Origin of the sequence: Brevibacillus gelatini, assembly GCF_003710935.1 — a bacterium.
In the GTDB taxonomy this organism is placed as follows: Bacteria; Bacillota; Bacilli; order Brevibacillales; family Brevibacillaceae; genus Brevibacillus; species Brevibacillus gelatini.
The window spans coordinates 1-57,569 of record NZ_RHHS01000018.1 but is presented as its reverse complement, the minus strand read 5'-3'; the positions used below and the strand labels follow the sequence as shown (position 1 = coordinate 57,569).

Here is a 57,569-nt window from a genome sequence, read left to right as displayed (position 1 = left end):
TATGTTTGGTATAGCCCAAATGGGCATCCATTTCAGCTTCAAACAACTGCTGGATGGTGTCACGGAACAAATCTTTCAGCATGGTGTGCACGTCTTCGATGGTACGGCAATCCTTCGCTAACTCCTTGATCGTCATGTCTCTTTTGTCTTGCATAAATGATCATCTCCTTAATGGGAAGTTTAACCATTTACACAAAACTTTTTACGCTCTCCTCGAACCAACTACTAACGAAAACATTTACCTTCTTCACACTACCAAGGAGTCTCCTTTTCCAGATGAGAAATATGAAATTAATATACAAAAGAAAAAAGCAGTAAAAATAAAATAAAGTGTGTAGATTAATAGATTCTCCCAACAACTAATCAATGTCGTTTGAGGTTTCTTTTTCCCCCGCTTGTCAACAAATTTCTTAAATGCCTGCTCTTTGTAGAATTTATTATTTCCACAGCTATCGCCAACGCTCTCCCGGCTTAAAAAGTCTGCACAAGCACGCGGTCTGGCATCACGTAACAACTCTTCCAATCCGTCATGCCCGCCCTCGAAGCAGCAAAAAAATGACGGGGATGTCCAAAAAGCGCAGTTCCATTCGTGTTTCAAAATTAAAAGCTTGATTACATCAACGTTTCTGACAGACAAAAGGGGCGTCTCGAAGTCGAAATAGCGACTTTCGAGACAGCCCCGTCGAACCTTTCTCCCCTCATACCATCCTATTTATCCACCAACCCAGCAAGAACATATGACTCTTTCACTAAACCTTAAAATTCGAAATGATCTTCTGAAGTTCCTCAGACATCTTAGACAGCGCCAAGGCTGACGAAGAGATTTCTTCCATAGAGGCCAATTGCTCTTCTGTAGCTGCAGAAACATTTTGGGTTCCTGCGGCTGTTTCTCTCGCGACTTCCCGTATGGCTGTGACAGATTGCACGATTTCTTCCATAGACGCTGCGACTCGCTGCGCACCGGCTGATACCTCTTGAATCTGAACAGCGACGTCATCCACGGAACGCTGGATGTGCTCGAAGGACGTTCCTGCTTGGGCACCTACTACCATGCCTTCGCTCACTTCGTCTTTCACCTGATCCATGGACACGAGCGCTTTTTCCATCTGTTCACGGATCAGCGAAATCAAGTCGTTGATTTTATTGGCGGACCCGGCCGACTGCTCCGCCAGTTTTCTTACTTCCTCTGCAACGACGGCAAATCCTCTGCCATGTTCACCTGCCCGTGCCGCTTCAATGGCTGCGTTCAACGCCAACAAATTCGTTTGTGAAGCAATGTCGGTAATCACTTGAACAATTTGCCCGATTTCATCGGAACGATTGCCTAATTCTTTGATAACATCTGCCAGATCATTCACTTTGGTGTGAATCGATCCCATCTGATTGTTAGCGCTTTGGATCGACTGTCTTCCATCCTCTGCCATTTGGGATGCTTGCACTGCGGAATCGGATACCTTCTGCGCGTTGGCTGCAATGTTTTCAACTTCTTGTGCCATCACGTTAACAGTCTGGGCACTCTGGTCTACGCTGGAGGCTTGTTGCTCGGAGCCTGAGGCTACTTGCTGCATGATGGAAGCAACTTGCTCTGTGGCTCTGCTTGTTTGTTCAGCACTTGCTGTCAGCTCTTCTGCCGATGCGGCAACCTGTTCGGCATTGGTTCCCACATGATGGATCAGGTTGCGCAAATTGGTTTTCATCGCATTAAAGGAAAGGGCCAGTTCCCCGATCTCATCTTTGTTCTTTACATGAATATCTTCAACTGTCAGGTCTAGCGCAGCAATTTTTTCTGCGTTGGCCGAGAGTAATGCGATTGGTCTTGCAATCAACCTGGAAACAAAATAACCAATGAAAAGCGCCAGGATGACGGCAATCGCATTGATAATGACCCCTGTATTGACCACATCGTGTACCAGAATGGTGATGTCTTGCGAGTCTTGCGTCAATCGTTTTTGCTCTCGCTCATTAATTTCGTCCGCTACTGCTAGAATGTCCCTGGAAAGGGGAATCAACGTGGTGTTGGCAATCGCCAAGGCCTGCTCTTTGCTCATCGAGGAAATTCGATTTCTTACCTCGTCGTGTTGCTTGTTTAAGGACAGAATATTGTTCAATGCCCCCTGGGTTTCCGGGGTCAGGGAGATTGCCAGAGTGGCGGATGCCAATTCAGATAATTGCTTGCTGGCATCGTTCATTTTTTGCGTGGCTTCTGCACTTTGTGTAAGGAGGTAGTCTCTCAAACTGCTGTTCATCTGCGTAGCATGTACCTGAATACTCTTGACGTTGATGACGATTTGCGCCCTTCTGTCCAACAGATCCGTGTACGAGTTGTCTACGCTATCGAGAGAGTAAAAAGAAAATCCACTCACAATCACCAGAAGGAGAGCGACAGTTAAAAATCCCCCGATAATTTTCTTTCTAATTGTCCATTTCATGTAGTACCCCCCAATTAATAGAAAATAAGTTTTGAGAATCATTTTTGCTGGTATACATCATGGATGCATGGAAAAATAGTAGCACAAGCTTTTACTGGGTTAGACATGGAGGGGACTTGTCAGCCGTCACGAAGCCATTGGCAGGCCCTCGTAACAATTCATACCCAGAGATGCCCCCGGTGAAACCTATGTATGAATAAAATTACTTTTTATTGAATATTGATGAAAAAAGATTGCTGTAAAATACGGCACCTTTCGATTGCCAAACACACCGCTGGCAACAGGGCACACGCTGGAAGAACGATGAAGTCTGGTCACATCTAAAGAAAAACAACGAGATGTATCCACTGGTTTATCTGAATCCGGGATGATATTCCGCTTTTTGGAAAAATAAAAAACGCTGTTGCGTCGATACAACAGCGTTTTTCAAGCTGCAAGAATCATCATATTATTTTCATCCCGCTAATCATAATCACAATCGAAATTACCCAGCGCAAAAAGACGGTCGGCACTTTGCAGGAGAGCCTGCTGCCGATAAGCACACCGGGGATCGAGCCGAGCAGCAGCTGTACGACGATGGACAAATCAACTGTACCGAAGCTCATGTGAGCGAGTCCGGCGGCGGTGGTCAGGAAAAAGGCGTGCGCGATGTCGGTACCGACTACTTCTTTTCCCGAGATGGCAAAAAGGTGCATCAGGGCGATTGCGAACAGCGAGCCGCTGCCGATTGAGGTCAGACCGACGAGAAAGCCGAGAAAGGCGCCGATGCCAATCAGCACAAAGCGCTTTTGGGAGACGGTTTTTTGCTGCCAGGAATTGAGCTGGGGCTTGCGGCGGTTCAGCAAGCTTTTGACCAGCATGGCGAGCGGTATGAGGATCAAGGCGAAGCCAAGTATCTTTTTGAAAATCTGATCGGCGGAAGCGACGTAAAGCTGAATCCAGTTCATGACATGGACGGCTGCGATGGCGCTTGGAATGCTGCCCAGTGCAAAGTACAGCACGATAGGAAAGTGAACGGTTTTTTGCCGCCAATGCTGCCATGTGCCGAAAATTTTCGTGATGGCGTTGTACGCCAGATCAGTGCCTACGGCAACGGTTGGCTGGATGCCCAAAAAAATCAGGATCGGGGTAAGCAGGGCAGCGCCGCCTACTCCGGTGAGGCCGACAAGAAAGCCTACCAAAAGCCCAACAATCGTTAGATGATAGTCCATCCCGTGCATCCTTTCCTTGTTGCTTGAGATTGAACATCTAACACTAAGATAAGCGGCTGCCCATCGTTTGTGAGCCTAAATTTCCCGTTTTCATAGGGGAAAAATTATATTATCATGGAATTTATAATTACACAAAATTTAACTTTTTGTGAAAAGGGGAATACATAGCGAAATGTTTAATGAGCGAAAAGCGTTGCAGATGACTCTGCAGGCCACGTTGGAGCAGCGAATGGCTTTGCGCCGACAATACGTAGATCAGGACAAGCAGCTCGGAGCAGAAATCAAGCAGCTTCTGAACAGGATTCGGGAAATGGATGACCAGGTAGGCGCGGACGTAATTCAGCAGTCGGAAGAAGTAGCGGTGGCAACCGAGGAACTTCCGGAAGACATGGTCAAGCGGATCAAGGTAAGGAAGACCCACATTCGTCACAATTATCAGGAAGTGGCCAATTACATTGAGAACATCCTGCGAGAAAGCATGTCACCAATGACCCTGGCCGATCTCTGCCTGGTGTTGAAGGAAAGGCACGACATCGAGTTTGCCAGCCCTTACATCGGCGTACAAAAATCATTGAAGTTTCTGCCGCAGGTAAAAGTAGAAAAAGATGGACGGAAACTTGTTTTTTCACTGGCATAGAAAGTACGGCTTGCCCGTCCGGGGAGGACACATGATTCCACAACAAAAAGGCGACGTGCAAGCACGATCGCCCCTTTGTATTTGATTGAGCCGGACAGGCTGTTATTGCAGGAATGCGTTGAGCATCCAGATGTGTTTTTCCAGACCGCTGCGAATTTCCAGGAGCATGTCTGCGGTAGCTTCATCGCCTGCCTGCTCGGCAGCTTCGATCCCGAGCTTCAGTTCGTCGACGAGAATCGCGAAGTCACGGGCGACGGCTTCCACCATTTGTTCGGCTGTTTCGTTACCGGTTGCTTCCGTGATGCTTGCTGTGCGCAAACATGCGCTGAGCGTACCTACCGGCTTGCCGCCAATGGCCAGTACGCGCTCTGCCAAAGCATCCATATGCGCCGCGGCTTCGTTGTAAAGCTCCTCGAACTTTGCGTGCAGGGTGAAGAAGTGCGGGCCTTTTACATTCCAGTGGAAGTTGTGCAGCTTTGTATACAGAACCGTCCAGTTTGCCACTTGTTTATTCAATACTTGAAACACGTTGTTTTCCATCTTGATAACCGCTCCTTTTTTAAAGTGATTTCTTGTTTATAATTATTATAAACTAATAATAATTATTGTCAACTCTTTCACGAAAAATTGAAGGGACGGCAGGAGATGTTTATGCAGCCAAGCGTACACGCGGTCATTTTGGCTGGTGGAAAAAGCAGCCGGATGGGCGTCCCGAAAGACCAGCTACCATGGCGCGAAGGCACTTTTTTGACGGAGATGGGAAAAGAAATTTTGGCCATGGGGCTGCCTTGCCTGATCGTGTCCAACGAGCCTGAACGCATACCTGCTGAGCTTGCCGAACAAGACGGTGTGAGCGTGACGCCGGACCTGGTGCCGTCTGCGGGGCCTGTGAGCGGTCTCGTAACGGCCTTTCGTCTATGTGCCGAGGATGTGCTGCTCGTGCTCTCCTGCGACCTGCCGTTTATGGACCGGACGCAGATGGCAAGCCTGCTTGCCTACGCCGCCGGAAAAGACGGCTGGGACGCGGTCATTCCTACTGCACAGGGGCGGATTCATCCGCTGTGCGCCTTGTATCGCAAAAGTACGCAGCCCCGCTGGGAAAACGCGCTGGAACAAGGCGACCTGCGGCTGATGAATACGATTCGCCAGCTGTTCGTCCTGGAGGTGCCGGACGGCTGGCTCGACCCGTGGGCGCTGTTCAATGTGAACACACCGGAAGAGTACGATATGGCCATTCGCGAGGAAAAGCGAAGAAAAACAGGACAGCAGTAGGCATGTCCTGTTTTTTGCTGAAGCGCATCTAGGGCAAAATAATCCGCTCCGGATGCGTGTATACATTCATTTTGTTTTCGCGGATGAATCCGACAGCGGTGATTTGCAGCTCCTCTGCCAGCTGCAGGGCAAGGTCCGTTGGAGCCGATTTGGACAGGATAATGCCTGCGCCGATTTTGGCGGCTTTCAACAAAACCTCAGACGAGAGGCGTCCGCTGAATACGAGAATTTTGTCCGTGGTCGAAATGTGATCCCGCAGGCACTTCCCGTAAATTTTGTCCAGTGCATTGTGGCGTCCAATATCCGAGTATTGCAAGAGGACCTGGTCGGGGGTGCACAGAGCCGCGTTGTGAACGCCGCCTGTCTGCCGATGGATGACGGAGGAGGCTTGCAGCTCGTCCATGAGCTTGATGCATTGGGCAAAGGTGGCGGAGATGGTGCCGCTGGCTGGTTTTGCTGTGCGGGCATCGCTGAAAAAGTAGAAAGACTGCCTGCTTTTGCCGCAGCAGGACGTAATTCTGCGCTTGGAGTAAAAGCTTTGGGACAGGATTGTCTGCTTGTGCAGGTCTACATAGGCCAGTCCTTTTGCTTCATCAATCGTGATTTGCTTGATCTCTTCGTAGCCCTGGATCGCTCCCTCCGCCGCGAGAAATCCGATCACCATCTCATCCAGATCGGCCGGGGTGCAGACGACGGTCGCGAACTCTTCGTCATTGAGAAAAATCGTGAGCGGGTACTCTGTGACGATCTCATCGTCTTCCCAGTTGTGCTGGTCTGCTGCAACCTTCAAGACGCGCCGACGGGTTGTTTTGCTCAGTTCTGACATGTGAACCTCCTGTCTTATGTAGTGCTTTGAGAATAGACAAGCAGTTGTGAACAGATTTTGACAGAGAAAATGTTGTCGAGAGAGCGCTTACATGGTAGTATACTATGTAAGGGAAAAAGTGTCATAAAATTTTCGACTTTCAGTAATTTATTGTGCGTACAGAGCGAAAAGACACGGAACAGCGAACCTGTCACCGAATCTCTCGCTTTCGAAAAACGCCAATTAAATACGATGGGCACGTGCTTGTTGATGCTGATGTAGCGTTCCTGCTGATGATTAACTGCTGTGTTTCATTGATGCCTTTGCTTTGTTTCCGTATAGACAGACGGAAACAAGCAGGGGGTGTCGATGAAATCGGCAGTTTTTCTTTTGCTTTGGGAGTGGCGCACCAGTGATTGGGCGGCATTCCGAACAAAACCATTTTAAAGGAGATGAACATGATGGAGCAACAAGTGAAGAACCGTTGGCTGATTGCGCTGGCTGCGGTCGGGATTCATATCTCGATTGGATCGGTGTACGCGTGGAGCGTATTTACGAAGCCGATTACCCAGCAGTTCGGCTGGGATCTGCCGGATGTGCAGTTCACCTTCAGTATCGCCATTTTGTTTCTCGGGCTGTCTGCCGCCTTTCTCGGACATTACGTGGAGAAGCATGGGCCGCGAAAAGCCGGAACGCTGGCCTCGCTCTTTTTCGGCGTCGGGATCGTCGGTTCCGGGCTGGCCATTCAGCTTGCCAGTCTGCCTCTGCTGTACATATGCTACGGCGTGCTGGGCGGAATCGGGCTTGGTGTCGGGTATATTACTCCGGTGTCCACGCTTGTGAAATGGTTTCCGGATCGCCGCGGATTGGCGACCGGACTTGCGATCATGGGCTTTGGCTTCGCTTCGATGATTGCCAGCCCGATCATGAACGCGCTGATTGAGAGTGTCGGAATCGCGAATACCTTTTACATTTTAGGCATCATTTATTTCGGTGTCATGTTTGCATCTGCGCAATATTTGTCTCCGCCGCCAAAAGACTGGGTTCCCGCAGGATTTTCGACTGCCGAAGGAGCAGGCGACAAGCAAATCAAAAAAGACTTGTGCCAGCTTACTGCCAACGAAGCGATCAAGACGCGCCGTTTTTACTGGCTGTGGCTGATGCTGTTCATCAACGTGACATGCGGGATCGCTGTCATTTCTGTCGCCTCCCCGATGGCGCAGGAAATGGTCGGCATGTCTGTGCAGACCGCTGCCTTGATGGTGGGGCTAAACGGCCTGTTCAACGGCGGGGGACGGATCGGCTGGGCGTCGCTGTCTGACTACATCGGACGGGCGAATACGTATACGGCGTTTTTCGCGATCCAGATGGTGCTGTTTTTCCTGTTGCCAAACATAAATAGTCCGGTGCTGTTCATGATTGCGATGTTCATTATCATGACCTGCTACGGGGGCGGCTTCGCGTCGATTCCGGCCTACATTGGCGACCTGTTTGGCACAAGGCAGCTTGGGGCGATTCACGGCTACATCCTGACCGCATGGGCGGCGGCAGGGCTGGCCGGGCCGATCTTTGCCGCGTGGGTACGCGAGGCGACGCAAAGCTACACAGGAACGATGAGCGTGTTCGCCGCGATGTTTATTGTCGCCTTCATCATTTCCCTCTTAATCCGGGTGGATATTAGAAAATTGAAGGAAGAAGCGAAACAAAGAGAAAAGTCTGTTGAATTGGCTAGTTAATCAATGGTAAAGTTTTAGTAGAGAATGAGTGGAGTAAAGGTGAGTAACGCCGATGAATAAGTTCGAAGCAGAGTTCAGTAACCTGGTCAGAGCTTTCCGAAAGCGCCATATGGGAAAGGGACCGAGCAAGATCAGCACCACCTTTTGCAAAAACTGGGCGATCTGCGAAATGGAAGGCAATCTTTCGCCAGTGGAAAAGTTTATCGCCACTTCGGAAGATGGAAGACAGACACTGCGAGCTGCCAGAACCGAAATGGTCAAGGAGATGTACCGGAAACACCGGCCCGTCGAGATGGAGGCGTTTCTGGGGGCGAAACTCGTCGACTTGTTCGTCGACATTGACATCGAACGTGATTTTGGGATGTCCATCTTTGTGTTCGATCAGGACATCGAGAAAAAGTGGAAAAACGAACCGTAAGTCTAAGCGAAGCAGCGTTCCTGTTCACCGGTTAGACAAGCGGACCTCGCAAGCAAACACGACGTTGAGACTAGGTAGCGAACCTGCCGGAGACAACCACCGTGAACGCGCTCTCTTCCTTTGGGGATCAGGGACGGTTTCATGGTGGTTTTTTAGTCTAGCGGACGGATGACAAGAGAGGAGCGAAAAAGCAGATGGGCAAGACAAAACATAGCGGACCAGTAAAATTGGATACGTCGCTGAAGCCTTCCTTGTGGGCTTCCATGATGCCTATGGGACTCGGCAAAATCAAGCCGCATCACATCATCGACACGATGAAGGTCGTGTATGACAACCGGGACAATCTGGGCTATGCGTATCGGATTTTGACCCAGGGTGTTTGCGACGGCTGCGCACTCGGTGTATCCGGCTTGTACGACCAGACATTGACAGGCCCGCATTTGTGCACGACCCGCCTGAACGTGCTGCGTCTCAATACAATGCCGGCGATGGAAGACAAATGGCTCGAAGATGTAAGCGCTCTGAAAAAGATGTCCAGCGTACAGCTGCGCAAGCTGGGCAGAATCCCATACCCGCTGTCGCGCAAGCCGGGTGAGAACAAATTTACGCGAATCAGCTGGAATGACGCGCTGGACCGGATTGCGAACAAAATCAAGGGGATCAGTCCGAAGCAGCTCGCCTTTTTCCTGACGGCGCGGGGAATTACGAACGAGGTGTACTATACGGCGGCAAAAATGGCCCGCTTTTTGGGGACGAACAACATCGACAACGCCTCCCGCATTTGCCACTCGCCGAGCAAGACAGCCTTGAAGCGGTCGCTTGGCATCGGGGCGTCGAGCTGCAACTACAAGGACTGGATCGGCACGGATGTGCTCGTTTTCTTCGGCTCGGTTCCGGCCAACAACCAGCCTGTCTCCACGAAGTACATGTACGCGGCCAAAAAAGCGGGAACGAAGATCATCCTGATTAACCCGTACAAGGAACCGGCGATGGAAAAATACTGGATTCCGTCGGTGCCGGAGAGCGCCTTGTTCGGTACGAAGCTCGCGGACGATTTTTACCAGGTCAACATCGGCGGCGACATCGCCTTCATGAACGGTGTGATGAAGCATTGGTTTGAGATGGAAGAGGCCAATCCGGGCTCGGCGATCAATCACGAGTTTGTCAGGGAGCATGCAAACGGTTTTGACGAGCTGCGCGCGCATGTCATGGCTCTGCCGTGGGAGAAAATCGAGCAATCGTCCGGCTTGAGCAGGGAACGGCTGAAGGAATTTGCGCTTTTGCTCGCCAATGCCAGGTCGGGTGTCTTTGTCTGGAGCATGGGGCTGACCCAGCACCGCTTTGGCACGGACAATATTTCATCTGTAGCCAACCTGGCGATCCTGCGCGGCTTTTTGGGCCGGAAGAACTGCGGCGTGATGCCGATTCGCGGCCACTCCGGCGTGCAAGGCTCGGGGGAGATGGGAGCGGACCCGTTCAGCTTGCCCGGCGGCGATTTTGACGAAAAGAACTGGACGAGAATCGAAAAGCTGTGGAAGTTCCCGATCCCGAAATGGCAGGGCGATATTGTCGGCATCTCGCTCGAAAACGCCCTGCTGCCAGAGGGACACGAACGCAAGACGCGGCTGTTTTACACGAGCGGCGGCAACTTCCTGGAGACAATGCCTGACCCTGACTTCATGGAAAAATGTTTGGAGAATGTCGAGATGCGCGTCCATCAGGACATCATTTTCAACACGTCTACTCTCGTCGATGCCAAGGAAGAGGTAATCGTCCTGCCGGCGATGACGCGCTACGAGCAGCCGGGCGGCGGCACGTCGACCAGTACGGAGCGGATGGTGTACTTTAGCGCCGAGATCGAGGGGCCGCGGATTGCAGAGGCGCGGGCCGAGTGGCAGATTTACGTGGACCTGGCTGCACGCGTGAATCCGGAGAAAAAGCATCTCATGCATTTTTCCAGTGCCGAGGAAATTCGCGCAGAAATCGCCAAGGCGAATCCGAACTACGACGGCATCCAGCATTTGAAAAAGCGCGGAGATGTGTTTCAATGGGGAGGGGCCTGGCTGTGTGAGGACGGTGTCTGTCCTACGCCGGACGGCCGGGCGAATCTACTGCCGATCGAGATTCCGGAGCTTGACAAGCCGGTAGGTCATTTTTACGTGACAACCCGCCGGGGCAAACAGTTCAACTCGATGATCTACAGCAACAAGGACCCGTTCAACAACGCGGATCGCTACGATATTTTAATCAATCCGCAGGACGCGCGGGAGCTGCGCATTGCGGAAGGCGAGAGCATTGTCGTGTATAATAGCTATGGCACTTTCCAGGGACGCGCCAAGTTTGCGGATACGAAAAGAGGGAACATTCAGGTGTACTGGCCGGAAGGAAACGTGCTGATTCCAAAAGGCGTGTACGAAGCCTTCGCGGGTATCCCGGAATACAATACGGCCGTCAAGATCGAGAAGGCGGATTCCTTCACTGCCAATAAAGATTTGAAATACAAGGAAAAACCGATTGAAGATCTGGAAGTAAGCGTCGGCTGAGCAAAAGCGGCGTGACGGGCGGTCAGGATTAGGAGGAACAGACAATGCGTTTTGCGCGACAAACAGTCTCGGTAAAGGAAGCATTGGGCAAGTGGCAGTCAGTATTGCCTTCGCTGGAAACAGAACAGGTGCAGATCGGGGAGGCGTACGGGCGAATTTTGGCTTGCGATTTGTACGCAACGCATGATCTGCCGCACTTTGACCGCTCGCCGCTGGACGGCTTCGCCGTAAGAGCGGCAGATACGGTCGGAGCCTCTGTTGCAAGTCCGCTCGCCTTACGGGTAATCGAGACAGTAGCAGCGGGGCAGGTGCCGACTCGGACAGTGACGGAAGGCTGCGCTGCGCGGATTATGACCGGAGCGATGCTGCCGGAAGGTGCCGATGCCGTGATTATGTTTGAGCAAACGCAAAACCCTGGCGAGCACGCCGAAACCGTCTGGATCAAGCGGGCGCTGCGTCCGGGGGAAAATGTCTCCCGCCGCGGCGAGGAGATGGCCAAAGGAACGGTGATTGCCAAGGCTGGCGAGCGGATCAACGCGGGGACGATTGCCAGTCTGGCCGCGTTCGGCTATGCACAGGTCGACGTTTTTCGCAGGCCGCGGGTGGGCCTTTTGGCGACGGGCAGCGAGCTGTTAGGCATTGACGAGCCGCTCGTTCCGGGAAAAATTCGCAACAGCAATACGGTGATGCTGACCGCGCTCATTGCCGAGGCGGGGGGCATCCCTGTTTGCTTTTCCGGCCTGCCAGATGAACTAGCCGTGGCGAAGCAGAAAATCAGCGAATACATGCAGCAGGTCGATCTGCTCATCTCCAGCGGCGGCGTGTCCGTGGGCGATTTCGATGTGATCGCGCTCCTGACGAACGAGCCGGATGTGGAGCTTTTGTTCAACCGGGTAGCGATGCGACCGGGCAGTCCGACGACCAGCATGCTCGTGGGAGGAAAGCCGTATTTGGCGCTTTCGGGAAATCCGGGAGCCTGTTTCCTTGGCTTTGAGCTTTTTGCCCGCACGGCGATCCGGCGCCTTTCCGGTGCGGCAGAGGCATTCCCGCGCATGATCCGGGCGAGACTGGCTGTCTCCTATGAAAAGCCGTGCCCGTACCCGCGCTATTTGCGCGGCAGGCTCCTGGAACAAGACGGCGTACTTTTGGCGATGCCCGATTTCAATGAAAAGGCGGGCAATCTCGGAACGCTCAAGGACAGTGAGTGTTTCATCGTCATTCCGCCGGGCGGAAGCGGCAAGCAGGCAGGAGAGCTGGTCGAGATTTTGACGCATGCGGCCCCGAGCTGGAGGAAGGAAGGGTAGCGAATGGAGCCATGGAAGCTTTGCAAAAAGCCTTGTGTACTGCAAATCGTCGGTTACGCCAACAGCGGCAAGACGACGCTGTTGACGAAGCTCATCCCTCTGCTGGAGGGCGCAGGCGTGCGGGTGGGCGTCATCAAGCACGATGGCGGCCACGATTTCGAATGGGACCAACCTGGAAAAGATACGTGGCGCTATCGCGAGGCAGGGGCTTCGCTCGTGGCGATCACCTCCCGGACGAAGACGGCGATTGTCGAGCAGCGTCCGCAGGAGCTCTCTGTGCTCGTACATCGTCTGGCAGCCGCCGGAGCGGAACTCGTTCTCGTGGAAGGCTTCAAGCGGGAGGGTTATCCCAAGCTCGTGCTGCTGCGGCGACCGGAAGACGCTGCCTTGCTCCAGTCCGTGTCCAACCTGGTCGGAGTGGTGAGCTGGGGCGAGCAGAAGCAAGCGGAGCTGCCCTGCTTTCACATAGACGACATAGACGGCATCGCCCTGTTCGTGAAAAAACGGATAGAGGAAGCGCCGCAAACATTTTCATAGAAACCGCAAAAAGATCATCCCGGCCAAGACGAGGGATGGTCTTTTTTGTTGTCACAAATCGTTTCTTTTTCCTGTGATTACAATCACAGGGGGTCAAAGCTTTGCTCCGGTACACTAGTGACATAAATCACACGTTGAATTTTCAAGGAGGGCCACTATATGTTGAACCAAAAAACCATTGATATTATCAAATCCACCGTGCCTGTACTGGAAGTGCACGGGACAGCGATAACAAAACGTTTTTATCAACGGATGTTCGCCAACCATCCAGAGTTGTTGAACGTTTTCAACCATGCTAACCAAAAACAAGGCAGGCAGCAAACGGCGCTGGCCAATGCGGTGTATGCGGCTGCGCTGCACATTGACCATCTGGAAAATATTTTGCCGGTTGTAAAACAGATCGGGCACAAGCACCGCAGCCTGGGGATCAAGCCGGAGCATTATCCGATTGTCGGGGAAAACTTGCTCGGTGCGATCAAGGAAGTGCTGGGGGATGCCGCGACAGACGAAATCATCCAGGCTTGGGCAGAAGCATATGGCGTGATCGCAGACGCGTTTATCAGCGTGGAAGCCGAAATGTACGACAAGGCAGAGGGGCAGCCAGGCGGTTGGGCAGACTTCCGGGAGTTTGTCGTGCAGCGTAAAGTGAAAGAAAGCGACGTCATCACATCCTTTTACCTGGTGCCAAAGGATGGAAAAGAGATTGCAAGCTATGAGCCGGGGCAGTATATCAGCGTCAAGATGGATATTCCGGGGGAAGAATATACACACATTCGCCAATACAGCCTCTCTGACGCGCCGGGCAATCCGTACTACCGCATTTCCGTCAAACGGGAGGATGCGATTGACGACAAGCCTGCCGGAAAAGTCTCCGTCTACTTGTGGGAGCATGTCAACGAAGGAGATACGTTGCTTCTGTCCGCGCCAGCAGGCGACTTCACGCTGGACCAGCAGGATGACAGACCTGTCGTGCTCATCAGTGGCGGCGTAGGCCTGACACCGATGATGAGCATGCTGAAAACGCTGGTGAAAACAGCGCCAAATCGTCCGGTTACTTTCATTCACGCGGCACGAAACGGCAATGTGCATGCGATGAGAGACAGTGTGGAGGAACTCGCTGCCCTGCATCCGCAAGTAAAAGCGTTCTGGTGCTATGAAAAGCCAACCGAGCAGGATCGGGCAGCGCAAGCCTTTCACAAAGAGGGCTACATCGATTTGCCTTGGCTGCAAAGCCTCATTGCCGACAAAAACGCCAGCTTCTATTTCTGTGGCCCTGTTCCTTTCATGAAAACGATCAACCGTGCGCTGAAAGAATGGGGAGTGCCTGCACAGGACATTCACTTTGAGTTTTTCGGCCCTGCCGGAACATTGGAGTAGGCCAGGGAAAAAAGCCCGGAGCGCTTACTTGCGGGCGGCGGACTGGGCGCGCAGCAAGCGGTTGACCGTTTCCCGGCGCAGCCCGATGAACTGGCCGATTTCATCCTGGGTCAGCACTTCGGACAGGGAAGCAACGGGAACGAACGACTGGAACCAGAGCTGCAGCTTGCGCAGTCTTTCTGCCGGAGAGACTTCGGACAGCTGGTCGATGCGCTGCTGCATCATGCGCAGCTTGCCTTGCAGTTGCAGGGCGATCTCCCGGCATTTCTCGTGGTTTTCTTCCAGCTCCCGGTACCAGTCGGCAGCCGACAGCACCTCGACTTCACAGGTGACGAGCGCAACGGCTGTTCCGTAGTAAGGATTCGGGCTGAGCAGCGAGTGATGCGGGATCGTCTCGCCTGGCACGATGACATTGACCAGCGTGAGCGTCCCGTCAGCGTGTACCCGGTTGATTTTGAGCATGCCGCTTTTCAGATGGTAGAGCGGCCCTGTCTCGCCTTGTCGGAACAGCGTTTCGCCTTTGTGCAAAATCATGGGGTTCACTCCTTTCCAACGACCCATTCGGCAGTAGCAGTATACCACAATATGCTTTGCCAGCACCTGCTTTCCACGACGGGAGGCAGGTGCTGTTTTGCGTAACGGCAAGATGCGGCTTTCTTGTGGAAAGCAACCGTTTTCGACATGTTTTTCCCTTGCGTTGATGTTGGAACTTTTTGCTATAATGAGACAATCACGTTATGGAAAAAGGGGTTCTCTGATGCAAAATACGATCCTCATCTGGCTTGGCTCCCTGCTCGGAGTGCTCGTTACAGGTTTTGTTGGCTACGTGGTGTACCGCTTCTGGTACCATATGGGACGCCTTCCGAAGCCGCCTTTTCAAGAGCTGGAGGCGAAGCCTGCACCCGGGAACTGGTCCGATGATGAGGTGACGTTTACATGGATAGGTCACTCTACGATTCTATTGAATGTTTACGGAACCAAAATCTTGACGGACCCTGTATTAGGCGAAAAATTGGGACTTCGCATCGCAGGAATCGTGCATGTTGGCCCGAGACGTTTCACGCCTCCCGCTCTTGATGCTGACGAGATCGGCAGCGTGGATCTGATTTTATTGTCTCATGCCCACATGGATCACGTCGACCTGCCGACACTGCGTCGGCTGGCTCATCCGTCCACGCACGTCATCACTGCCAGCAATACCGGAAAGCTGCTTCGCCGCATGCCGTTTGCCTCCTGCAAGGAGCTTGCTCCGGGGCAAGCCATCACCACAGAAGACGGCGTGACGGTCACGGCGATTTCGGTCAGACACTGGGGCAACCGTTTTCCATGGAACCATGACTACGGCTACAACGGCTACGTCATCGAGAAAAACGGCGTGCGCATTTTGTACCCTGGCGACACCGCCTACATGTCGATGGAGCACTTGCCGCAGAAGTTTGGACAATTTGACCTGGTGTTCATGCCGATCGGAGCCTACAAGCCCGATTCCTACCAGGCTGCGCATTGTACGCCCGAGCAGGCGTGGCAGATGTTCAAGGAGAGCGGGGGCAAATGGCTGGTGCCGATTCACTGGAACACGTTCGTCCTCTCGCGCGAGCCGGTGGATGAACCGCTGCAGCGCTTGCTTGCAGCCGCGGGCGAGGAAAAAAACCGGATCATTGTCGAGCGGCAGGGAGAGACGTTTGCCTTTCATAAATAGCAACGCGGACGAACTGCATAAACTAGAAGGAATCACTCGCATCCTATAGAATTTATTTTATCAGTAGTTTGTGAGGAGGCATACATATGACGAAAGCATTGCCGCAGCGTTGGGATTTGGATGTACTCTTCCCCGGTGGAAGCGAATCGGCTGCCTTTTTGACCTTTCTGGAGCAGCTGGAAAAGGATATTGCGCAACTGAAAGCCCGCGTGGAAGATGCCGCACTCGCCTTGCAGGAAAAGGGCACATTTTTGGAGGTTGTCTCTCAGGTGCAAAGCATCGCGGTGCGGATGAAACAGGCGGGCGCGTTCATTTCGTGCCTGACCGCGCAAAATGTGAAGGACGAACAAGCCAAGCTGCTCGGCGGCCGGGTGAAGACGATCTCTGCTGCATTCGGCGCCGTGCTGACACGCTGGGATGAACAGCTGCTGCGCATCGACGAAGCGGCATGGAACAGCTTGCTTGAGGACGGGGAGCTGCAGCCGCTCGCGTTTGTGCTGAACGAACGCCGCCGCCGCGCCCAGGAAAAGCTGCCGCCGGAGCAGGAAGTGCTGGCGAGCGACCTGGCTGTAGACGGGTACCACGCCTGGCAAGATTTGTACAACGCCGTGGTAGGCCGCATGACAATCGAAGTGGAGCTGGACGGGGAGACGAAGCAGTTGTCCGTCGGGCAAGCTTCCAACCTGCTGAGCCATCCGGATCGCGCCGTTCGAAGCCAGGTTTTTGCCAAATGGAAAGAAGCGTGGGGCAAGGAAACGGAGCTGTGCGCACAGGCGCTCAACCACCTGGGCGGCTTCCGTCTCGCCCTGTACCGCCACCGCGGCTGGGATTCCGTGCTGCGCGAGCCGCTCGACATCGGGCGGATGCAGGAAAAAACGCTGGAAGCGATGTGGCAGGCCATCGACAATCGCAAAGACCGGATCGTCGCCTACCTGGAGCGCAAGGCGAAGCTGCTCGGCATCGACAAGCTGAGCTGGTCTGACGTGTCCGCTCCGATTGGAAGCGTGCACAAAAAAGTGTCGTACGATGAGGCAGCAGCGATGATCGTCGAGCATTTCAACCGCTTCAATCCGCGCATGGCGCAGTTTGCCCAAAAGGCGTTTGCGGAAGGCTGGATCGAGGCAGAGGATCGCCCTGGCAAGCGTCCGGGCGGCTTCTGCACAAGCTTCCCTGTGAGCAAGCAGTCCCGCATCTTCATGACGTATGCGGGCAGCGCAAGCAACGTCTCCACGCTCGCGCACGAGCTGGGGCACGCGTACCACCAGCAGGTGATGTGGGATCTGCCGCCGCTCGCCCAAAACTACGCGATGAACGTAGCGGAAACCGCCTCGACGTTTGCCGAGATGATTCTCGCCGACGCTGCGGTGAAGAACGCGGCCAATGACGAAGAGCGTCTCGTGCTGCTCGAAGACAAGCTGCAATCCGTCGTTGCGTTTTTCATGAACATTCACGCGCGCTTTTTGTTCGAGAAAAACTTCTACGAGCAGCGCAAAAAAGGTCTGGTGAGCGCAGCCGAGCTCGACCGCATCATGGAAGAGGCGCAAAAGACGGCGTTCAAAGACGCCCTCGCCGAGTACGAGCCGCACTTCTGGGCATCCAAGCTGCATTTTTACATTACGAGCTACCCGTTCTACAACTTCCCGTACACTTTCGGCTACTTGTTCAGCCTGAGCGTGTACGCGCGTGCACTGGAAGAAGGCGAGAGCTTCGCGGCAAAATACGACGCGCTCTTGCAGGACACCGGCCGCCTGATGGTCGAGGATTTGGCGAATAAGCATCTGGGCGAAGACATGACGACCGTCGAGTTTTGGCAAAAAGCAGTCGACCTGGCTGTGGCAGACATCGACGAGTTCCTGCGCCTGACGTAAAAAGGCATGACAGATCAAGCATGAAAAAAGCAGCCTGTCGCTTCGGTGACGGGCTGCTTTTTTCATGCTCTCAAAAGCCCCGTTCGTAATTCGGCATCCGGCAACATGCTCTTTTCAAAAGGGAATGGAAGTGGTACACTGGAAAAAACAAATGTATTCGATGGTGATCGAATGAAAAATACATATTCAATTAGAATCGAATGGACTGTCGTCTATGAATGCATCATCAGCCTGTATGCATACATTCACGAGAAGGAACGAAAGCATTTCCAGCTCGGCAACGCCTGGAAGGAAGAAACGAAGCAGATGCTTCCGGAATCTTTTGCCGATGAACTGGCCGACGAGCGCTGGGAGGTGCTGCACAGGCTGGTGCTTCTGGTCGCGCAAAGCCCGCAGAAACATTCTGTAGAAGCCTTTCTCGGGTGGCTGGAAAGGATTTCGCCGGGAGAAATCTACGAGCGCCTGGCTCCATGGGTGGATACGATTCCGCTCAATCTCGGCGAGCTTCGCGACCATAGCGTGTCGCTTTTGGCGCGGTGGCACGAGCATTACTTTTCCAGGATTGCGCCAGCCATACTGGATAGCCTGGAGCGGAGCGCCGCCGACATGACAGAGCTTGCGCAGAGCATGTCGCCCGTCGAGCTGGTCGACCATGCGTCAAACGGGCTGTGGATTGAGCCGGTGCCGGATTTGCGGGAGGTGGTGCTCATTCCGCAGTACCATTGTGCTCCTGCGGCGGTGCTGGACTTTTACCGTGGACTGGCCACTTGCTTGTATCCGGTGGGAGATGCCGGACAGTCGCGGCCGCAGCCGCTGGCGGAGCTGTTGCCGCTCACCCAGTGTCTGGCGGATGAAAAGCGGCTTCACATTCTGCGCTGTCTCGCGGAAAAAAGCTGCACGCTGGGAGAATTGCAGCAGCAAGTGTCGCTTGCCAAGAGCACCGTCCATCACCACGTGACGGCGCTTCGCCGGGCGGGACTGATCCGCGCGCACTATGCAGGAAGCACAAACGTCTCTTCCTACAGTTTGCGCGAATCGTTTATCGAGCGTCTGCCTGTTTTGTTGCGCTCGTTTTTGCACAATCGTGAGTAAGGAACCAGACTCATCCGCTCGGGGTGGGTCAAAAGAAGGCAGGGAGAACAAAAGATGGGCAAGTGGAAAAAGGCTTTTGCGGCGTATCATCCGATTGTGCATTTGCTTATGGCGGAAACGGTATTTGTCAACCTGATGCAAATGATGAGCATTCCATTTTTGGCGATTTATCTCAGCGAAACGACGACGCTCACGCCTGCCTACATCGGGCTGATTATTGGGGCCGGGCCATTGGCCGGGACATTTGGCGGTTTTCTGGGCGGGATTTTATCAGATTTGTTCGGGCGGCAGAAGCTTATGGTGCTCTCCATGCTGTTGATGGCGGCAGCGTTTGCGGGGTTTGTCTTTTTGGTGCATCCGCTTTTGCTCCTGCTTGTCAGCCTGTTGCTTGGGTTGGCTGCGTCGTTTTACGGCACTGTGTCGAAGGCGATGATGGCAGATTTGACACCGGAAGAAAAACGGTTTCGCGTGTTTTCCAATCGCTATTTGGCGATTAACCTGGGGGTAGCCATAGGCCCGATGCTGGGGGCGATTTTGGGGATTTCCGGCAGCGGACTTGCATTTATGCTGGCGGCATGTTCTACGGTGTTGTTTGCGCTCGTGCTTTGGATCGCCTGCAAAAAGTATCAGGTGTCCGCTTATGCAGCTGCCGATCAGAGCGCAGAAAAAGCGAGCTTGCCGCAAATCTGGAACGTGCTGAAACAGGATGTTGCTCTGCTCGCGTTTGTCGTGGGGGGAATTTTGCTGGTAACGGTACACGGGCAAATGTCTGTTACGCTGTCCCAGTATTTGCGTGAAAATATGGCAGAAGGCGTGGCGCTGTTCGGGGTGATGATGAGCGCCAACGGCTTTACCGTGCTGCTGTTGCAGGTGCCGTTGACAAGGCTGGTCGAGCGCTACTCCCTGTTTTCGCGGATTGCCGGGGGAGCTGCGCTGATGGCAGTCGGCGAGCTGGGCTTCGCTTTTTCTGCCACCTGGGGCTGGTTCGTGGCGGCGATGATCGTGTTTACGTTGGGTGAAATCCTGATTGTGCCAGCCGAGTACGCGCAGATCGACCAGATCAGCCCGGCGCATATGCGAGGCACCTACTACGGCGCACAAAGCGTCAGCACGCTGGGCAGCTTTCTCGGGCCGTGGGCAGGAGGGATAGTGCTTCAGGCTTACGGCGGGCCGCCGATGTTCATGCTGATGGCCGCGATTGCCATGTTTAGCGTCGTGTTTTACTGGCTGGGCCGCAGGCTGCACGAACAGCGGTGTGCGCAGGACGGTGTGGGGAGGAAGGCCGTCAGTTAGGGGCAAGGCTTAGGATTGCCATTTTTCATTTCATGCGATAACATAATAGATAACTCTTTTCAAAAGGGGAAATGTTGATGTTGGTGCGTGTTCTTAACTAGGCGAATTGGATAAGGTTCTCCTCTGTTTTTGCAGCAAAAAAGCCACGAATTTGCTGGTTTTCTTTGTGCTGCCAAAAAAAGGGAGAACGCCATTGGTTAAGAACATCGGTCATCCACCTACCCAATCTCATCGACTGCCGGAACCGTGCTCTTTGGCGCGGTTTTTTTGTACAGGAAAGGCCAAGGCAGAGGGGAACCATTGTGTTCTTCTCTGCTTTTTTTTGCGTGGGAGAGGGGAGGAATCATCCCTTATGAGAAGAGGTTTACTCATGTGTAACTATATCGACGAAACTTATCAAAACGTACAACTGCAAGAAGGACCAAGCGTAATCGAACAGTTTCTGATCCATTGTTATTTCCAGCCGGGAATGCCGACCAAAGAAGTGGCGAGAAAACTCATGCTGCCCGTTCCGGTTGCGACGGCGATCAAAAAAGAGCTGATCCGGGCCGGGGCGCTGCAAGCGACAAACGGCCTGACTTGCACCGAAGACGGCCGGGCTTACACGGAAAACGTACTGGGCTTCGGCGGGCTGGACCGGAAGCTGTTCGACAGACTGATGCAAGATAAAGCCGCCTGGAAAATCGAGCTGTCCGGGCTGTACCAGGAGCTGCAACAAATTATGTCGCGGCGCCCGCAAGTCAACGTGCAGCTTGACCAGGCAAAGTGTACGGCAGAGACGAGTCTGCGCCGGGCGATTCTTTGCCTGCGCAGCCATGCGCTCATCGGCAAAAACATACTGTGTGTGGGCGACGACGATTTGGTCAGCGTCTCGCTTGCCTTGCTGCTCAAACGGCTGTTTCCGGGGAAGAAAGCAGTCTCCGGGCGAATCGAGGTCGTCGACATTGACGAGCGCTTTTTGCAAGTCATTACGGACGTCGCCAAGCAGTACGCCTTGCCGATCCGCTGCCATCGTGCCGATTTGCGCAAGCCGCTGCCAAAGGAGCTGCATCAGCAATACGATTGCTTTTTCACTGACCCGCCGTATACGCTGCAAGGGATGTCGCTGTTTTTGTCGCGAGGGATCAGCGGCTTGAAAAAGCGCAAGGGACTGCCGATTTTCCTGTCCTTTGCGCACAAGTCTCCTGATTTTACGCTGCGCATGCAACAGCAGTTCGTGCAAGCGGGTGTGACCGTCCGCGAGGTTATCAGCCATTTTAACGAGTACGAAGGGGCGCAAATGCTGGGCGGAAAAGGGCAAATGATTGTGCTTGCCACCACCGAACAGACGACGCCAATCGTGGAGCACGCCTTCACAAAACCGCTTTACACCGGAGAAGAGGTTCGTTCGCAGCGTTTGTATCGTTGCAAAAAATGCGCCCAAGTCAGCAAGGTCGGGGCTACGGAAAAGATCGCGACGATTGAAGGATTGAAAAGAAAAGGCTGCCCGCGCTGCCGTCATACCCGCTTCGAGTTGCTCGCTCGCCGTACTGCCATCCGCGACTGATTGTCCGGCGGATGGCATATGGTTAAAAGAGAGGGGGGACACGACGATGGCCTACGAAAAAGCGTTCACGGTCCTGCGAATGGCTACCGGTTTGCTGTTTTTGCTGCACGGACTGGCAAAGCTGCAAAAAGGGATGGGGGCGGTCACACAAATGTTTGGCGATCTCGGCCTGCCGTGGTGGCTCGCCTATCTGGTGCTTGCGATTGAGCTGATCGGCGGACTTGCCTTTTTGCTCGGCATCGGGGCGAAATACGCAGCCTGGGGGCTTGCGGGGGTCATGGCAGGAGCGATTGTGACAGTGAAGTGGAAGCAAGGGTTTATCGGTGGATACGAGCTGGACCTGATTTTGCTCGCGGTTACGATCTGTGTCGGTCTCAAGCAGACAAAAGCAAGACCCGGCTAAGCGAAACAGTCGCTGCCGGGTCTTTTGCATTTACTGCTCCGTCTCCAGATGCTCGTAGCGATCGGCGGGTACAGCGGCGAGAAAAGGTGTTTTTTCCTGGAGGTAGTACAGGTGCAGCTCGTGCATGGCCCGTGTACAGGCTGTGTAAAACAGCTTGCGCTCGCTTTCCTCGCGGTAGCTTGCAAATGACGCGTCGTAAATGATAACCGCGTCGAACTCGACTCCTTTTGCCAGGTATGCCGGGATGACGAGACAGCCAGTATCGTAGGAGAGGGTCGAGGTCGTAATCAACTGGAGCGGCATGCGGCTGGCCAGACGTTCATGGGCTTTGGCGGCTTCCGCGGCTGTTTTCGTAATGACGGCAATCGTCTTGTGTTCGTTTGCCAAAAGTTTTTGGATGCGCTCCACAATCCGGTCGGCAAGCTCGTCGTGGCTGTGAACCTTCGTCACAGTAGGCAGCCGTCCAGCACGGTTGAAAGGTTCGATTTGCTCGCCGCCGTCCACCAACTGCCGTGTGAACTGCACGATGGGCAAGGTCGAGCGGTAGCTTTTGGTCAGGACAAATGTCTCCGTCTCCTGCGGGTCAAACAGCGCTGCGACAGTGGCAAAGCTTTCGTTGTGGGACGCATGCGCGTAGATCGCCTGGTTCCAGTCGCCGAGCACGGTCATTTTGGCGCGCGGAAACAGGTTCTTGATGAGGGCAAACTGGAAGGCCGAGTAATCCTGGGCTTCATCGAGGAAAACGTGGCGGACGAGATTGTTCGTCTGCTTGCCTTCCAAACGTTCCTGCAAGTACAGGTAGGGCGGAATGTCCTCCTGGGCAAGCTGTGCCTGTTCGACTTGCGCCAGCGTCATGGAGCAGATCGCAGGCCACGCTTGCGGAATCAGGTGCTGCTTACCTGGCAGCAACTGGCTGAGCAGTTGGGGCTGGGCGTACAGCTTGAGATAAGTGGCCTTCACATCAATAAATTGCAGCGCGGCAATAAAGTCGCGAATCGGCTGAAAATGCTGCTTGACGATCCGTTTTGCCAACAGCTCCTGCTCGCGGCCAAAGTCGTCGAACGTATCCTCGCGAAACTGCTTTTTGCGGCGCAATTGCTGGTACGCGGCCGCAAATGCGTCTTTATCCAGCAGCTCCATTTCGTCCTCAACCCACGGCTGTGTCCGTTCACGCTGTTCCAGTTGCTTTACTTCCGCAAGCAACGTGCGCGCCACCAGACTCATCCGGTTCGGGATCGGCAGGGAGGTGTCCAGCGCATAAAACAGCTCGTGGATGTGTGCAGCGGAAATGAGCGTCCGGTTGCGGAACATAATCGGGCGAAACACAATTCCTGCCTGCATCAGCCGGTTCGCGTACTGATCCATGGCCCGCAAAAACAGCGCGGACGATTTGAAGCGGATGGCAGCCAGACGTGCTTCGTATTCAGGCTGGTCTTTTGCTGTCAGCACGTACTCCATCTGCTCCAGCGGGTTTTCCAGGCGAAAGACGTCGCCAAGCCGATGCTCGGCGTACTCCTGAAAAGTCGTCTGCTGCATGTTTTCCTCGCCAAGCTCCGGCAAAACCGTCGAGATGTAGCTGTTGAACAGCGAGTTGGGGGAGAACAGGACGATCTGCTCCGCAGTCAGCGTCTTGCGGTAGCGATAGAGCAAATAGGCGACGCGCTGCAGCGCCGCAGACGTTTTGCCGCTGCCGGCCGCACCGGAGACGATCAGCAGGCGGCTTTTTTCGTTGCGGATGATCCGGTTCTGGTCACGCTGGATCGTTGCGACGATGCTGCGCATTTGCGAGTCGGCTTGCTTGCCCAGCACTTCCTGCAGCAGCTCGTCGCCAATTGTCACCCCCGTATCGAACATGTGCAGCAGCTTTCCGTCGCGGATGATGTATTGCCGCTTGCACGTAATCTCGCCAAAGACGACTCCGCTCGGCGTATCGTACTGGGCAGGGCCCGGCGAATAGTCGTAGTACAGGCTGGAAATCGGGGCGCGCCAGTCGTAGATGAGAAATTGCTCGTCGCTTTTGTCCAGCAGCGAGGCGATACCTAAATAAATGCGTTCGGAGTGAGGCTCCGTTTCTTCACGAAAATCAATCCGGCCAAAATAGGGAGAGCGCAACAAACGCTGCATGGTGCGCAACTGACGCTGGGCATGACGGTGGCTGCGCTCCCGCTCCGACAATACTTCAGCCTGCTGCTTGATGCTGACGTAAGTTTCAATCGCCTCGGTGGCATCCTCGAAGTTGACGGTCACATCGTCCCAAAAATGCTTGCGGATTCCGACAATATCTTCACTTACGACTTTTACCTGTTCTGTAAGCTCCGCAATCCGCCTGCTGATTTCTGCGACGACTACCTCAACCCGTTGTTGTTCGTTTTGCCTGTCTTGTTCAGTAGCGCTCATGGTACCGCTCCTTTTTCATTCCCCATTTTTTGATCTGAAGGTTTGACAAATGAAATCCAATGTGGTACTATTATATTGGAGATATAATGTACGGATTAATAAAGTCGACCTAAAGACCAATTTCCATTGTAGCAGACGGGAATTGGATTTTCAACTTGCGTGCGTGAAAATAATGGAGTCGATTGCGAAGACGGTGCAGAATGCATACGCCTTCGCTTTTTTGTTTTGGTTTGGGCAAAAAGGACCGTTGCTTGCTTGTCAGAGCGTATGTAACGGGAAAAAGCAGCGGGCTTTTTCCTTAATACGGTCATCCTTCATACAGGGGCTGTTCCCACCAGCTTACGCCAAAAGAAAAGGAAGTTTTTTCACCTGCATTCGGGACGCGCAGCACCATAGCCATGCCCGGAGCGATTACCCACTGTCCATGCGGCTCAGCTCCTGCCGAGGTCAGAGGGAGAATGATCCGCGTGGACGCAAAAACGCCATCCCGCTCGTCGTGAGCGTCCTCTGCTCCAAACATGATTTGCCCCTGGGCAGCAGGACAGGCTGCGAGCTGGATGTAGCCGGATGTCACCTGGCTCGACGTCTTCGCCCCGCTGATGCTGGCGGCTTTGCCAAACCAGGTGTGGGCTTCCATCGGCACGGGAGAGAAATTGGTGAGGAACCACTGGTTTACGTATAAAAGGACGCCGGAGCGCAGCGGGTTAACCAGCGAAGCAAAGCTGAGCTTGCCGTCCGAAACGTCCATTTTTTCCGTCTGCCCCATGTACGATTTGCACGGATCGGCCAGCGGGTGGGCGTAAGGGCTGTTCCGGTTCAAATGCGCCGGGGGAGGCGGCGTGGGGAAAGGAAAGTATCCCATCTGCATGTACATGTCAGGCAGGCTGTAATAGTAGGAGGGACGCGCATAAGGGGATTTCGTCATGATTTCCTCTCCTTCGCGGTTCAGTTAGTGCCAGCCCTACAGCATATGGCATACGTCCAGCGAGGGTGTCGCCGGGATGGCAAGACAGGACAATCCCGAAAAAGAAAAACGCCCAAACCAGCAAGAGTCGGGCGTCAGCGCGAAGCCAAGGATCTTTTACGAGACAACTTTCCAGGCATGGATGGCAAGCAGTGCCCAGCCGATGAGGAACAGTACGCCGCCTATTGGTGTAATGGCCCCGAGAACCTTGATCCCGGTCATTGCCAGTGTATAGAGGCTGCCGGAGAAAATGAGCGTTCCGGCGGCAAAGCACCATCCGGCCCAGGTAAGGCCCGAAGAGTCCGGGTACCATTTGAGCAACAGGGCGACAAGCACGAGTGCCAAAGCATGAGTGGTCTGGTAAGTCACTCCGGTATGGAAAATGCCGATTGAATATTCGTCCAGCTTTCCTTTCAGGGCGTGGGCGCCAAATGCGCCAAGCGCGACAGAAAGAAAGCCGCTCACACTGCCCAAAAGCAAAAACAGCTTCATGCGTGATTCACTCCTTCTGCGATCTCAACTGTGCATATATGTCCACTGCCATTGTACCGCACAACGCTGCGCCGTGCCCAATTGCAATTTGATGAACAGGATGCCGGACGGATCGTACAGACTGTGACAAGTTTTTCATCCTTGAAGCTCCGTTCCATTTCCTTTACCTTCTATTGCCTCCATTATGTACTTTATATGCTTAGCAACTCTATTGTATTGACGCTCGTATTTGGGTTGGAATCGAATCATTGTTTCGTAATACTTTTGGGCGGACTGAATCATTTCAGATAGAAATTCATCTCTTGGCAAATCAGCTACTACGCTTTCTTTTTTATCATATGAGTTTCGTATGGAAAAACGCACGAGATCGCCCCCGATTGTTTCTAATACGAATTCAATAGGATCAATACCATATTCTTCTACAGCTTTCCCTTCCCGAATGTATTTGCTCATCATATGAATATAGGAATACCATAATTCAATCCCTATAAAATCATGGGAGACAATGACGGAATCATTATATTGTATAGTTATACAGTATTGATTATAGAATTCTTCTATGTTGTGCTGAAAATCGGTCATTCCAGCTTCATCTTCTATATTTATAAAACAATCGGTTGGATAGGTAGATACAATCTGGTGTAAGTACATGTTTGGATGTTTTTTTAGCAGTTCCTTACGAGTTCTAACTAAATGTGTATTGATTTTCAACATTGTTTCGGCCCCCAAGATGAAGAGAGATGCTAATATGTTAGCACCTCTCTCTCTATAATTTTCTAATCTTCGTATTGAGCTTCGTTCCATCCATAAGGATAAAGAGTTATAACTTTACCATCGTCAATAACAAGTCGATATTCTTCATCTTGCCAAGTACCTCTCACAACAACCCGCTCATCATTTCTCAAAGCTCTCTCAATTCTAGTTTTATTTTGGTGTGAAATAACAGCGATCATATTCTCGATATCTTCAATAGTGATACTTGGGTCAAACATTGTATTTGTTCCTGATCCAAATCCAATCCCATAGTAATATTCTGGGTGATGCTTTCCAAGGATATGCTCTAATCCAAAATTTCGATTGCCGAATCTTAAATGGAATACTTCATTTCCAACTTTGTATTGCATCAGAGAAGTATTGGATGATGCATATCTTAACCCATAGTGTTCTTCAATTGCTCCCTCTACAATTTCCTCAGAAACCCACTCGTACGTTTTATAGCCTCTCCAAATGATAACACCGGCTCTGATAAGAATGGGGATGATTGGAGCGACAGAAGGTTTAATAGATTCTGTAGATTCCTCTTTTTCCATCTTCTCGATATTTGATATATTTTCCTGCTCATTGCTTTGGGTTTGCTGAATAAATGCTTTCTCAGGTTTAATTACGTTGTCCTTAGCAAATGCTGACGGGATCAAAGTAGAAGAAAGCAATACAGCAGATAATAATGTTAATATACTTTTCTTGAACTTCATAGTAACCTCCCAAATTCACAAATTAAATTGCTCAAAAAATGACTGGAAAACAAAGAACCTGCTATGGTGTGTTTGGCAATAGTAAATTCGCAAATTTTGTGAAGAGTATGCCTCTGCCAAGATGTCATTCACTATTTTTTGATTTGTATACAAATTTCAAGTAAAAAGGTGCGCCTATCCTGAAATTTTAAATAGACTCAGTGTATTTGTCAAATATTTATATTTATGTAAAATATTTATATTCTTACTTTTTTAAGAATCTAAAATCCACTGCGATAGTTTGGAATATAATGCTGCAAAGATGCGGTCAGACATTTTGAACTGATGATAGACGATACTACTATAATCCAAACATTCGACATCAAACGTTCTTGGGGAGCATGAAAGTCATCGCTCTTGCCAAATGCCAAACACCATCGTAAGGAATGGAACCATTCTGGGTACTTCACTCCCAGAAAGCGCGCTTTTCAAAAAACAGACCAACTTCAGCGAAAGACTGTTTTTTCCCAAGAACCCTGGCGTCTTTTCCCCATCAGCCCCATATATATAAAGTAGGCTTTTTGCGAATGGAGGGAGAAATGCAATGACAGGCGACGAACGCAAAGAACTGGAGCGAGCCATTGATGAGATCACGGAGATAGCCAAGGGGTTCAACCTTGATTTTTTTCCGATGCGATACGAGATATGCCCGGCGGATATTATTTACACGTTCGGCGCTTACGGAATGCCGACCAGATTTTCGCACTGGAGCTTTGGGAAGAGCTTTTACAGAATGAAGCTGCAATACGACCTGAACCTGAGCAAAATTTACGAGCTGGTCATCAACTCGAACCCGTGCTACGCGTTTTTGCTCGACGGCAACTCGCTGATCCAAAACAAGCTGATCGTAGCCCACGTGCTGGCTCACTGCGATTTTTTCAAAAACAACGTGCGCTTCTCGAATACAAATCGCGATATGGTCGAGAGCATGGCGGCCAGCAGCGAACGGATTCGCCAGTACGAGATCGAGTACGGCAAGGAAGCGGTCGAAAGCTTTCTGGATGCGTGTCTTGCGATTCAGGAGCACATCGATCCGAGCCTGCTTCGTCCCAAACTAAGATGGAAGCGGGAGACCGAGGAGCCAGCCAAAAAAAGCAAGGTCGAGCGCACATCGCCATACGATGATCTGTGGCGCCTGGACCGCGAGGAAAAAGTCGAGCCTGATCCCGCCAAGCAGGTGCGCAAATTCCCGCCCGAACCGGAAAAAGATTTGCTGCTGTTCATCATGGAGCACAGCGATGTACTGGAAGACTGGCAGCGGGACGTGCTGACGATTATTCGCGACGAGATGCTGTATTTCTGGCCGCAGTTGGAGACGAAGATCATGAACGAAGGCTGGGCGACCTACTGGCACATGCGCATTCTGCGGGAAATGGAGCTGACGGAATCGGAGACGATTGAATTTGCCAAGCTGCATTCCTCGGTCATCCAGCCGTCGCCGACGAGCATTAATCCATATCATCTGGGGTTGAAAATTTTCGAAGACATTGAACGACGCTGGGACAATCCGACGAAGGAAGAGCAGGAGCGTTACGGCCGCAAGCCGGGAGAGGGCCGCGCCAAAATTTTTGAAGTCCGCGAACTGGAGTCAGACATCAGCTTTATCCGCAACTTCCTGACGAAAGACTTGGTGAGCGATCTGGACTTGTACATGTTCGGCAAGCAGGGCAACGACTGGGTCGTGACCGATACACAGTGGGAGCAGGTGCGGGACGGTCTTGCCGGCGCGCGGGTCAACGGCGGCTTTCCGTATGTGCTTGTGCATGACGGAGATTATTTGCGCGCAGGCGAACTGCTGCTCAAGCATCACTATGAAGGACTGGAGCTGGATGTAAAGTACGTGGAGAAGACACTGCCCTACATTTACACGCTGTGGGGGAAAAATGTCCACCTGGAGACGACAGTGGAAGATCGGCAAGTGATGTTCACGTACGATGGCAAAAAGGTGCACCGCCGCTTTTTGTGAAGAAGAAAAAGCCGTACGTCCGGTTGAGACAGCAGCCGGCTGTGCGGCTTTTCTGCTGCGCCGGGCAGGATTTGGCTGCTGGTTGTGGAAATTTTCCGAAGAAAGTGCGGTTTACCTACTTCCCGGGAGGTTTTCACATGACAAAGCACGTAGCAGTAATCGGATCAGGAGTTATGGGGCACGGAATCGCCCAGGTTTATGCGTTGGCTGGCTTCTCTGTTTCTCTGTATGACTTGCAGGAAGAATTGCTGCAAAAAGCCAGGGCGAGCATCGAGAAAAGTCTGTCCTTGCTGGAACACGAGGGGGTCATTACCGAACAGGACAAGTCTGCCGCGCTGGAGCGGATCGTGCTGACTACCGATTTGCCACAGGCGGTAGCCGATGCAGATGTGATTACCGAAGCGGTGCCGGAAGTGATCGAGCTGAAGTGGCAGCTGTTTGCAGAGCTGGAACAGTACGCGAAGCCGGAGGCGATCATCGCTTCCAACACTTCCACGTTTTCGATTGCGCGGCTGATTGAAAAAGCGCAGTCGCCGCACCGTTTTATCATCACCCACTTTTTCAATCCGGCGCAGTTGGTTCCGCTGGTCGAGATTGTGCGCCACGAAAAGACAGCGGAGGAAGTCGTCGCGGCTACGGTCGGGCTGATGAAGCGGATTGGCAAGGCGCCTGTGCTGCTGAAAAAGGACATGCCGGGCTTTATCGCCAACAGGCTGCAGGCGGCCTTGATGAGAGAGGCGTTTCATTTGCTCGCGGAAGGCGTGGCCGATGCAGAGGAAATCGACACGGTCATGAAAGAAGGCATCGGGTTTCGCTGGGCGTTTGTCGGTCCGATCGAGACGGCCGACTTCGGTGGACTGGATACGTGGAAGCGGGTCATGGACAATTTGGCGCCAGAGTTGGACCAGTCGACAACGGCTCCGGCGATCATCGCCGAGCGCGTGGAAAAAGGCGAGTTGGGAACCAAAACAGGGACGGGCATCTACTCATACGAGCATATCTCCGTCGCAGAAAAGCTGCATGCCCGAGACGAGCAGTTCATTCGCCTGGCCAAGCTGAAAAAAAGCGGCGGGAACTAGAGCAGGGCACATCAAGGTCGGGGTTGATCCCGGCCTTTTTGGCGTTTGCACGAGCGGTTTACAGATTGCTCCTAAAAAATCTTGATCGAGTTACCGATATTAGTCATTAAGGCTTATAGCGAAAGACCTGCTTTAGCCAAATTTAACGAAGAAAGAGGATGAGCAACGATTGAAAAAATGGTCGCTAGAATGGCTCAAAAGCTTTAAAACAAAGCTGATCGTGACGTTTCTTTTGATTTTGATTGTCCCCTCCCTCATCGTTGGAGGTTTCTCATTCCAGCAAGCCAGGCAGGAAATTGACAAGCAAATCATGAAGAGTGCAAGCGAGAATGTCACGCTCGTCAACACCATTATCAGCAACACTTTCGAGCCGAAAATAAAGGATGCCGACTATTTGGCAAAAATCATCAGCAAGAGCATGTACACAGGCACTGACAGCCCGGAAGTGATGAAGTACCTCGATCTTTACATGGGATTGAATCCGGAATCGGCCAGCGTCATGCTGGGAACGACAGACGGCCAATACTACTGTTTGCCCAAGCAGGAAGTGAGCGCAGACTTTGATCCAAGGACGCGAGACTGGTACAAAATGGCAATGGCCAACAAAGGGAAAGCCATTATTACCGAGCCGTACATTTCGGCGATCACGGGAGAAGTTCTCGTGGCGATTGCAAAAGTGACGGATGACGGCTCGGGAGTCGTCGGGATCACGATGGGCATCGATCAGATCAATGAGGTCGCCGGCAGCGTAAAAATCGGCACCAACGGCTATGTGATTGTGCTCGACGGGTCGAAAAAGTTCGTGGTGCATCCGGAAGAGAAGGTTGGGGAAAAAGCGGAGGATAGCTTTTATGAAAACTTGTACCAGCAACAGACTGGTCAATTCTCCTACTTGCTGAAAAACCAGCCCAAAGTGATTCACTACCTGACGAACGAGATTACGGGCTGGAAAGTAGCTGGCACGATGTATAGCAAGGAGGTGGACGATGCCGCCAGTCCGATCTTTTCCCAAACGATCTGGACCATTGCTGTCTGTCTGCTGGTGGGCGGGGGGCTCGTCTTTGCGATTTTGCGGTCGATTATTGTGAGAATCGAACGGATCAAGGAGCATGCGTTGCGGGTCAGCCAGGGGGTTTTGACGGAGGCAATCGAAGTGCGGGCAAGCGATGAGATCGGCGAGCTTGGCCGTGCGTTTAACATGATGCAGGAGCAACTGCGTGCGCTCATTTCCGATGTGGAGGCGAGAGCCGAGCTGGTGGCGGCTTCCTCCGAGCAGTTGACGGCGAGCGCCCAGCAGACGAGCATTGCAACAGAGATGGTGACGACCGCCGTTCAGGAAGTGGCGGGGAGCGCGGAGAAGCAAAATGGTTTGATTGAGGGTAATGTGCATTCCCTTCAAGAGGTAGTGGAGGGAGTCGGCCAGATTACGCAAAGCGTTCAGGCGCTCTCCGATATTGCCGCGAAAACGACAGAGCAGGCGAACGAAGGCGGCATCTCGGTGGAGCAGGTTATGGGGCAAATCAACTCGATAAATCACTCGGTAGAAAAGTCCGACCAGATGATTCGATCCCTGTATGATCGCTCCAAGGAAATCAGCTCCATCTCGGACGTCATCAGCGGGATTGCCCAACAGACCAATTTGCTGGCGCTCAATGCCGCGATCGAGGCCGCACGCGCAGGCGAGCACGGAAAAGGCTTCGCTGTCGTCGCGACCGAAGTGCGCCTGCTGGCCGAGCAATCCCAGGAGTCGGCGAAGCAAATCTCCGAGTTGATCGCAGAAATCCAGAAAGAAACGCGACAGTCTGTAGACAATATGGAAAAGGTCAAACAGGATGTGGAAAAAGGCATGACGCTCTCCGAGGAGACGATCCAGAAGTTCGCCGACATCATCATGAGTACGGATCAAACGAATCCGCTCATCCAGGAAGTGTCGAGCATCGCCGGGCAGATCGCGGCTGCTGTCCAGGAAGTGACGGCAGGGGCAAACGAACTGGCTGTAATCGCCAGAGGCAATGCCGAAACCGCGGAGGAAGTAGCTGCTTCGTCCGAGGAGCAACTCGCCTCCATGCAGGAAATCTCTTCGTCGGCACAGGCGCTGTCCTCATTGTCCGAGGAACTGAGAGGGCTAATCAACAAGTTCACGTACAAATAGACAGGGAGCTGTGCCTCCTGCAAAACGAAACACCCCTTGCCCGTTTGAAGCGAGCAGGGGGTGTTTTTGACTCGAACAGCTACAGATCGCGAGCAATATGCGGCTTGCTGTAATGACTTGTGCCTCCGCCGCCAACCAGGATTCTGCCGCCTTTGCCGAAGATGAGCAATTTTCTTGAGCCATCTGACAAAAGCACGGTGATTTTCGCCCGGTTCGCGGTTGCGATATAGATGACATATCCGCTTCTCGATACGACAGTACGCCAGTTTCGGTCAAATTCCGAACGCAGAACCCGGTTGGAGTACACTTGATTTTCTGCGCGTGTCACTGTTTTTTTCATCTGCGATCAACACCTCCTGTCCCTTCACTGTATGCAGCAGCATGGCAATGGTGTGGACAAGTGTGCGTAGATAAGCCCCTATTTTGGTTGCGGCGGACTGGCCGACGTACTATGATAGCAGCATGGAAAGCAACAAGCAGAAATGAGGTATGCGCCAATGAATGAGCGTGTTACCAGCACGTCCAGTCCAGGCGTCCATCCCGAGTGTGCGAGGGCGATCCGCCAGCTTTTACAGATGCGAACACCAAAGCGTGCAGACTATCTGGCGCTCCGCACATACGGGAATGATCGCTATTCGTCCATGGGCTGGGAGGAACTGCAATCGTATATAAATGAAAAGACGGTAGTGATCGTCGAGCAGTTTGAAAACGAGCAAAACATCATGTCCGCACTGCGCTGGGTGGCGAGAGGACTGCCTGTCTGGCACGCAATCCGCAAAGTGAAGGCGGATTACTCCGTGTACGGGTACAAGGGGCAACGGTAGGCGAAGTCTGTCAAGTGGCAGACCTTTTTTTGTTTTTGGTAACATTTACGGCATAAAAGCGCGGACAAATCCGAAAAAAATACTGCACGGGAAAATGAAAAGGTCTATTATTGTCACTATCATCATCTTTGGGGGGAGCCATTATGACAGAATTCTTACTTAGCTTACTACAGATTATTATCGTCAATCTGGTCTTGAGTGGGGACAACGCCGTCGTGATCGCGCTGGCTTGCCGCAACTTGCGACCTGAGCTGCAAAAGAAAGCTGTTTTCTGGGGTGGCTTCGGAGCGATCGGGTTGCGGGTCATCCTGACCTTTATTGCCATTTGGCTGCTCCAGATTCCGTTTGTTCAGGTAATCGGGGGATTTTTGCTCATCTGGATTGCCGTCAAGCTGTTGAAGGGCGAGGAAGAGGAAAGCCACATTGGCGGCGGCACGAACATGCTGGAGGCGTTGAAAACGATTATTTTTGCCGACCTCATCATGAGTCTGGACAACGTCATTGCGGTGGCAGGGGCTGCGAACGGAAACATGCTGCTCGTCATCATCGGACTTTCCGTCAGCATCCCGTTGATTATTTGGGGCAGCCAGTTGCTGATGCACTTGATGAACCGTTTTCCGGTCATCGTGCTGTTGGGGGCGGCTTTGCTTGGGTACACAGCAGGCGAGATGATCGTCGGCGACAAAGTAGTCGGAGCGTTTCTGGAAGGGGTGTTGCCAGCGCTGCACATCATTTTGCCGGTCGCTTTGGCACTGGTGGTCATTGCTGTTGGCACGTACCTAAAGCGCAAGCATGAAAAAGCAGAGGAGGACCGCGTCGCACAAGACCACGCGGAAATACTGTAGCCATGGAATATCGGGACTGGTCCATTCTTCAGACGTTGTATCGGGAACAAAACATCACCAGGACGGCCAAAAGCCTCTACTTGTCCCAGCCTGCCCTGACCAAACGGCTGCGGCAGATTGAAAAAGAGTTCGGCGTGCAAATCGTCCAGCGCGGCAGGCGTGGCGTCCACTTTACGCCAGAAGGGGAGTATTTGGCGAGTTGTGCAGATGAAATGCTTTTGCGTCTGCGAAAAATCAAGGAGCACGTCGCCAATATGGGCGAGCAGGTGAGCGGCACGCTGCGGCTGGGCGTCTCCAACTATTTTGCCCACTACAAGCTGCCGGGTTTGTTGCGGCTGTTCAAGCAAGAGTATCCGCTGGTAGAGTTCAAGGTCTTCACGGGCTGGAGCAAAGACGTCTACCAGTCCGTGTACAACCAGGATGTGCACGTCGGTTTTGTGCGCGGCAATTACAACTGGCCGGATGGCAAGCTATTGTTGTTTGAAGAGAGCGTGTGCATCGTCTCCAAAGAGCCCGTCGATATAGCCGATCTGCCGAACCTGCCGCGCATCGACTACAAGACAGACCCGCTTTTGCAGGCGCTGGTGGACAGTTGGTGGGCTGAAAACTACTCTTCGCCGCCCCGGATCGGCATGGAAGTGGACAAGGCGGATACGTGCGGCGAAATGGTTGCAAACGGGCTCGGCTACGCCATCCTCCCTCGCCTGGTTGCAGAAGGCAAAGAAGACTTGCACCTGATCGAAATCAAGGATGCCGCGAACAAGCCTGTCAAGCGCAGCACCTGGATGTTTTACCACGAGGCTTCCCTCGAACTGCAAAATGTGAGGGCCTTCGTGAACTTCATGCAGCGCATGGACTATCCGCATTCGTATTAAACACAGCCAGAGCGAGCGGGCGATCCGCCGCAGACCGCTGCTTCGGGGCGTCTCGAAGGCAGCGTTTTTCTTTTTCTGCCATTCGCGCAAGGAATCGTCCGCGATAACGAATCGCTATTTTTCAGATGGCTTTTTCTGGCGTACACTGGAGGTACAGCAAGGAGCAACAAAAGCAACGTCAGACAAGAAAAGAGGGGTCCGCATGCTTATGCTTCGCATATTGCTCACGCTGCTGCTCGGTTCCGCAGGCGGCTGGCTGTTTGCCAACGTGCTGCACAGCCCGCTGCCGTGGTTGCTCGGTTCCCTGCTTGCGACTGTCGCGGCGACCATGCTCGGGGTGCAAAAGCTGTGGATACCGGGCTGGTTCCGCCAGGCAGGACTGATTGTGATCGGCATATCGCTTGGCCTGCGCATGACGCCGGATATTTGGCAGACCATGACAGATCATATCGGTTTGATGCTGATCGCCACGCTGCTGACTGTGCTCATCAGCCTGCTCAACGCGTGGATTTTTTACAAAATGGGCAAGGTCGATCGGGTTACGGCGATTTTCAGCAATATACCCGGCGGCCTGTCGGAAATGGTGACGATCGGTCAGTCTGTCGGCGGCAATCAACAGGTGATCTCGATATTTCACTCGCTGCGTGCGGTGACAATCGTTTTGTGCACGCCTTTTTTCATCTCCTGGCTGTTTGACGGGCACGCTTCGTCTGCGGCGGCGTTGTCGACTGGCAGTAACGTGCTGGAGTGGCTTCCGACCATTTTGCTTGTCACAGCCAGTCTGATCGGTGCGCTGGTGGCTGCCCGCTGCTCGATTCCCGCGCCGTATTTGCTTGGACCGTTGCTGATTGCCGCAATCGTTTCCCTAAATACACCGTGGACGGGCGAGAATCCGGCACTTGCCGGAGAGCTGGTCAAAGCCGCGCAAGTGTGGATCGGGGTCAGCATCGGGCTTGGTTTTCGCAAAGAAGACATCCGCAAGCAAAAGCGTTTTTTCCTGCTCGGCTCCATGCATGCGCTGCTTTTGTTTTGCATGGTGGCGGCGATGGCTGGAGGTTTGGCTTTTTTCGCCAACATGGAAGTGGCGACGAGCATTTTGGCGACGGCACCTGGCGGGATTGCCGAAATGAGCTTGACCGCGATGTCGATCGGGGCAGATCCGCTGCTTGTGACAGCCTTTCAGTTGTTCCGCGTCCTGTTTGTGCTCACACTGTTTTCCTTCGGCGGGCGTAGCTGGGGAAAACGGCATCGGGCCGAGGCGGCAGCGACTTTGGACAGAACCGCCTGACGCAAGCACACCGGAGGGCAGTTATAAAATCCGGCAGCACCAACCGAATACGAAAGCCTGCAGCCTGTTTGCGAGAGCGAAGCTGCAGGCTTTTTTTATCGGGACAGGCAAAAATCGTCTACGGATCAACAAAAAACGCCGCTTCACAAGTAAGACACAAAGGAAGAATATAACAACCCCTTGTCCAATAGGTTTGCGAAAAAACTTTTGACAAATTTTTAATAAAAAATTGAACAAAACATGAACAAAAAGTGAATTTTATGTTACAATAAGTTCAACGAAGAAAATGGTGCAAGGGAAAATTCTAAATGACAGGGGTTTTGAACCATGAATACAGATAAAAAAGCTGCTGATGTACTGAAATGGATTGCCTGGACTGCCATTGTGATCGGCGGATTGCTGATGGCGTTTACTGCAAGCGATTTCAGGGCGGATAACTTCCCGTTGATGGTGTCTATCGGATTTTTGATTGCAGGCATGAACATCTTCATCATGAGCACGGTGTTCCGCTTGCTGCATCTGCGCAAACAAGAAGCGTAACCGGATAAAGTCAACTTTATACATGAAACCTCTCATTTTTTCTAAATCATGATGAGAGGTTTTTGTTTTTCCGCAGCAGGTGCACACCAGCAGCCTTCTTTTGGAGCCGTTCCAAAGGGAGGCTTTTTTATTGAAAGTGAAAAGAGAAAAGCGCCATCGCAACATTTGGATATTATACCCAAATATGGGTTTGTATGTGTATACAAGGGGAATCCTAACAAGAATTTGAGCAACTAGTGTCCGCTTCGTGAACACTTTGTCACAGAAAAGCTACGAAATATTGAACGTCCGCAAAATGAAGTACAAAAGTTCTTGGTCTCTGCTAGTATGAATATGCGGTTAGCAGTGTGTTCACTGTCATTAAAAAAATCTCTGCTGAGTCCTGCTCGAAGATGGATTCCATCCTCTGCCGCAATAGACTCAGAGGGAAGGCGAACGCGAAATAGCGGACGCATCATCAGCTAGATGCTTGTTGTTTTGTGAAAGAGGAGGGATTAGGAGAATGAGTGGAGGAAAAATGCTAAGGCAAATCCACTTTTGGATCTTGGCAGTGGTAACTACCGTCCTGCTTTCAGGCTGTGGTAGTGAGTATCTTGTCTTGAATCCTAAGGGGCCTGTAGCAGAGACGCAGTACAATCTCATTATTATTTCTACGATATTGTGCGCCGTCATCATCGTTCCGGTTCTTGCGCTTACCGCTTTTATCGTATTTCGATATCGGGATAAACCGGGTAACAAGGCAGCATACAAGCCGGAGTGGGCACACAACACGGCCCTCGAAGCAATCTGGTGGGGAATTCCGGTGGTTATCATCGCGATCCTGGGGTACTTTACCGTTCGCGATACGTATGTGTTGAAAGAGTCTCCGAACAAAGAAGTGGCTCCCATGACAATACAGGTTACTGCATTGGATTGGAAATGGATGTTTACTTACCCTGAGCAAAACATTGCGACAGTCAACCATCTGGAAATTCCGGTTGGCGTACCTGTTCACTTCCAGATTTCTGCGGAAGCGCCGATGAACTCCTTCTGGGTTCCTTCTCTGGGCGGTCAGGTCTATGCGATGGCAGGAATGGCGACCGAGCTGTACTTGCAGGCAGACGAGCCAGGCGAATACGCCGGGTTCAGCTCCAACTTCTCCGGTGAAAAGTTCGCTCACATGCAGTTCAAGGTGGTAGCGAAGCCGAAAGAAGAGTTCGATCAGTGGGTCAAACAAGTAAAAGGCACCAGCCCGGCCATGACCAAAGAAGATTACAACGAGCTGAAAAAACAAGGATTGTCCGAGACAAAGCTGTACTCTGCCTTCCCGGAAGGCTTGTTTGAAGAGATTGTGGAACGATACAGCCATGGTCACGATATGGAGCATGTCATGCAAAAGCAGCCAGCTCCGACAGGTGACAAGGCAAACGAAACCTCGCAAGAGACTCAGCAGTCAACTGATATGAGCAACATGCATGGAATGGATCATTCCAGTATGAAACATTAGGAGAAAGGGAGGAGGAAAACCACGTGTGGGAGGACATTAAAGAATTTGCATCCACGTTCTTCGTAACTGGTGACCCGTTGATTTACGGTGCGGACGTATCGATTGTGCTCACAATACTCGCGATCGTGTTTGTCCTGACCAAATACAAAAAATGGGGTTGGCTCTGGCGTGAATGGCTGACTACCGTTGACCATAAACGGATCGGGATCATGTACCTGATTTCATCGCTTCTCATGCTGTTCCGCGGTGGGGTGGACGCCCTGCTGATGCGTCTGCAGTTGGCATTCCCGAATCTGGAATTCCTGCATGCCGACCACTATAACGCGATCTTTACCACTCACGGTACGATCATGATTTTGTTCATGGCGATGCCGATGATGTTCGGTTTGTTCAACATGGTCGTTCCGCTTCAAATCGGGGCGCGCGACGTTGCCTTTCCGTTTTTGAACGCACTCAGCTTTTGGCTGTTCTTCCTTGGTGCGATGCTGTTCAACCTGTCTTTTGTAATCGGGGGTTCCCCGGACGCAGGTTGGCTGTCTTATCCACCATTGTCGCAAAATGATTTCAGCCCGGGACCAGGGCAAAACTTCTGGATCTGGGGGATTCAGATCTCCGGTATCGGTAGTTTGGCAACCGGTATCAACTTTATCGTAACGATTCTCAAAATGCGTGCACCTGGTATGACACTTTCCAAGATGCCGCTGTTTAGCTGGTCTGTTCTGTCGTCCAGCATCATGATTATTTTTGCTTTCCCAATCCTGACTGTTACGATTGCGCTCTTGTTCCTTGACCGCTTTGCAGGTGCACACTTCTTCACAATGGACGGCGGCGGTAATCCGATGATGTACCTGAACCTCATCTGGATGTGGGGGCACCCAGAGGTATACATCGTAGTTGTACCAGCGTTCGGTATCTTCTCTGAAGTAGTGGCGACCTTCTCGCGCAAACGCATTTTCGGATACAAATCCATGGTGTGGGCGATGATGGTTATCGCGATTGCATCGTTCTTCACATGGGCTCACCACTTCTTCACAATGGGTACAAGCGCCAGCGTTATCGCCTTCTTTGCGATATCGACGATGGTCATTGCGATCCCGACCGGTGTGAAGGTGTTTAACTGGCTGTTTACGATGTTCCGTGGTCGGATATCCTTTAAACAGCCGATGCTGTGGACGATTGCCTTCATTCCGTGCTTCCTCGTAGGGGGAGCGACAGGGGTTATGCTGGCGGTAGCTCCGGCAGACTATCAGTACCATAACAGCTACTTCCTGATCGCCCACTTCCACCAGGTACTGATCGGTGGGGTTGTGTTCGGGTACCTCGCAGGTATTTACTACTGGTGGCCAAAACTGTTCGGCTTCAAGCTGGATGAGAAGCTGGGACGTTGGGGCTTCTGGTTCTGGAACATCGGTTTCTATATTTGCTTTATGCCGCAATACGCGCTTGGTTTCATGGGGATGACTCGCCGTTACTACACATACGGCTGGGATCGCGGTTGGGAAGACCTCAACCTCGTATCGACTGTCGGTGCGTTCATGATGGGGATCGGCTTCATTTTCCAAGTATGGCAAATCACTTACAGCATCAAGCACGGAGAACGGGATACGACAGGGGACCCATGGGATGCACGTACCCTGGAGTGGTCGATTCCATCTCCAGCGCCGTTCTACAACTTTGCTACCGTTCCGCAAGTGAAGGAAGCGGATGACTGGTGGGCAACAAAACAAGCAAAAGCTAATGGCACGTATAAACCAGAGCCGGTGCATTTGGAACCGATTCATATGCCGAAGAACTCGGGTATTCCGATCGTCATGTCGACCTTCTGGTTCTTGATCGGATTTGGATTGACCTTTGGATGGGTATGGATGGCCGTAATTGGATTCATCGGAGTTGCCGTGTGCATGTGGGTACGCTCCTTCCAATATGATACGGATTATTACGTACCGGTGGATGAAGTGCGTCGCACGGAGGCTTCACTGGGGAGGGTGTTGTAAGGATGGCTAATCATCACGACCATAGTCATGGCCACGACCATCATGAAGAACATGAGCAGCTAAAGGTTCTTGGCTTCTGGATTTTCGTTGTGACGGACTGCATTTTGTTCGGTACGCTGTTTGCCACTTATGCGGTAATGATGAACAGCTTTGCTGGCGGACCGACTGGAAAAGAATTGTTTGAAATGCCCGGGATCATCGCTTCGACCTTCATCCTGCTGACCAGCAGCTTTACCAGCGGACTTGCTGTGCTGGCGATGAACAAAGGGAAAGTAAATGAGCTGATCGCGTGGCTCGCTGTAACGGCTGCACTTGGTCTTGCCTTCGTCGTGCTGGAGGTAAACGAGTTTACGCATTTGGTGCATGAAGGAGCAACCATGGCCACCAGTGGCTACTGGTCATCCTTCTTCACCCTGGTTGGTACGCACGGATTGCACGTATCCATCGGTCTGTTCTGGATGGTCGGGCTGATGATGCAGTTGAAGCGCCGCGGCATTACCGCGGTGACTCGCCGCAAAATCACCAATCTGAGCTTGTACTGGCACTTCCTTGACGTTGTGTGGATCTTCCTCTTCACAGTCGTCTATCTGATGGGGGTGATGTAAGATGACACAACATCAAAACCATGGCGATCACAATCACGGGTCGCTGAAGTCGTACGTAATCGGCTTCATCCTCTCGATTGTGCTGACCATTATCCCGCTGGTGCTGGTTATGAACCAGATGATGGAGAAAACGGCTCTCGTCATTACGATTATGGTGATGGCCATCTTGCAATTCGTTGTTCAGTTGTTCTTCTTCATGCACATTCGTGAAGGGGAAAAACCGCGCTACAACGTACAGACATTGATCCTTGGCCTCGTGATCGTGTTTACGATCGTCGCAGGTTCCATCTGGATCATGATGTTCAACAAATACTAGGCACTGCCTATGGAAGAAAGCAAAAAGGCGTGAGTCAAGCAATTGGTTGCTTGTCTCGCGCTTTTTTATATGTTTACTTGCAGTCAGACCCTTTTCTTTTTTAAAACAAAGTATATAATAAAGTTGTGTAACGTATTTTGGAAAGGGGAGATTTCTTTGTTTGATATTGTGATTGTTGGAGCAGGTCCAGCGGGTGGAAGTGCAGCACTGTTTGCCGCGAAGGCAGGGAAAAAGACTTTGCTGATTGACAATGACAAGAGCATGACCAAACGCGCGTGGATGGAAAACCACTATGGCATCATGGAAATCTCAGGCCCTGACCTGATCGAGACAGGGAAAAAGCAGGCTGCCAAATTCGGGGCAGAGCTGGTGGAAGACCAGGTAATCAACGTGAAAAAAACCGAGCAGGGACTGGTCGTTGAGACAGCGGAAAAAGGCTCGTTTGAAGCGAAGCACGTCATCCTGGCGACAGGCGCGGTAGTGGCGCTTGCGGAAGAGATTGGCGTCAAAACGAAGGACGGAACGGAGCCGCGCATCAAGACAGTGGTAGATGTTGACGCACAAGGAAAAACGAACATAGAAGGCATTTGGGCGGCAGGCACGTGTGCTGGCGTGAGCGTACATACGATCATTACTGCTGGTGACGGGGCCAAAGTCGCGATCAACGTCATCAGTGAGTTGAATGGCGAGCGTTATGTCGATCACGATGTGTTGAAAACAAACTGAGTCGATGTTGCTGCACCTTCTCTTTTCCCGGAGAAGGTGCTTTTTTGAGCAGGGAAAAGAGAGGGGGGGAACTACATAGACATATGGTCAAAATTGCACATAATAAACGAGGTTCGTTTGATTTGACGGATAAGGGAGGGGACCGGCAATGATTGCCAGGGAAAGCAACGTGAACTTTGTCGTCGCAGCGCTCATGCTTGGTCTTTTGATGGCGTCCATGGACAACACAATCGTGGCGACCGCGATGGGAACGATTGTGGGCGAGCTGGGCGGCATGGACAAGTTTGTCTGGGTGACGTCTGCCTACATGGTCGCGACGATGGCCGGGATGCCGATTTTCGGCAAGTTGTCCGACATGTACGGGCGCAAGCGGTTTTACATTTTTGGTCTGATCGTTTTTTTGGTAGGTTCCATTTTGTGCGGGACAGCGAACAGTATTGTCGAGCTGAGCATTTATCGCGCGATTCAGGGGATCGGCGGCGGCGCGTTGATGCCGATTGCCTTTACGATCATTTTTGATGTGTTTCCGCCGGAAAAACGCGGGAAAATGACAGGGCTGTTCGGGGCGGTTTTCGGTACGTCCAGCGTGTTCGGGCCGCTGCTAGGCGCGTACATAACGGAGTATGTCAGCTGGCACTGGATTTTTTACATCAACGTGCCGATCGGGGCTTTGTCGCTCTGGTTTATCAGCGTGTACTACCGCGAGTCGCTGGAGCATCGCAAACAGAGCATCGACTGGTGGGGAGCGATTACGCTTGTCGGAGCGGTCGTCAGCCTGATGTTTGCCCTGGAGCTTGGCGGCAACCAGTACGCCTGGGATTCCGTACAGATCATGGGACTGTTCACGGCCTTTGCGCTGCTGTTCATTGTGTTTTTGTTGGTAGAAAAGAGAGCGTCCGAACCGATTATTTCGTTTGCGATGTTCAAGCAGAGGCTGTTTGCGACGACCAATGCGGTCTCACTCTTGTACGGTGCCGCTTTTATCATTACGACTGTCTATTTGCCGATCTTCATCCAGGGGGTGTACGGCGGGTCTGCAACCAATTCCGGGCTGCTCTTGACACCGATGATGCTCGCTTCTGTAGTCGGCAGCCAACTGGGCGGATTTCTCACGACGAAGATGAGCTTTCGCAGCATCATGCTGCTGTCCGCTGTCTTTTTCGTACCGGGGATCTTTCTGCTCGGTACACTGTCGCCTGAAATGGCCCGTTCCACTGTCACGGTGTACATGATTTTGACAGGCTTTGGTGTCGGATTTTCTTTTTCCGTATTGGGAATGTCGGCGGTGCACGGCTTTGACATGCGGCAGAGAGGCTCGGCCAGCTCGACCAACTCGTTTGCCCGCTCGCTCGGCATGACGCTGGGGATTACCGTTTTTGGCATTTTGCAGCGCAACCAGTTTGAAAACAGCATGGCGTCGGCTTTTTCGGGACAAGGGGCCGTCGAGGCGATCACGGACCCGCGAGCGATTTTGACACCGGAAGCGCGGGCGGCGATCCCGGCTCCAGTGCTGGAGACGATCACGGATATTCTCGCCTCCTCGATTGCGCAGACGTTCATGTGGGCACTCGTGCCTGCCATTCTCGCCGTCGCCTGTATTGCGCTGATGGGCAACGAGAGAGTGTTCGCCAAGGCGAAAAACGCAACGCAACCCAATCCTGAACGCGGGTAAGCGGAGAGGGACTGGGGAGCGAGGGACCATTCGGCGCGGGGCCAGCGAGCATCTGCATGCAGAAGTGTGCTGGATGGAGTGCATCCGGGAAGAAGCGTGGGGCCGCTAGTTTTGAATTTATTATGAACAATGGGCAATTCCCATCATTTTGATAGTTTTTCGTTTATAATGGTGATAATTACGGGCAAGGATGGTATCTGCACATGATGAATACCGCACTCGGACGTTTTCGCGTCATCGGCATTATCGAAGGAATTTCGTATCTGGTATTGCTCCTGATTGCCATGCCATTGAAGTACTATTTCAATTTTCCCGAGGCTGTAAAGATCGTCGGATCGCTGCACGGGTTGTTTTTTGTCCTCTACATTTTGGCGCTGGCGCATGTGACCTTGAAAGACAAATGGTCTGTTCTCAAGGTGATTGGCGCGTTTGTCGCGTCGCTCTTGCCATTTGGCAACTTCGTTCTGGATGCGCGATTGAAAAAAGAGCAATAGACAGCAAAGTTAACCCGGTCGTTTTCTGTGCCAAACAGGCAGGAAGCGGCTGGGTTTTTTGTTTTTCTTCCACGACAAAAAGCGGAAACGATGACTTTATTATTAGAAAATTATAAAGAAAAATAATATACTTTGTATTTTTCAGTAGATTCGGGTAGTTCGTCCTTACTATTCAACTAAGACAGAGAGCAAGGGGGGATCTGGTTGATTAGTTTTCATCAAGTAAACAAACATTACGGGAACTTTCACGTCCTGAAAAACATCGACCTGCATATCAACCAGGGAGAAGTAGTCGTCGTCATTGGCCCGTCCGGGTCGGGTAAAAGTACGATGGTTCGTTGCATCAACAGATTGGAAACGGTTACAAGCGGTGAACTGCTGGTGGACGGGGTAAAAGTAAACGACAAAAACACCGACATCAACAAGCTGCGCCGCAACATCGGCATGGTGTTCCAGCATTTCAATCTGTATCCGCACAAAACAGTGTTGGAAAACATTACGCTTGCGCCGATCAAGGTGCTGGGCGTATCGCAGAAAGAAGCAGAGGAAACGGCTCTTTATTACCTGGAAAAAGTAGGGATTCCGGATAAAGTGGACAAGTTTCCGACCCAACTCTCAGGCGGTCAGCAGCAGCGTGTAGCGATTGCGCGCGGACTAGCCATGCGGCCGAAAATCATGCTGTTTGACGAGCCGACCTCAGCGCTCGATCCCGAGACAATCGGGGAAGTATTGGATGTTATGAAAAAGCTGGCGAAGGAAGGCATGACGATGGTCGTGGTCACCCACGAAATGGGCTTTGCCCGCGAAGTGGCAGACCGGATCGTGTTCATGGACCAGGGCCGGATTCTCGAAGAGGCTACGCCGAAGGAATTTTTCGAAAATCCGCGTGAAGAGCGCGCGCGCCTGTTCCTGAGCCGCATTTTGAATCACTAAACATACAAATAAAAAGAGAAGAGGGGTAATTCAGATGAAAAAAAGCTTGTGGAAAAAAATTGCAGGTATGGGTCTTGTATTGATGCTTAGCGCAACTGCACTGGCAGGCTGTGGCGGGGGCAAAACCGAAGGAGGCGCGGAAGGCTCTGCAACTGGTGCGAGCGCAGGTGCCGGAACATTGGCAAAAATCAAAGAAAGAGACAAGTTTGTCGTGGGCGTGAAGTACGACCTGAACCTGTTCGGACTGAAAGACCCGACGACAGGCAACGTAGAAGGCTTCGACATCGACATCGCCAAAGCGATTGCGAAAAAAGTGCTCGGGGACGAGAACAAGATCGAGCTGAAGGAAGTTACCTCCAAAACGCGTATCCCGATGCTGAAAAACGGTGAGATTGACGCGATTATCGCGACAATGACCATCACCGAGGAACGCAAAAAAGAAGTAGACTTCTCCGATGTGTACTTCATGGCAGGACAATCCTTGCTGGTGAAAAAGGACAGCCCGATCAACAGCGTAAAAGACTTGCAAAAAGGCATGAAAGTGCTGACCGCAAAAGGCTCGACTTCCGCGAAAAACATTCGCGAGAGCGCACCGGAAGCAGAAGTGCTGGAGTTTGAAAACTACGCAGAAGCCTTCACCGCGCTCAAAGCTGGCCAAGGTGACGCGCTGACGACCGATAACGCTCTGCTGTACGGTATGGCGAAGCAAGATCCAAACTTCCGCGTAACCGAAGAAACCTTCACCGAAGAGCCATACGGCATCGCGATCAACAAAGGCGACGCTGAGTTTGTAAAAGTGGTGAACGACCTGCTGAAAGAAATGAAAGAAAACGGTGAGTACGACAAGATTTATGAAAAATGGATCGGGGAAAAACCAAAAAATTAAGCGGTTCGACTCCATGACGGATGAGCGGTTCACTCTGCCGCTCATTCCCTTATTTTCTTACGACTAGGGGGATCGCAACAGAGATGATCGATTTTTCTATCTTGTTTGAGCACGGGGACATGTTTCTCGAAGGCTTCTGGAACACCGTGCAAGCCAGCTTGCTCGCTCTTGTCGGAAGCTTTGCCTTAGGGACGATTTTCGCGATTTTTCGGATTTCACCGATTCGCCCGCTCAACTGGATCGGTACCGCTTACGTTGAGTTTGTGCGCAACATCCCGCTGATTCTCGTCGTCTTCCTGTTTTTCGTCGGATTGCCGGCACTCGGGATTGTCCTTTCGCCATTTGTCGCAGGGACGCTCGGACTGACCGTCTATACGGCTGCTTTTATCGCGGAGACGATTCGTGCCGGGATTCAGGCGATTCCAAAAGGACAGATGGAAGCAGCACGCTCCTCGGGTCTGACCTACAACCAGGCGATGCGCTACATCATTTTGCCGCAAGCGATCAAGGTCGTGATCCCGCCGATGGGCAACCAGTTTATCAACCTGGTGAAAAACTCCTCGGTGCTCGGTGTCATTGCCGGTCTTGACCTGATGTATTTCGGCGACCTGATTTCCGCCGAGACGTTTGTGACGTTTGACGTTTACATTTTTGTCGCATGCTTTTATCTGATTCTGACACTTCCGTTGAGCTTGCTCGTAGGCCACCTGGAGCGACGCTTGGCTGGAAGCCGCTAAGGGGGAGGGGACATCATGGACTTTATCGGAGCATACGCGCCCAGTCATTTGACCTTCCTGCTAGAAGGTTTCTGGATTACTTTGCAGGTTGCCTTTTTATCGATTGTGTTCAGCTTTGCCATTGCCATCGTCGTAGGGGTTCTGCGCTACGCGAAAATTCCCGTCGTCTCCCAGGTGCTGGCGACCGCCGTCGAGCTGATTCGCAACTTGCCGCTCTTGTTGATTATTTTCTTTACGTACTTTGCCTTGCCGGAGGTCGGCATCAAGCTGGACAAGTTTTATGCGGCTGTGCTGGCGCTGGTCATCTTTGAGGCTGCCATGCTGTCGGAAATCGTGCGCAGCGGTTTGAAATCAGTGGAAAAAGGGCAGATTGAGGCTGCGCGTTCTTCTGGTCTGACTTACGTACAGACGCTTTGGCATATCGTGCTGCCACAGGCGCTCAGACGGATGGTTCCGCCAATTGTCAGCCAGTTTATCTCGCTTTTGAAGGATACCTCGCTCGCGGTCGTGATCGCGCTGCCGGAGCTGATGAACCACGCGCAAATCATCAATGGGCGAAACGTCAACTACGTGATCCCGATCTTCCTGCTGGTAGCGGTCATGTACTTTGTGGTCAACTACGGTTTGTCAATCGTTTCCAAACGTCTTGAAAACAAACACGCCTGATGGAACGGCAACTTTTTTCGATCTCCGGTTCTTTGTAAAATAAGAATGGGAGATCTTTTTATGTACGAAAGGGGGCATTTATGCGCGAGCGCCTGCTGGTCCTCACGATTATTATGCTGGCAACCGCCTTTTTCGGAGAGATGAAGGTCAACCCGTTCGGGGGATCGTTTCGTTTCTCGCTGGGGATTGCCGCTTTCTTTTTCGGCCTGCTTTGGTTTTCGTCTGTCCCTGTGATCTTGACCGGCTTTTTGACCGGGACGTTCATTCTCATTTTTCGCGTCGGGCTGGATTTGCTGATGGCTTATCGGCCGCTCCTGGAGAGTGTGTCAGTCCACCTGCCGTCTGCCTTTTACTACTTCAGCTTCGCCATTTTGTTCCGGTTGCTGCGGGCCAGAGACTACCTGGAGTTTCCGCTGAAGCTGGGGCTGATCGGCGCGTCTGTCGACTTTTTGTCCAACCTGGTTGAGTTGCGGGTGCGCGAGTATGTTACCGATTTTTCGCCGCTTACGTGGCAGAGCTTTTTCATGCTCCTGTTCTTCGGCGTGTTGCGCAGCTTTTTTGCCGTCGGGTTGTACAACAGCGTCTCGATTCGGCAAATTCGCGCGGTCGGGGAGGTGCGGCAGCAGGAGCTGGAGCGGCTGCGGATGATTAACACAGAACTGTACGAAGAGGCGTTCTACCTGCGCAAGTCGATGACGCAACTGGAAGACATTACGCGTGAGAGCTATCGGCTGTACAGGCGGCTTTTGACCTCGCATCCAGCGGAATCTCCGGCGGCGCTGGCGATTGCCGAAAATGTGCACGAGGTAAAAAAAGATTCGCAGCGCATCCTCGCGGGCATCTCCAAGCTGATTAACCAGGAAGGACTCGCTGCCCAACTGCCGATCAGCGAGCTGTGCGATCTGGTGATGCGAGCCAACCGGAAGTATGCAGAGATGCTCGGAAAACAGATTCAGTTTACATGGCACTGTTATGCCAGCTTGTCGACGAATCAGATTTACGCGCTATTGTCTGTGCTGAACAATGTGGTGGCCAATGCGGTAGAAGCGATTGACGAATCGGGTAAAATTGTATTGAATGTCCAGTTGGACGGGCGCTACATTGTCTTTTCCGTGCTGGACAGCGGACCGGGGATTTCGCAGGAGGAACGGGAATGGGTGTTTGAACCTGGCTATACGACCAAGTATGATGAGAAAGGAAACGCGTCCACTGGCATCGGCTTGACACACGCGAGGGGCATCGTGCAGAGTTTGCAGGGACAACTGCAAATTTTGCACGACAAAGGGCTGTGGACGCACTTCGAAGTGCGGATTCCGACAGATCAACTGCTGAGAGGGGAGGGAGTATAGCTGATGATACGGTTCTTTTTGATTGAAGATGATGCCGTCGTGCGCCGCATGCTGGAGCGTATCATTGCAGACAGCGGCCTGGGCGAGATCGTGGGTCAGGCCAGCGATGGCAACCGTGTCTCCATCGACCAGCTGTACGGAGTGGACGTCGTGCTGATCGACCTGCTCATGCCGGGGCTGGACGGCATCCAGACGATCAAAAAGCTGCAGGCGGAAGGATTCACGGGCCGATTCATCATGGTTTCCCAGGTGGAAAACAAGGAGATGATCGGGGAGGCTTATTTGCAGGGGATTGATACGTTTATCCAAAAGCCGATCAACCGCCTGGAGGTCATTTCTGTGCTCAGAAGGGTAGCCGATTACCTGACACTGGAAGCCTCGCTGCAATCCATCCGCAAGTCGCTGCAAATTTTGGATGTGAAAGGAAGAGAGCAGCCGGCGAGCGGACTGAAAAACCCATCCCTGGACGGAGATAACCTCTCGCAAAAAGCGAGACAGCTGCTGCTCCAGCTTGGCATCGCCAGCGAAGCGGGAGCGCACGATCTTTTGGCCATCGTGGGTTGGCTTGCCGAGAACGAGCGGGGCGTGGACAGGCTGCGCGATTTGCAGTTGAAGGAGCTGTACACGCAAATTTTGACCAAGCTGCATGGCAACCTCGATGAGCAGGCGCTGACCAAAGAGGTGCGAGCGATGGAGCAGCGCATTCGCCGGATGGTGCTGCAAGCGTTTACGCATTTGTCCTCGCTCGGACTGACCGATTACGCCAACCCGACATTTGAGCACTTTGCCCCGCGTCTGTTCGATTTTCAGGAAATTCGCCAGCGAATGCAAGAGCTGGAGGCCGGCGAGAAAACGACGAAGTGCCGGATCAGTGTGAAAAAGTTTTTATCTGTTTTTTATATGGAAGCAAAGGCGATTTGAGGTGGGGGGAGCATTAAAATTTTGGCTGTCGATTTTATCGGCAGCTTTTTTGCTATGTCGGCTAAACGTACTGTTGTTTGCCTGGGTGGAGTTTCGGAATTTCCGGAATGGTACTTAGATGTAGTAAAATGGAAAAAAAGGGGGTTGGGAAATGGAAAATACACGTATGCAATGGAACCAGTTGTTGAGTGGAGTTCGTTTGCGAGACCGACAGGTGAAAGATCGAACCAAGGATAACGAATACGATCTGCGTAATGACTTTGATGACGACTATACCCGATTGGTAATCAGTTCGGCTGTTCGCAGGCTGCAAGATAAGGCACAGGTTTTTCCTTTGGACAACAGTGATTTTGTGCGTACACGCCTGACCCACTCTCATGAGGTAGCTACCATTGGCCGCTCTTTGGGGATTAGCGTGGAAAAGTACCTCCACAAGCAAAAGCCCAATGTATTCCAGGAAGAGTCCGTTGGAAAGCTGAGTGCTTTGCTGGCAGTGGCTGGCCTTGTTCACGATTTGGGAAACCCGCCTTTTGGCCATTTTGGAGAAGCGGCTATTCAAAAATTTTTTCAAGAGTGGTTTAACAAAGAAAATGTAAAGAAATTAACTTCGACAGCTCCCCAAAATGCAAAACAGATGCAAGCTGATTTCGAAAATTTTGAAGGAAATGCACAATCTTTTCGCTTGCTGACCAAACTGAATGGATTGGTGGATGAATACAGCTACAATCTCAGCGTAGCTTCGTTGGCCAGTATTTTGAAATATCCCCGTTCTTCGCTGGAAGGAAACAAAAATAAAAAGGAACGACAGGAGAAAAAATTGGGCGTTTCCTATAAAAAATTTGGATATATGACTTCCGAACAGGACCGGTTTGAACTGGTTCGCGAATATACGGGAATTTTGCAATTTCGCCATCCTGCTACTTTTTTGCTAGAAGCTGCAGATGATATTGCCTATTCAGCCGCAGATATTGAGGACGGTTGCAAAAAGAAGGTTCTGGATTATTCGATTATTACAGATGTGTTTGCGGAATTTTTTGAGTCGGAGGAAGAGAAATACTTACTCGAATCCTTTAGGAAAGACTATAAGCAAAACACGGAGGAACGACGTTCAGATCGCTTGGACAACGCAGTGCAGAAGTTGCGGATTAAAGCGCAAGGACTCATGATTCACGAGGTAGTTAAAACGTTCCTTTGTTTGCACGATCAAATCTTGAACGGTGAGTTCGATAATGAGATTCTAGCATGTTCAAAAGCGGCAAAGGTTAGGGAGGCATTTCAAACCCTTGCGAACAAATATATTTTTCCTAGTCAGGAAATCATCACTCGTGAGCTTGTTGGATGGAAGGTCATCCGTGGGCTGCTGGAGATATTTGTGAGTGCAGTAAGCAGCGATAACATTTATGATGTCAAGGAGTTGGAAAGAGACATCTTCAAGATTCATGGCGAGTTTGCCCGATCCGAAAAGGGAAAAAACTTCATGCTGATCTCCGATAACTATCGTTACCTTATGCAGAGGTATCCGTTTTCGATTCAAGCGGATAAATCGCCCAGTCTGTATGACCGATTATTATTGGTCACAGATTTTGTTTGTGGCATGACGGATACTTATGCGCTAGAATTGTATCAAAAGCTATCGGGCATTAAATTGTAAGGGGGGCTACCTATGGGCGGGGCATGGAAATGTGCTCAAGATGACGATAAGCAGACACATGTAATCCTAAAAAGGATTGAACAGCTAAGAACAGTCAGCCCAAAAGTAGACCGCTTGCTAAATGACCTTAGTGCCTATGGCGATTTAATTTTTATTGGTGGCGCGGTGCGGGACTTGGCTGAGTGCAGAACTCCACGCGATTACGATATTATTGTCGATAGCTCACATACCGATTTTACAGCAGCGTTTTCGGGCTTGTCTTACAAACAAAATCGCTTTGGGGGCTATAAGCTTGAAGTAGATGGAATGGAATTTGATATATGGGGAATACAAACGAACTGGGCTTTTCGCGAACGCTTGCTAGCCCCTTGCTTTGAAAATATATCAAAAGGGGTCTTTTATAATTTTGATGCCCTTAGCTTCCATTTGCAGCGGCAGAGTCTCGACTGTACGTATTTTTTGGAAGCAATAGATAATAGAATACTGGATATTTTGCTAGATGATGAAGTTGTATGGAAAAATCCAACACCGGAAGTCAATGTTGTCCGAGCGTGGAAGATACATAAGACACGCGGACTGCAATTTTCTGATCGAGTGAGGAAGTATATCAGGGATTGGGCTGCTACTGCGCATAATCCCCAAGAGAGACTTTTGGAGGCAGAACGTAAACATTACGGAGATAAGAGTACGTATTCTCATGAGGACTATGCACAACTCTTATCGGTTGTTGAAGTTTGATGCAAAAAACCACTGATCCATAGTGTCAGTGGTTTTTTGCATTTTTCACGAGAGGTTTCTCGTGTTTTTATTTACGAATGAGTACGCGATACCAGCTCGGCAAACGCGCCGTACAATCCGGTCGTGCCGTACTGCTCCTGATATGCTTCAATCTTGTCGTCGCGGACGATGCGCCCGTTCATGAGAAAAATCGCCCGGTCTGCCACGGCATCAGCGACCTGGAGCTGGTGCGTCGAGAAGATGACGGATTGTCCCGCCAGCCGCAGCTCGCGCACCAGGTCGACGAAGGCGTCCATCCAGTAAGGGTCGAGGCCGTTTGTCGGTTCGTCCAGGACGACGAGCGCGGGATTCGCGAGGATCGCCTGGGCGAATAGCAACCGCTGCTGCATCCCTTTGGAAAAGTGCGTCACGCGCTTGTTGCGGACATCGTGCAGGCCGACTGCTTTCAGCATTTTGTCGGCGTCCTTGGCGGTGCGGTTGCGCAGGGCGGCGTAAAACTCCAGCGTTTCGCGGGCAGTCAGGCCAGCGCTGAAGGAGAAGTGGTCAGGCATGTAACCGATCTGCTGCAAGTATTCAACGCGCTGTTCCTCCCAGCTCAAGCCGTTGAGCCGGATCGTGCCAGTCGTGGGACGGAGGATGCCGACCAGCATGCGCAGGATGGTGCTTTTGCCTGCACCGTTTCCGCCGCACAGGGCGACGACCTCGCCAGGCTCGATGCGCAGGCTGAACGGGTGGACAATCGTTTTGTCGTCAATCGTTTTACTGACCTGATCGACCGTAAGTCCGAACGTTTGCATTGTGTTACCTCCTTTCCCATGCCCGGGCAGCGATCCACAAGGTTGCGCCAACCCAGAGCAGACAGAGCGCGACGAAGCACACGTCGCCGAGCGCAGAGTCCATCCAGTAAATCCACTTGTAGTATTCGGGGCCGAAGATCGCGCCGCCGCCCAGTCTGGTCACGGAGTAAATCCGGACAAATTCAGCCGGGTTGAAAAAGGTAACAATCTGCAACAATGGCTTGATCCACGTATAAGGCACGAAGCTGAGAACAGAAATCAAAAGCGTCGGCCAGGCCAGGATGTAGAAAAACCAAATGCTGACGCCCATCGTCAAAGCTTGCCAGCGGTTGCGGCACAACGCGCCGATCACCATCGCGATCCCTAAAAACAGCAGGATGAGACAGATGGAAAAAACAAGCAGAAACAGCAGGGTGGAAACGGCAAAGCTTTTTCCAAGCACCAGTCCAGCCACGCCAGAGATGCCGTAGCCGAAGCAGACGATGGCGATCAGCACCAGCGCCTGTCCCACGTATTTGCCTGTGAGAAACGACGAGGTTGTCAGCGCGTAGGTGGAGAGTAGTTGCCAGTTCCCTTCCTCTTTTTCTGCGGTGAGGGAAAAAGAGGAGAGCAGCATGGTCATCAGCGGCAGCAGGTACAGGATGAGATTGAGCATCGTGCCTGTCGTATACGTGTAGCCCTCCATGTAGGACTGCGACTGGATGATGAGAAGCCCCAGGCTAAACAGGGAGAACAGTGCCATGAAGGAGTAGGACCACGGATTGCGGAAGCCTACTTTTACTTCCCGTTTGGCGATCAGATTGATGTGCAAGGCTCTCCACTTCCTCTATTCGTGGTGTGTCGTTGTGCTGGTGTTGTGTGCAGGAGTGCTCTCCGTGCTGCCCGATTGATGTCCGCCCTCAGAATGTCCTTCCGAGGAATGCCCGTCCTTTTTCATATGCTTGCTCATGCTGCGCTCCCACGTATGCGTCTTCAAGCCTTCCGCATCCATGATGACGCCTTTCTTTTGCTCCGCGACGAAGCTTTCCGCTTGTGACTTGTCTTTGAACGAGTAGATGCCGTAGCTCATCGGTGTTTTGAATTCCTTGTCATAGGCGAATGTCGCCTGCTCGGCTTTTGTCCACTCCGCCGTGTAGTAGTCGCGGACGTACTGCGCGGCGACTTCATCGGTACCGTGCTGTTTTGTCCATTCGTGCAGGCAGCCGATGTCGTCGAATTTCAGCGCTTTGCCGTCCTTCAAAATGATTTCGGTTGCGTTGTGATCGTTCGGGACGTGCATGTGGCAAATGTCGCATTTGTCCACGCCTTCCGCGATCTCGACTGGCTGTGCTTCCTCCTTGCCGCAACCGACTATGAGCAGGCTGATGCCTGCAATTGCTCCGAGTGTAGTCACCCATTTTTTTAATTTCATCATGATTTTTTCACTCCTACGTAAATGAATGTGCAGCTTCCTGCCAAAAGGATCAGGCCAAGGATGGCTGCGCCCCAGTTGCTGTTTGTCTGGGATTCAGCCGACACAACATTGGCCGTCGGCATCAGCGGCGTTTCGTCCCGGATCGGGCTGCCTGTGCCGCTCGTGAACAGATTTTCCAGAAACACGAAGCCCGGCGATTGGAAAAACAGCTGATAAGCGGGAATCGCGTCTGTCAGGCCGAGGTAAAAAGGATTCATTTCATACGGCAGATCGCTTTTATGATCGCCGTCCACATCCAGGCCGAGCAGATTGTCCCAGTAGTTGCCGTTCAGGTTGTCTGTCTCGCTGTTCTGAGCCTGGGCGGCGATGACATTGGAGATGAACTGGTTGTTCGTCCACGTATTTCCGGTGGAGGCGGTCAACTGCATGCCGACGAAGTTGAGCGAAAGCCGATTGCCTGTGACCGTAATCCCGCTGGAGCGCTCCAGGTATAGCCCGACGCGGTTTCCTTCGATGCGGTTGTCGGCAAGCAGCGAGTTTTTCACGTCGTAGAGCAGGATGCCTTGGGAGTTCGGGTTTTGCTGCTGTTTCAAAAAACGGTTTCCGACGACGGTGGCATTGGCTGTTTCCATCAGCATGGCACCTGTTACGTTTTCAATGCCTGTATTGTTTTTCAGGGAGGTTTGCGTGGTGCCCATCAGGTGGTAGCCGTAGCGCGATTTTTCCACCCGGTTTTGCGTGAGCTCGTTTCCCGTGCTTTTTTCCAGGTAAATCCCGTCAAAGACGTTTGTGACCTGATTGTCAATCAGGTGGTTGTCGTGCGAGTCGTACAGGTCGATGCCGTTTCCTTTTTGCGCCTGGACTGTTACCTTCGGCTTGCTCGCGCTTTTGGACAGATGCGCGCTATGGTCGTGGCCGGCACTTGTACTGCCCCTGTCCTTTACCTTGCCGATGACCGAAACGTTGCGCAGCGTATTGGCATTTGCGCCTCGCAACTGAATCCCGGTTCCCATCGTTTCCACAGTGACTTTTTCCAGCAGGTTGCGATTGCCGCTTACGATGATGGAGGCGTCGTCGCTGTTGATTCTGCTGTCCAGCACCGTAATGCCTTGCAGGGTCACATCATCTGCCGCGATTGTCAGGGCAGCTTCTTCACTCGGATTGGTCAGCCTGACCTTTCCTTGTGCCAGCAGCTTGAGCGGCTTCGTGATGCGAATGGGACCTTCGTATTTGCCTTCCGGTATCGTAACAGTGTCGCCTGGTGCGGCTTGGTCGATCAGTGCTTGCAGGGACGCTTCGGCCTGTGCTGGATAAGCCGCTGGCAGGATGAGTGCAAGCGCCAGTGAGGATGTCAGCAGCAGGCGGAACGCGATCTGGTTTTTTCTTGTGCGAGTCAGGGTAGATTCCCCCTTTGTAATGAGAGCTCTCGAACTTTTTTGGAGGGAAGGCTGCCAGCTACATTCAGGATAGCAGTCTCTTTTCTTTTGCGGATGACTCAAACGGGCTATAAAACGTGGCAAAAATCGCAACGATTTTATCAAAACGGGAAGGGATTTTCGGCAGGCGGGCTTGGTCGAAGAGGTGGGGAAAAAGGCGTTTTTCACTTCATTTCCAAAATATAGGTGAAATTGGCGGGAGAAAGTTCCGATACATACAGAGAAGTGGTGTGTAATAATCTTCCAAATTCCCTTTAATAAGGGTTTTGGAGAGGTTGAAGTCGTTACAGGCCATGGGGCACATGGGTGAGAAGACAGACATTATGGAATGACTCGGAAAAAGTGAGCGCTTTCCCCTAAACTTTTACGCCGGACCAGTTAGGGGAAACTGCTAGATCCAAACGGAGGCAAACGAGGAATGACAGGGTATGAACGGATCCGGGTAACAGCGCCGTACCGGATCAAACGAATCGAAGACGTACGAATGGAGTGGAGGCCCAACGAACACGCACGTCTGTACCTGCGGGGCATCGTGGACGACAGCGAAACGGTAAATGCCGTGCTGCAAGCCGCCTCCGACGATGAAATCCGCCTGTATGACACGGATGGCGAAAGCGAAATCACGATTTTCAAGGGAGTCGTGACTTCTGTTCAAATCGCGCATCGCCAAGGCATTTACGCGATTGAACTGGAAGGGCATTCCGGAAGCTTCCAGCTCGATGTAACGAAAAAGCGCCGCTCCTTCCAGCAGGCAGACATGACCTATCCCCAACTGGTCCAGGAAATCATCAAGACGTATCCCGGCTACAACGTGAACGTAAGCATCGGGGAAGGCGTCCAGATCGGTGAGCCGATCATCCAGTACGATGAGACGGACTGGGAGCTGCTCAGGCGGCTGGCCAGCCATTTTCACGGTGTCATTGTCAGTGATACCATGGAGGCAGCACCGCGGTTTTCGTTTGGACTGCCGCAAGGGAAAAGCTACGCTGCCGGACGATGTTGCGTATACGGCGAGCAAGGATTTGCTGGCGTACCAAAAGGCGGGCGGCGATGCAGCCGGCTTGCACGATACCGATTTTTTCACCTACGAAATCGAGTCCGGCGAACGGTATACGATTGGAGATGAAATATTGAACCATTCAAAGAAAAGTTTCCCAATATTGATGTTAGTGTATACTTCGTTAAAGAATTAAAAAGATAGAAATGGAGGAACTTGAATGATAGAGCCGATGACTTATGAGGAACTAATGGAATATGTTCCAAAAGATTTTCATAAGTTTGTTTCAGATGGTCTGTCTCCTAATCAAGCAATTTCAAGATTAATAGACGAATATGAACTGCAAACCGATGATTATGAGGAAATCAACTGGATGTTTAACGTTCTGTTAGCAGAGATTGGTGTAAGACATAATTGTTTAAGGGAAGAGATAAGAGAAGAAGCTTTAAAAATTATATGTGATAAGAGATTAATAACACTTTGGAAACAAAAGGGGCTTAGTGATTCAGAAATAAGTTGTAGAACTGTTTATTTAGAGAATGTAAAAGACGCTGTACAAAAATTAGTGGGTCTGTCCAGTATTTTGTGTAAACCCTTTTGGAATAAAAAACTAGCGTAAGTATTGGCCGAGACCTGGGGAAAACAGTA

Annotated in this window: 55 protein-coding genes and 1 pseudogene; 39 read left to right on the top strand and 17 right to left on the bottom strand. The window is 52.0% G+C overall.

Annotation, left to right across the window (positions count from 1 at the left end; translation table 11 throughout):
* The 4 genes and pseudogenes from EDM57_RS08790 to EDM57_RS08775 form a co-directional block, all read right to left on the bottom strand.
* Window positions 1–154, bottom strand: a pseudogene (locus tag EDM57_RS08790) (IS256 family transposase); the annotation flags it as partial.
* A 93-nt stretch (window positions 155–247) separates the two neighbouring features.
* A complete protein-coding gene (locus EDM57_RS23255; RefSeq protein ID WP_170163415.1) occupies window positions 248–523 on the bottom strand; it encodes a hypothetical protein in 276 nt (91 codons plus the stop codon).
* A 226-nt stretch (window positions 524–749) separates the two neighbouring features.
* On the bottom strand, window positions 750–2,429 hold the full coding sequence (locus EDM57_RS08780) for a methyl-accepting chemotaxis protein (protein WP_170163414.1): 1,680 nt from the start codon (window positions 2,427–2,429) through the stop codon (window positions 750–752).
* A gap of 443 nt (window positions 2,430–2,872) precedes the next feature.
* The gene (locus tag EDM57_RS08775; protein WP_122904397.1) at window positions 2,873–3,640 is read right to left on the bottom strand and encodes a sulfite exporter TauE/SafE family protein; all 768 of its coding nucleotides are present in this window, start codon (window positions 3,638–3,640) and stop codon (window positions 2,873–2,875) included.
* A gap of 172 nt (window positions 3,641–3,812) precedes the next feature.
* On the opposite strand from EDM57_RS08775, the gene EDM57_RS08770 reads away from it, so the two are divergent.
* Window positions 3,813–4,277 (top strand): hypothetical protein, encoded by a 465-nt coding sequence (locus EDM57_RS08770; RefSeq protein WP_122904396.1) that lies wholly within the window; start codon window positions 3,813–3,815, stop codon window positions 4,275–4,277.
* A gap of 102 nt (window positions 4,278–4,379) precedes the next feature.
* Here EDM57_RS08770 and EDM57_RS08765 read toward each other — a convergent pair whose 3' ends face one another.
* A complete protein-coding gene (locus EDM57_RS08765) occupies window positions 4,380–4,817 on the bottom strand; it encodes a Dps family protein (protein WP_122904395.1) in 438 nt (145 codons plus the stop codon).
* Between the two features lie 111 nt (window positions 4,818–4,928).
* On the opposite strand from EDM57_RS08765, the gene mobA reads away from it, so the two are divergent.
* The gene (gene mobA, locus EDM57_RS08760) at window positions 4,929–5,549 is read left to right on the top strand and encodes a molybdenum cofactor guanylyltransferase (protein WP_122904394.1); all 621 of its coding nucleotides are present in this window, start codon (window positions 4,929–4,931) and stop codon (window positions 5,547–5,549) included.
* Between the two features lie 28 nt (window positions 5,550–5,577).
* Here the strand turns inward: mobA and fdhD are convergent, their stop codons facing one another.
* Window positions 5,578–6,375: a formate dehydrogenase accessory sulfurtransferase FdhD gene (gene fdhD / locus EDM57_RS08755; protein WP_122904393.1), complete on the bottom strand. Its 798-nt coding sequence runs from the start codon at window positions 6,373–6,375 to the stop codon at window positions 5,578–5,580.
* 440 nt (window positions 6,376–6,815) lie between these two features.
* Between fdhD and EDM57_RS08750 the strand changes: the two genes are divergently transcribed.
* The 6 genes from EDM57_RS08750 to hmpA all read left to right on the top strand — a co-directional run bounded on the left by EDM57_RS08750 (window position 6,816) and on the right by hmpA (window position 14,269).
* Entirely contained in the window at window positions 6,816–8,090 is a 1,275-nt protein-coding gene (locus EDM57_RS08750) for an L-lactate MFS transporter (protein WP_122904401.1), read from the top strand.
* Between the two features lie 52 nt (window positions 8,091–8,142).
* Window positions 8,143–8,508, top strand: coding sequence for a Na-translocating system protein MpsC family protein (locus EDM57_RS08745; protein WP_122904392.1), 366 nt, complete (start codon window positions 8,143–8,145; stop codon window positions 8,506–8,508).
* Between the two features lie 194 nt (window positions 8,509–8,702).
* Window positions 8,703–11,051, top strand: a complete 2,349-nt coding sequence (locus EDM57_RS08740; protein ID WP_122904391.1) for an FdhF/YdeP family oxidoreductase — start codon at window positions 8,703–8,705, stop codon at window positions 11,049–11,051.
* Window positions 11,052–11,095: 44 nt separating this feature from the next.
* Complete coding sequence (locus EDM57_RS08735) at window positions 11,096–12,355, top strand: molybdopterin molybdotransferase MoeA (protein WP_122904390.1); 1,260 nt, start codon at window positions 11,096–11,098, stop codon at window positions 12,353–12,355.
* A 3-nt stretch (window positions 12,356–12,358) separates the two neighbouring features.
* Window positions 12,359–12,892: a molybdopterin-guanine dinucleotide biosynthesis protein B gene (gene mobB / locus EDM57_RS08730; RefSeq protein ID WP_122904389.1), complete on the top strand. Its 534-nt coding sequence runs from the start codon at window positions 12,359–12,361 to the stop codon at window positions 12,890–12,892.
* A gap of 159 nt (window positions 12,893–13,051) precedes the next feature.
* Window positions 13,052–14,269, top strand: coding sequence for an NO-inducible flavohemoprotein (hmpA, locus tag EDM57_RS08725; protein WP_122904388.1), 1,218 nt, complete (start codon window positions 13,052–13,054; stop codon window positions 14,267–14,269).
* A gap of 24 nt (window positions 14,270–14,293) precedes the next feature.
* Here the strand turns inward: hmpA and EDM57_RS08720 are convergent, their stop codons facing one another.
* Window positions 14,294–14,803 carry a Crp/Fnr family transcriptional regulator gene (locus tag EDM57_RS08720; protein ID WP_122904387.1) on the bottom strand — a complete coding sequence of 170 codons (510 nt, stop codon included), beginning with the start codon at window positions 14,801–14,803 and terminating at the stop codon, window positions 14,294–14,296.
* A 223-nt stretch (window positions 14,804–15,026) separates the two neighbouring features.
* Between EDM57_RS08720 and EDM57_RS08715 the strand changes: the two genes are divergently transcribed.
* From EDM57_RS08715 to EDM57_RS08690, 6 genes are all read left to right on the top strand, one after another.
* Entirely contained in the window at window positions 15,027–15,968 is a 942-nt protein-coding gene (locus EDM57_RS08715; RefSeq protein WP_122904386.1) for an MBL fold metallo-hydrolase, read from the top strand.
* Window positions 15,969–16,054: 86 nt separating this feature from the next.
* The gene (locus EDM57_RS08710; RefSeq protein ID WP_122904385.1) at window positions 16,055–17,836 is read left to right on the top strand and encodes a M3 family oligoendopeptidase; all 1,782 of its coding nucleotides are present in this window, start codon (window positions 16,055–16,057) and stop codon (window positions 17,834–17,836) included.
* A 171-nt stretch (window positions 17,837–18,007) separates the two neighbouring features.
* Window positions 18,008–18,928, top strand: coding sequence for an ArsR/SmtB family transcription factor (locus EDM57_RS08705; RefSeq protein ID WP_122904384.1), 921 nt, complete (start codon window positions 18,008–18,010; stop codon window positions 18,926–18,928).
* A 54-nt stretch (window positions 18,929–18,982) separates the two neighbouring features.
* On the top strand, window positions 18,983–20,221 hold the full coding sequence (locus tag EDM57_RS08700; RefSeq protein ID WP_122904383.1) for an MDR family MFS transporter: 1,239 nt from the start codon (window positions 18,983–18,985) through the stop codon (window positions 20,219–20,221).
* 370 nt (window positions 20,222–20,591) lie between these two features.
* Complete coding sequence (locus EDM57_RS08695; protein ID WP_122904382.1) at window positions 20,592–21,767, top strand: bis-aminopropyl spermidine synthase family protein; 1,176 nt, start codon at window positions 20,592–20,594, stop codon at window positions 21,765–21,767.
* Between the two features lie 46 nt (window positions 21,768–21,813).
* Entirely contained in the window at window positions 21,814–22,170 is a 357-nt protein-coding gene (locus EDM57_RS08690) for a DoxX family protein (protein WP_122904381.1), read from the top strand.
* 30 nt (window positions 22,171–22,200) lie between these two features.
* On the opposite strand, the gene helD is transcribed toward EDM57_RS08690, so the two are convergent.
* From helD to EDM57_RS08665, 5 genes are all read right to left on the bottom strand, one after another.
* The gene (gene helD / locus EDM57_RS08685; RefSeq protein ID WP_122904380.1) at window positions 22,201–24,567 is read right to left on the bottom strand and encodes an RNA polymerase recycling motor HelD; all 2,367 of its coding nucleotides are present in this window, start codon (window positions 24,565–24,567) and stop codon (window positions 22,201–22,203) included.
* A 307-nt stretch (window positions 24,568–24,874) separates the two neighbouring features.
* The gene (locus tag EDM57_RS08680; RefSeq protein ID WP_122904379.1) at window positions 24,875–25,492 is read right to left on the bottom strand and encodes a DUF6143 family protein; all 618 of its coding nucleotides are present in this window, start codon (window positions 25,490–25,492) and stop codon (window positions 24,875–24,877) included.
* A 156-nt stretch (window positions 25,493–25,648) separates the two neighbouring features.
* Window positions 25,649–26,023 carry a DUF423 domain-containing protein gene (locus tag EDM57_RS08675; protein ID WP_122904378.1) on the bottom strand — a complete coding sequence of 125 codons (375 nt, stop codon included), beginning with the start codon at window positions 26,021–26,023 and terminating at the stop codon, window positions 25,649–25,651.
* Between the two features lie 135 nt (window positions 26,024–26,158).
* Window positions 26,159–26,737: a hypothetical protein gene (locus tag EDM57_RS08670; RefSeq protein ID WP_122904377.1), complete on the bottom strand. Its 579-nt coding sequence runs from the start codon at window positions 26,735–26,737 to the stop codon at window positions 26,159–26,161.
* 62 nt (window positions 26,738–26,799) lie between these two features.
* A complete protein-coding gene (locus EDM57_RS08665) occupies window positions 26,800–27,495 on the bottom strand; it encodes a hypothetical protein (protein WP_122904376.1) in 696 nt (231 codons plus the stop codon).
* A 583-nt stretch (window positions 27,496–28,078) separates the two neighbouring features.
* Between EDM57_RS08665 and EDM57_RS08660 the strand changes: the two genes are divergently transcribed.
* The 3 genes from EDM57_RS08660 to EDM57_RS08650 all read left to right on the top strand — a co-directional run bounded on the left by EDM57_RS08660 (window position 28,079) and on the right by EDM57_RS08650 (window position 32,731).
* Window positions 28,079–29,500 (top strand): SpoVR family protein, encoded by a 1,422-nt coding sequence (locus EDM57_RS08660; protein WP_122904375.1) that lies wholly within the window; start codon window positions 28,079–28,081, stop codon window positions 29,498–29,500.
* A gap of 137 nt (window positions 29,501–29,637) precedes the next feature.
* On the top strand, window positions 29,638–30,579 hold the full coding sequence (locus EDM57_RS08655; protein ID WP_122904374.1) for a 3-hydroxyacyl-CoA dehydrogenase family protein: 942 nt from the start codon (window positions 29,638–29,640) through the stop codon (window positions 30,577–30,579).
* A gap of 169 nt (window positions 30,580–30,748) precedes the next feature.
* Entirely contained in the window at window positions 30,749–32,731 is a 1,983-nt protein-coding gene (locus EDM57_RS08650) for a methyl-accepting chemotaxis protein (protein WP_122904373.1), read from the top strand.
* A gap of 79 nt (window positions 32,732–32,810) precedes the next feature.
* Here EDM57_RS08650 and EDM57_RS08645 read toward each other — a convergent pair whose 3' ends face one another.
* The gene (locus EDM57_RS08645; protein WP_122904372.1) at window positions 32,811–33,071 is read right to left on the bottom strand and encodes a hypothetical protein; all 261 of its coding nucleotides are present in this window, start codon (window positions 33,069–33,071) and stop codon (window positions 32,811–32,813) included.
* A 157-nt stretch (window positions 33,072–33,228) separates the two neighbouring features.
* On the opposite strand from EDM57_RS08645, the gene EDM57_RS08640 reads away from it, so the two are divergent.
* The 20 genes from EDM57_RS08640 (at window position 33,229) to EDM57_RS08540 (ending at window position 52,277) form a co-directional block, all read left to right on the top strand.
* Window positions 33,229–33,555, top strand: a complete 327-nt coding sequence (locus tag EDM57_RS08640; protein WP_122904371.1) for a hypothetical protein — start codon at window positions 33,229–33,231, stop codon at window positions 33,553–33,555.
* A gap of 143 nt (window positions 33,556–33,698) precedes the next feature.
* Entirely contained in the window at window positions 33,699–34,400 is a 702-nt protein-coding gene (locus EDM57_RS08635) for a TerC family protein (protein WP_122904370.1), read from the top strand.
* Window positions 34,401–34,402: 2 nt separating this feature from the next.
* The gene (locus EDM57_RS08630) at window positions 34,403–35,275 is read left to right on the top strand and encodes a LysR family transcriptional regulator (protein WP_122904369.1); all 873 of its coding nucleotides are present in this window, start codon (window positions 34,403–34,405) and stop codon (window positions 35,273–35,275) included.
* 202 nt (window positions 35,276–35,477) lie between these two features.
* Entirely contained in the window at window positions 35,478–36,563 is a 1,086-nt protein-coding gene (locus EDM57_RS08625) for an AbrB family transcriptional regulator (RefSeq protein ID WP_122904368.1), read from the top strand.
* A gap of 327 nt (window positions 36,564–36,890) precedes the next feature.
* Window positions 36,891–37,103, top strand: coding sequence for a hypothetical protein (locus EDM57_RS08620; protein ID WP_122904367.1), 213 nt, complete (start codon window positions 36,891–36,893; stop codon window positions 37,101–37,103).
* A gap of 502 nt (window positions 37,104–37,605) precedes the next feature.
* Window positions 37,606–38,589 carry a ubiquinol oxidase subunit II gene (locus EDM57_RS08615; RefSeq protein WP_122904366.1) on the top strand — a complete coding sequence of 328 codons (984 nt, stop codon included), beginning with the start codon at window positions 37,606–37,608 and terminating at the stop codon, window positions 38,587–38,589.
* A gap of 23 nt (window positions 38,590–38,612) precedes the next feature.
* Complete coding sequence (locus EDM57_RS08610) at window positions 38,613–40,583, top strand: cbb3-type cytochrome c oxidase subunit I (protein WP_122904365.1); 1,971 nt, start codon at window positions 38,613–38,615, stop codon at window positions 40,581–40,583.
* A gap of 2 nt (window positions 40,584–40,585) precedes the next feature.
* A complete protein-coding gene (cyoC, locus tag EDM57_RS08605) occupies window positions 40,586–41,188 on the top strand; it encodes a cytochrome o ubiquinol oxidase subunit III (RefSeq protein ID WP_122904364.1) in 603 nt (200 codons plus the stop codon).
* Window position 41,189: 1 nt separating this feature from the next.
* A complete protein-coding gene (cyoD, locus tag EDM57_RS08600; RefSeq protein ID WP_122904363.1) occupies window positions 41,190–41,504 on the top strand; it encodes a cytochrome o ubiquinol oxidase subunit IV in 315 nt (104 codons plus the stop codon).
* A gap of 156 nt (window positions 41,505–41,660) precedes the next feature.
* Window positions 41,661–42,230, top strand: coding sequence for an FAD-dependent oxidoreductase (locus EDM57_RS08595; RefSeq protein WP_122904362.1), 570 nt, complete (start codon window positions 41,661–41,663; stop codon window positions 42,228–42,230).
* Between the two features lie 148 nt (window positions 42,231–42,378).
* Complete coding sequence (locus EDM57_RS08590; RefSeq protein WP_122904361.1) at window positions 42,379–43,902, top strand: MDR family MFS transporter; 1,524 nt, start codon at window positions 42,379–42,381, stop codon at window positions 43,900–43,902.
* A 203-nt stretch (window positions 43,903–44,105) separates the two neighbouring features.
* The gene (locus tag EDM57_RS08580; RefSeq protein ID WP_122904360.1) at window positions 44,106–44,396 is read left to right on the top strand and encodes a DUF3817 domain-containing protein; all 291 of its coding nucleotides are present in this window, start codon (window positions 44,106–44,108) and stop codon (window positions 44,394–44,396) included.
* Window positions 44,397–44,600: 204 nt separating this feature from the next.
* Window positions 44,601–45,329, top strand: a complete 729-nt coding sequence (locus EDM57_RS08575) for an amino acid ABC transporter ATP-binding protein (RefSeq protein WP_122904359.1) — start codon at window positions 44,601–44,603, stop codon at window positions 45,327–45,329.
* A 34-nt stretch (window positions 45,330–45,363) separates the two neighbouring features.
* Window positions 45,364–46,215: a transporter substrate-binding domain-containing protein gene (locus EDM57_RS08570; RefSeq protein WP_122904358.1), complete on the top strand. Its 852-nt coding sequence runs from the start codon at window positions 45,364–45,366 to the stop codon at window positions 46,213–46,215.
* An 83-nt stretch (window positions 46,216–46,298) separates the two neighbouring features.
* Window positions 46,299–46,952 carry an amino acid ABC transporter permease gene (locus EDM57_RS08565; RefSeq protein WP_122904357.1) on the top strand — a complete coding sequence of 218 codons (654 nt, stop codon included), beginning with the start codon at window positions 46,299–46,301 and terminating at the stop codon, window positions 46,950–46,952.
* Between the two features lie 15 nt (window positions 46,953–46,967).
* Window positions 46,968–47,618, top strand: a complete 651-nt coding sequence (locus EDM57_RS08560) for an amino acid ABC transporter permease (protein ID WP_122904356.1) — start codon at window positions 46,968–46,970, stop codon at window positions 47,616–47,618.
* An 80-nt stretch (window positions 47,619–47,698) separates the two neighbouring features.
* Window positions 47,699–48,967, top strand: coding sequence for a sensor histidine kinase (locus EDM57_RS08555; protein ID WP_122904355.1), 1,269 nt, complete (start codon window positions 47,699–47,701; stop codon window positions 48,965–48,967).
* A 3-nt stretch (window positions 48,968–48,970) separates the two neighbouring features.
* Entirely contained in the window at window positions 48,971–49,888 is a 918-nt protein-coding gene (locus EDM57_RS08550) for a response regulator (protein ID WP_122904354.1), read from the top strand.
* A gap of 151 nt (window positions 49,889–50,039) precedes the next feature.
* Window positions 50,040–51,539, top strand: coding sequence for a dGTP triphosphohydrolase (gene dgt / locus EDM57_RS08545; RefSeq protein ID WP_122904353.1), 1,500 nt, complete (start codon window positions 50,040–50,042; stop codon window positions 51,537–51,539).
* A gap of 12 nt (window positions 51,540–51,551) precedes the next feature.
* Window positions 51,552–52,277 (top strand): nucleotidyltransferase family protein, encoded by a 726-nt coding sequence (locus tag EDM57_RS08540; RefSeq protein ID WP_122904352.1) that lies wholly within the window; start codon window positions 51,552–51,554, stop codon window positions 52,275–52,277.
* 71 nt (window positions 52,278–52,348) lie between these two features.
* Here the strand turns inward: EDM57_RS08540 and EDM57_RS08535 are convergent, their stop codons facing one another.
* The 4 genes from EDM57_RS08535 to EDM57_RS08520 are packed head-to-tail and all read right to left on the bottom strand — an operon-like array spanning window position 52,349 to window position 55,831.
* Complete coding sequence (locus EDM57_RS08535; protein ID WP_122904351.1) at window positions 52,349–53,074, bottom strand: ABC transporter ATP-binding protein; 726 nt, start codon at window positions 53,072–53,074, stop codon at window positions 52,349–52,351.
* Between the two features lie 4 nt (window positions 53,075–53,078).
* Window positions 53,079–53,885 carry an ABC transporter permease gene (locus tag EDM57_RS08530; RefSeq protein ID WP_122904350.1) on the bottom strand — a complete coding sequence of 269 codons (807 nt, stop codon included), beginning with the start codon at window positions 53,883–53,885 and terminating at the stop codon, window positions 53,079–53,081.
* Window positions 53,886–53,900: 15 nt separating this feature from the next.
* Window positions 53,901–54,488, bottom strand: coding sequence for a nitrous oxide reductase accessory protein NosL (locus EDM57_RS08525; RefSeq protein WP_122904349.1), 588 nt, complete (start codon window positions 54,486–54,488; stop codon window positions 53,901–53,903).
* Window positions 54,485–55,831, bottom strand: coding sequence for a right-handed parallel beta-helix repeat-containing protein (locus EDM57_RS08520; protein WP_211338230.1), 1,347 nt, complete (start codon window positions 55,829–55,831; stop codon window positions 54,485–54,487). Before EDM57_RS08520 ends, EDM57_RS08525 begins: the two co-directional genes overlap by 4 nt.
* Window positions 55,832–56,342: 511 nt before the next feature.
* Between EDM57_RS08520 and EDM57_RS08515 the strand changes: the two genes are divergently transcribed.
* Both EDM57_RS08515 and EDM57_RS08510 read left to right on the top strand, forming a co-directional pair.
* A complete protein-coding gene (locus EDM57_RS08515; protein WP_122904348.1) occupies window positions 56,343–57,050 on the top strand; it encodes a hypothetical protein in 708 nt (235 codons plus the stop codon).
* A 91-nt stretch (window positions 57,051–57,141) separates the two neighbouring features.
* The gene (locus tag EDM57_RS08510) at window positions 57,142–57,540 is read left to right on the top strand and encodes an Imm3 family immunity protein (protein WP_122904347.1); all 399 of its coding nucleotides are present in this window, start codon (window positions 57,142–57,144) and stop codon (window positions 57,538–57,540) included.
* Window positions 57,541–57,569 lie beyond the last annotated feature (29 nt).

Bases quoted from the DNA above. Each gene is read 5' to 3' on its own strand.
- EDM57_RS08780 (WP_170163414.1), bottom strand. From the start codon at position 2,429: ATGAAATGGACAATTAGAAAGAAAATTATCGGGGGATTTTTAACTGTC.
- EDM57_RS08775 (WP_122904397.1), bottom strand. From the start codon at position 3,640: ATGGACTATCATCTAACGATTGTTGGGCTTTTGGTAGGCTTTCTTGTC.
- EDM57_RS08770 (WP_122904396.1), top strand. From the start codon at position 3,813: ATGTTTAATGAGCGAAAAGCGTTGCAGATGACTCTGCAGGCCACGTTG.
- EDM57_RS08765 (WP_122904395.1), bottom strand. From the start codon at position 4,817: ATGGAAAACAACGTGTTTCAAGTATTGAATAAACAAGTGGCAAACTGG.
- mobA (WP_122904394.1), top strand. From the start codon at position 4,929: ATGCAGCCAAGCGTACACGCGGTCATTTTGGCTGGTGGAAAAAGCAGC.
- fdhD (WP_122904393.1), bottom strand. From the start codon at position 6,375: ATGTCAGAACTGAGCAAAACAACCCGTCGGCGCGTCTTGAAGGTTGCA.
- EDM57_RS08750 (WP_122904401.1), top strand. From the start codon at position 6,816: ATGGAGCAACAAGTGAAGAACCGTTGGCTGATTGCGCTGGCTGCGGTC.
- EDM57_RS08745 (WP_122904392.1), top strand. From the start codon at position 8,143: ATGAATAAGTTCGAAGCAGAGTTCAGTAACCTGGTCAGAGCTTTCCGA.
- EDM57_RS08740 (WP_122904391.1), top strand. From the start codon at position 8,703: ATGGGCAAGACAAAACATAGCGGACCAGTAAAATTGGATACGTCGCTG.
- EDM57_RS08735 (WP_122904390.1), top strand. From the start codon at position 11,096: ATGCGTTTTGCGCGACAAACAGTCTCGGTAAAGGAAGCATTGGGCAAG.
- mobB (WP_122904389.1), top strand. From the start codon at position 12,359: ATGGAGCCATGGAAGCTTTGCAAAAAGCCTTGTGTACTGCAAATCGTC.
- hmpA (WP_122904388.1), top strand. From the start codon at position 13,052: ATGTTGAACCAAAAAACCATTGATATTATCAAATCCACCGTGCCTGTA.
- EDM57_RS08720 (WP_122904387.1), bottom strand. From the start codon at position 14,803: ATGATTTTGCACAAAGGCGAAACGCTGTTCCGACAAGGCGAGACAGGG.
- EDM57_RS08715 (WP_122904386.1), top strand. From the start codon at position 15,027: ATGCAAAATACGATCCTCATCTGGCTTGGCTCCCTGCTCGGAGTGCTC.
- EDM57_RS08710 (WP_122904385.1), top strand. From the start codon at position 16,055: ATGACGAAAGCATTGCCGCAGCGTTGGGATTTGGATGTACTCTTCCCC.
- EDM57_RS08705 (WP_122904384.1), top strand. From the start codon at position 18,008: ATGAAAAATACATATTCAATTAGAATCGAATGGACTGTCGTCTATGAA.
- EDM57_RS08700 (WP_122904383.1), top strand. From the start codon at position 18,983: ATGGGCAAGTGGAAAAAGGCTTTTGCGGCGTATCATCCGATTGTGCAT.
- EDM57_RS08695 (WP_122904382.1), top strand. From the start codon at position 20,592: ATGTGTAACTATATCGACGAAACTTATCAAAACGTACAACTGCAAGAA.
- EDM57_RS08690 (WP_122904381.1), top strand. From the start codon at position 21,814: ATGGCCTACGAAAAAGCGTTCACGGTCCTGCGAATGGCTACCGGTTTG.
- helD (WP_122904380.1), bottom strand. From the start codon at position 24,567: ATGAGCGCTACTGAACAAGACAGGCAAAACGAACAACAACGGGTTGAG.
- EDM57_RS08680 (WP_122904379.1), bottom strand. From the start codon at position 25,492: ATGACGAAATCCCCTTATGCGCGTCCCTCCTACTATTACAGCCTGCCT.
- EDM57_RS08675 (WP_122904378.1), bottom strand. From the start codon at position 26,023: ATGAAGCTGTTTTTGCTTTTGGGCAGTGTGAGCGGCTTTCTTTCTGTC.
- EDM57_RS08670 (WP_122904377.1), bottom strand. From the start codon at position 26,737: ATGTTGAAAATCAATACACATTTAGTTAGAACTCGTAAGGAACTGCTA.
- EDM57_RS08665 (WP_122904376.1), bottom strand. From the start codon at position 27,495: ATGAAGTTCAAGAAAAGTATATTAACATTATTATCTGCTGTATTGCTT.
- EDM57_RS08660 (WP_122904375.1), top strand. From the start codon at position 28,079: ATGACAGGCGACGAACGCAAAGAACTGGAGCGAGCCATTGATGAGATC.
- EDM57_RS08655 (WP_122904374.1), top strand. From the start codon at position 29,638: ATGACAAAGCACGTAGCAGTAATCGGATCAGGAGTTATGGGGCACGGA.
- EDM57_RS08645 (WP_122904372.1), bottom strand. From the start codon at position 33,071: ATGAAAAAAACAGTGACACGCGCAGAAAATCAAGTGTACTCCAACCGG.
- EDM57_RS08640 (WP_122904371.1), top strand. From the start codon at position 33,229: ATGAATGAGCGTGTTACCAGCACGTCCAGTCCAGGCGTCCATCCCGAG.
- EDM57_RS08635 (WP_122904370.1), top strand. From the start codon at position 33,699: ATGACAGAATTCTTACTTAGCTTACTACAGATTATTATCGTCAATCTG.
- EDM57_RS08630 (WP_122904369.1), top strand. From the start codon at position 34,403: ATGGAATATCGGGACTGGTCCATTCTTCAGACGTTGTATCGGGAACAA.
- EDM57_RS08625 (WP_122904368.1), top strand. From the start codon at position 35,478: ATGCTTATGCTTCGCATATTGCTCACGCTGCTGCTCGGTTCCGCAGGC.
- EDM57_RS08620 (WP_122904367.1), top strand. From the start codon at position 36,891: ATGAATACAGATAAAAAAGCTGCTGATGTACTGAAATGGATTGCCTGG.
- EDM57_RS08615 (WP_122904366.1), top strand. From the start codon at position 37,606: ATGAGTGGAGGAAAAATGCTAAGGCAAATCCACTTTTGGATCTTGGCA.
- cyoC (WP_122904364.1), top strand. From the start codon at position 40,586: ATGGCTAATCATCACGACCATAGTCATGGCCACGACCATCATGAAGAA.
- cyoD (WP_122904363.1), top strand. From the start codon at position 41,190: ATGACACAACATCAAAACCATGGCGATCACAATCACGGGTCGCTGAAG.
- EDM57_RS08590 (WP_122904361.1), top strand. From the start codon at position 42,379: ATGATTGCCAGGGAAAGCAACGTGAACTTTGTCGTCGCAGCGCTCATG.
- EDM57_RS08580 (WP_122904360.1), top strand. From the start codon at position 44,106: ATGATGAATACCGCACTCGGACGTTTTCGCGTCATCGGCATTATCGAA.
- EDM57_RS08570 (WP_122904358.1), top strand. From the start codon at position 45,364: ATGAAAAAAAGCTTGTGGAAAAAAATTGCAGGTATGGGTCTTGTATTG.
- EDM57_RS08565 (WP_122904357.1), top strand. From the start codon at position 46,299: ATGATCGATTTTTCTATCTTGTTTGAGCACGGGGACATGTTTCTCGAA.
- EDM57_RS08560 (WP_122904356.1), top strand. From the start codon at position 46,968: ATGGACTTTATCGGAGCATACGCGCCCAGTCATTTGACCTTCCTGCTA.
- EDM57_RS08555 (WP_122904355.1), top strand. From the start codon at position 47,699: ATGCGCGAGCGCCTGCTGGTCCTCACGATTATTATGCTGGCAACCGCC.
- EDM57_RS08550 (WP_122904354.1), top strand. From the start codon at position 48,971: ATGATACGGTTCTTTTTGATTGAAGATGATGCCGTCGTGCGCCGCATG.
- dgt (WP_122904353.1), top strand. From the start codon at position 50,040: ATGGAAAATACACGTATGCAATGGAACCAGTTGTTGAGTGGAGTTCGT.
- EDM57_RS08540 (WP_122904352.1), top strand. From the start codon at position 51,552: ATGGGCGGGGCATGGAAATGTGCTCAAGATGACGATAAGCAGACACAT.
- EDM57_RS08535 (WP_122904351.1), bottom strand. From the start codon at position 53,074: ATGCAAACGTTCGGACTTACGGTCGATCAGGTCAGTAAAACGATTGAC.
- EDM57_RS08525 (WP_122904349.1), bottom strand. From the start codon at position 54,488: ATGATGAAATTAAAAAAATGGGTGACTACACTCGGAGCAATTGCAGGC.
- EDM57_RS08515 (WP_122904348.1), top strand. From the start codon at position 56,343: ATGACAGGGTATGAACGGATCCGGGTAACAGCGCCGTACCGGATCAAA.
- EDM57_RS08510 (WP_122904347.1), top strand. From the start codon at position 57,142: ATGATAGAGCCGATGACTTATGAGGAACTAATGGAATATGTTCCAAAA.